The sequence below is a fragment of the Pseudorhodoferax aquiterrae genome (assembly GCF_014652235.1).
Taxonomy (GTDB): Bacteria; Pseudomonadota; Gammaproteobacteria; order Burkholderiales; family Burkholderiaceae_C; genus Pseudorhodoferax; species Pseudorhodoferax aquiterrae.
In genome coordinates, this window is the sequence record NZ_BMYK01000003.1 from 56581 (window position 1) to 111114 (window position 54534).

The following is a 54534-nucleotide window of genomic DNA, read 5'->3' on the forward strand; positions in this document are numbered from 1 at the left end:
GGCGTAGTCGCCGGCCGTGTCCTGGCGCATCGCCGAGTAGATGCCGATGGGCAGCGCCATGGACAGCGAGACCACCAGCGCGATCAGGCCGAGCTCCATGGTCACGGGCAGGCGGTGGCCGATCTGCTCGGCCACCGAGGTGCCCTGCCAGAGCGAGGTGCCCAGGTCGCCATGGAACACGATGGCGCGCAGCCAGAGCAGGTACTGCTTCCACATCGGCTGGTCCAGGCCCAGCGCGGCGATGAGCTGCTCGCGGCTCTTGGGCTCGGCCGAGATGTCGTTGTTGCTGAGCATGAGATCGACCACATCGCCCGGAATGAGCCGGATCGAGATGAACACGATCAGGCTGGCGATGACCAGGGTCGGCAGCAGCGAGAGCAGGCGGCGGGCGATGTAGGCGTGCATGGATCAGCCCCGCCCACCACCCGCGCAAGCGGCCAGGGAACATCGTTGGCGAAGCGTCGCGGGTGATCGCATGGGTCTCCTTGATGTCATTGCGCCCGCTGCGGCAGCGGCTGTGCCGCGGGGCGTTCCGGTGCGGGCAGTCTAGTGACGGACCCCCCGAATTGGAACGTGGGGTATGCCCCAACCTTGGAATGTCTCTCGTACGACAAGCCCTACTGATGCTTGGGTTTAGAAAATGCGGTTTCACACGGTTGCAGAACGCACACAGGAGGCAGGCATGTCACTCTTCGCACTCGACGGCAAGGTCGCCGTCATCACCGGCTCATCGCGCGGCATCGGCCGGGCCATCGCCGAGCGCATGGCGGAACAGGGCGCGCGCGTGGTCATCTCCTCGCGCAAGGCCGGCCCCTGCGACGAGGTGGCGGCCGCGATCAACGCGCGCCATGGCGCGGGCCGCGCGATCGCGGTGCCGGCCAACATTTCGTCCAAGGACGACCTCAAGCACCTCGTGGATGAAACGAACCGCCAGCTCGGCGCCATCGACATCCTGGTCTGCAACGCGGCCTCCAACCCCTACTACGGCCCCATGGCCGGCATCGCGGACGAGCAGTTCCGCAAGGTGCTGGAGAACAACGTGATCGCCAACCACTGGCTGATCGGCTTCGTCGCGCCGCAGATGGTCGAGCGCAAAGACGGCGCCATCGTCATCGTCTCGTCCATCGGCGGCCTGCGCGGCTCGCCCGTGATCGGCGCTTACAACATCTCCAAGGCAGCGGACTTCCAGCTGGCGCGCAACCTCGCCGTGGAATACGGGCCGCACAACGTGCGCGTGAACTGCATCGCGCCGGGCCTGATCCGCACCGACTTCGCACGCGCGCTCTGGGAGAACCCGGACACGCTGGCCAAGGCCACGTCCACCGCGCCGTTGCGGCGCATCGGCGAGCCCGACGAGATCGCGGGCGCGGCCGTGTTCCTGGCCTCGAAAGCCGGTTCCTTCATAACCGGCCAGGCGATCGTGGTCGACGGCGGCGTCACCATCTGAGGGCGCGACCATGCAGGACGACAACACCCTGACCACCTTCCGCGCCGAAACACGCGCCTGGCTCGAAGCCAACTGCCCGCCCGAGATGCGCCAGCCCGTGGCGAGCGAGGACGACATCTGCTGGGGCGGCCGCAACGCGCATTTCAGCAGCGATGCCCAGCGCCTGTGGCTCGAGCGCATGGCCGCGCGCGGCTGGACCGTGCCGGCCTGGCCACGCGACTACGGCGGCGGCGGCCTTTCGCCGGAACAGGCCAAGGTGCTCGCGCAGGAGATGCGCGCGCTGGGCTGCCGGCCCCCGCTGTCGAGCTTCGGCATCTGGATGCTGGGGCCGGCGCTGCTCAAGTTCGGCACCGAGGCGCAGAAGCTGGAGCACCTGCCGCCGATCGCGCGCGGCGAGATCCGCTGGTGCCAGGGCTATTCCGAACCCGGCGCGGGCTCGGACCTGGCTTCGCTGCAGACGCGCGCCGAAGACCGCGGCGACCACTTCATCGTCAACGGCCAGAAGATCTGGACTTCGTACGCCGACAAGGCCGACTGGATCTTCTGCCTGGTGCGCACCGATCCCAAGGCCAGCAAGCACACCGGCATCAGCTTCGTGCTGTTCGACATGGCGAGCGAGGGGGTTTCGACCCGGCCCATCCTGCTGATCTCGGGCAAGTCGCCGTTCTGCGAGACCTTCTTCGACAACGTGCGCGTGGACAAGCGCAACCTGGTCGGCCAGGCCGGCGCGGGCTGGACGGTCGCCAAGTACCTGCTGACGCACGAGCGCGAGATGATCAGCGCGATCGGCGACCGCGCCGCGCCCACGCCGCTGGGCCGCACGGCGCTGGAGCAGGTGGGCGCGGACGCGCAGGGGCGGCTGGCAGACCCCGTGCTGCGCGCGCAGATCGCCGAGTTCGAGGTGGACGAGGCGGCCTTCCGCGCGCTGCTCGCACGCTTCGGTGAGGTGGCGCGCGCGGGCCAGGCGCACCCGGCCTTCTCCTCGGTGCTGAAGTACTACGGCGCCGAACTCAACAAGCGCCGCCACGAACTGCTGATGGCCGCCGGCGGCAGCGATGCGCTGGAATGGGAGAGTGCACGCTCGCAGCAGGGCCACGCCGCGCGCGCCTGGCTGCGCACCAAGGGCAATTCCATCGAGGGCGGCACCAGCGAAGTGCAGCTCAACGTGGTGGCCAAACGCATCCTCGAACTGCCCGGAGCCTGATCCCATGCCTTACCTTCCCACACAGGAACAGACCATGCTGCGCGACAGCGCGCGCGCCTTCCTGTCCGAACAGGCGCCCGTGGCGCAACTGCGCAGCCTGCGCGCGCAGACCAGCGGCGATGGCTTCGACCGCGCGCTGTGGCAGCGCTTCGCCGGCCTGGGCTTCACGGGCATGCTGGTGCCCGAGGCCCATGGCGGCCTGGGCCTGGGCCATACCGACGCCGGCCTGCTGATGCAGGAGATCGGCCGGCACCTGAGCGTGCTGCCCTTCTCGGCCTCCGCCGTGGTGGCGGCCAGCGCGATCCGCGCCGCGGGCAGCGAAGCCCAGTGCGCGGCGCTGCTGCCGGCCATCGCGAGCGGCGAGCGCATCGCAGCGCTGGCCGTGGACGAGCGCGGCAAGCACGATCCGCAGCAGATCGCGCTGAGCGCGCGGCGTGAAGGCGATGGCTGGGTGTTGAACGGCAGCAAGACCTTCGTCGAGTTCGGGCACGCGGCCGACCTGCTGGTCGTGGCGGCCCGCATGGCCGACGGGGTCGGCCTGTTCGTGCTGCCGCAAGGCAGGCCCGGCCTGGAGCTCGAGCGGGTCGCCATGGTGGACTCCCAGGCCTGCGCCCGTCTGCGGCTGCAGGAAGTGCGCCTGGGGGCAGATGGCCTGCTCGGCACGCCCGAGCAAGGCGCTGCCGCGCTGCAGGCTGCACTGGACGCGGGCCGCGCCGCGGCCGCGGCCGAGCTGCTGGGCATCGCCGACGAGGTGTTCGCGCGGACCCTGGCCTACCTCAAGGAGCGCCGCCAGTTCGACCGTGTGATCGGCGAGTTCCAGGCCCTGCAGCACCGCGCTGCGGTGCTCATGGTGGAGATCGAACTGGCGCGTGCCGCCGTCGGCCAGGCCCTGCAGGCGCTGGACTCCGAGCCCGCCAAGGCCAGCGCCGCCGTCTCGGTCGCCAAGTCGCGCGCCGGCCGCAGCGCCACGCTTGCGGTGCAGGAAGGCGTGCAGATGCACGGCGGCATGGGCATGACCGACGCGTTCGAGATGGGCTTTTTCATGAAGCGCGTGCGCGTGCTGCAGGAGCGCTACGGCGATGCGGGCTTTCACGCCGACCGGCTGGCGGTGCTGGGCGGCTACTGAGAGCCGGCGCGCCGCAGGGCTACTCCGGATGCCAACGCGAAACCGCGGGGGGTGTCGCGGAGGACCGGCCGCCTGCGAGCGCATAGGACAGCTGGTTGGCCGCGTGCACCACGCTCTTGGCGTGGCCGGCCAGCCTGGCCTTCGTGAGCCGTGAACTCGGGCCGGAGATGCACATGGAGCCCAGCAGGCTCCAATTGGTCCGGAACACCGGCGCGGCGACACTGGACACCTCCGCTTCCCGTTCGCCCATGGACACCTGGTAGCCCCGGCGCCGGATCGTCTCGTAGGGCTCTCCCTTTTCCCCGCTGAACGCCAGGATGACGCGCCCCGGGGCGCCCCGGTCCAGCGGAAGCCGCTCGCCGATCCGCACGTTGTGCCGCACCGACTGCGGCCCTTCCACGCGCGCCACGCAGGAGCGGATGCTGCCCTCGCGCACATAGAACGATGCGCTCTCGCCCGTCAGCCGCACGAGTTCGTGCAGTGCCGGCTCGACGACGTTGTTCACGTCGAAGCCGGCCTGGTAGCGCGCGCCCAACCAGCCTGCGGCCGGTCCCAGCCGCCACTGCCCGTCGTCGGTCTGCACCATGTAGTGGGATTGCGCGAGCGTGCGGGCCAGCCGCAGCACGGTGGTCTTGTGCATGTCGACACGGCGGCTGAGTTCGGCCAGCGACAGCGAGAACTCGCCCACCTCGAACACTTCCATGAGCGACAGCGCCCGGGTGACCGCCGTGACGCCGCCGTCTGTCTCTGCCATCGTGCTCCTCCCCGTTCTGTTGCGCCCACTGCACCATGGTCCACGGTGCGAAACGCAATTGTGCTTCGTGCAACGTCATCATAAAGTTTTCGAAACAGCGCGGCACCCGGCAGCGCTCGGAGACAAGGACATGCACCCTCGCACCCGCCCGCAGGCGACACATTCCGTCGCCTGCCCCGCACCCGGCCAGCAGGCCCGGACCTTCTCCCGTTCGCCTTCCAGCAGCGCCGGCCGCAAGGCCTGACGGCGCCCCATCCTCGCCCGCCTTCCAGACGGCCCTGCGTGCTGCATGGGCCGGCGTGGGCGCGCGCGCCATGCCACCGATTCATCAACAGGAGAGCCAATGAGAACGAAGCTGAGAAATCTCGCCCAGCGGGCCGCGCTGTCGGCCGCGGCCGTGCTGGCGGGCACGGGAGCGGCCTGGGGCCAGAGCCAGATGGACATCCATCTGGAAGCGGCGACACGCAACACCGGTGGAGACAAGTTCCTCAAGGACTGGACGCGCGACCGGTACTGCATGTATGTCGACAACCCTGCGCTGCTGGCGGAAATCCGCACGCAGCGCGCGCCCGTCCCCATGACCCAGGTGTTCGACGACGCCTGGTTCGTGGGCTTTCAGAACGTGGGGCAGTTCATCCTGAAGAACGGCAACGGCTTCACGCTGATCGACACGCTCAACAGCTCGGCCGACGTCGACAACTACACGCTGCCCGCGCTGCGCTCGCTCGGTCTCGGGGTGCAGGCGCCGCTGGTCGGTGCCTACATCACGCACGGGCACTTCGACCACGATGGCGGCGCCGCACGTCTGCGCGAGTTGTTCGGCACCGGTTTCCCGATCTACATCGGCTCGGGCGACGCGCAGGGCAAGACCTACGGCCCCATCCTGCTGGACTCCAACAACCTGGGCTACCAGTCCTTCAGCCTGGGCGGCCGCGCCATGACCGTGCTGGCCTCGCCGGGGCACACGCCCGGCACCATGTCGGCCATCGTTCCCGTGCACGACAACGGTGTGGAGCGCAAGCTGCTGATCGTCGGTGGAACGGCGATCCCGATGAACATCGCGGCATCGCGCAGCTACCTGCAGTCCGTCGAGCGCATGTACCAGGCCGCCAAGGACTTCAAGGCGGAAGGCACGCTGCACCCGCACGGCATCATCGACGGCGGCAACCAGCACATGGCCGACATCAACGCCAGGGGCTCGCGCACGGCGAACCCCTACATCATCGGCAACGAGAAGCTGCTGCGCACCGTCGCCATCATGCGCGAATGCGGTGCCGCGCAGGTCGCCCAGGTGGACGCCACGGCCAAGGAGCCCGTCTGGCGCGTGACCAGCCTCAGCTTCGACACCCAAAGCCCGTCGCCGGCCCGCATCGCCGCGAAGCTGCAGAGCGATTGGGGCCCGGTGGCCGACCAGCAGGTGGTCTTCAGCGTCGGCAACTCCGGTGCGGCCTGCACCGCACGCACCAATGCCGAGGGCATCGCGGTCTGCGGCTCGCCGCTGACCGTGCGCCCGCGCGACGAGGTGACCGCCACTTTCGCCGGAGCGGCAGGCCCGGACCACGTGGATCTGCCCAGCGTGCGCAGCGCGCTCGTCAGCAGCCTGCAATGCGACATCGACAGCAACGGCGCCGTGAACCGCAACGACATCAGCGCCATCATGGCCGGCATCGGCAAACCCATCGTGGCCGGGGACCCGCGCGATGCGGATGGCGACGGCAAGGTCACCGCGAGCGACGCGCGCATGTGCACGCAACGCTGTTCCAAAGAGCAATGCGCACTGTGATGCGCTGCGCCCAACCCCATTCTTTCAGGACCACCATGCACTTCCTCACCCGCACCCGCACGCTGAAGGCAGCCCTTGCCGCCACCCTGCTCGGCCTGGCTTCGCTCGCGCAGGCGGCCGTCGTCCTGCAGGCGACACCAGCCCACGCCGGCACCGCCGCCGGAACGACCTCCGTGGCCATCACCGCCACCAACCTCGCACCCAACACTGCCGTGGGTGCCTACGAGATCGAGCTGTTCTACGACGCAGCGCTCTGGACCCCCACCACCGTGCAATTCAGCCAGTACCTGGGCGACGTCGCGAGCTTCGAGGCGCTGACCGAAGTGGACCTCACGGTGGCAGGGCTGATCAGGCTGATGGCGATCTCGCTGCTCGGACCGTTCGACCCCCTGCCCTTGACGGCCATCCAGCCGGCCGCAGGGACCGCCTTTTCCCTGGTGGACATCTCGTTCACTGCCGTCGGCACCGGGACCGGCAGCTTCCGGCTGGGCGAAACCCTGGTGACGGACGAGTTCGGCGACGCCGTGAACGTGGTGTCCGAACCGTCCACCATCGCCAGCCTGTCGTTGGGCATGCTGGCGCTGCTGGCCGCGCGCGGACGCCGGGCCGGCCGTTGCGCCCGGGTGTCCGGCGGCACGTCGAGCGCCGTGGGCTGATGCTCCGGGGCGCCGGAACCAGCGCGCTGGCACAGATGCGCACGCTCGCTGCCGGTCTGCTCGCGCTGCTGGCCGCGGCAGCCGCTCCGGCCGCCGAGCCGGCGGCACCAGACGCTTGCGCGCACGGCGGTTCGGCGCTGCCGGCCCTGCCGCGCGGCAGCATGCGCGTGTGGACCGCCCAAGGCAGCGCCACGCTGGTGGTCGCGCCCGTTGGCGGCAGCCAGCCGGCGCACGCCGCCGCCGCCACGGCAGACCGTCCGCAGATGCTGCTGCAGCTGGAATCCGGGGCAGCACCTTTGCGGGCAAGCCGTCAACCCTTGTTCTCGAGCCTGGTGACACCGGGCCTGCCGGGCGTCGTGCCGCACATGGCCCGCGTCGGTTCCACGGAAATGGTGGCCTTCGTCCACGAAGACGGCGATCCGGTCCTGCTCGCCGTGCTCGTGACGGAGAGGGACGCGGTTGGTGGCGCATCGACCCGCTTGCACCTCGGCTTGGGCGGTGGGGACGAGACTGCGGCACCGATGGCGGTGGCGGCCCTGGAACACCTGTACGCCTACGTCTCGCGCCTGCCGCCCGAGCAGGCCTTCCGGTTCGCCACCGACGCCCAGGCGCTTGCGCAAGGCGATGCCCTGGCGCGCCTGGCGCAGCAGCGGCAATGCGCGGTGCGCCAGCTGTCGGCGCGCGCTGCGCCGGCAGCGATCCGGCCCTGGCGCACGGTGAGGCTGCAGCCCAAAGTGCTGGACCTGGGGCCGGACGGTGACGGCCACACGGTGGCGGTGAGCGTCCAGGATGGGGCGCACGCCGTGGGCCGAAGCACGGTCACGTTCACGCGCGATCCGCACCTGGTCTGCTTCGCACAGGTCGACGCCCAGGGGATGGCCAGTTGCCGCCTGAGCGACGCCCATTTCCACGCGCACCGGCACGACAACGAGGGCGAGGAGACGGTCGCGACCTTCAGTGGCGCAGTGGACGACGAAGCGACGTATCTCCCAACGACGGCGCGGTGGGCGAACCCGCGTCGGGCCTTCACCCAGCCCATCCCGTCCGGCCTGTCGATGCAGCCGTTGCACTAGGGTGGGAGTCGGCGCGCGTGCCGAAGGACGGTGGTAGGACCCCCGAGAGTCGAACTCGGCACCAACGGATTATGAGTCCGCTGCTCTAACCAACATGAGCTAGGGTCCCGCACGGCACCGGCGTGGCCGGTGGCGGGCGGCGCCGATTGTAGGGGGGTCAGCGCGGCCGGCTCAGCGCGTTGCTGACCAGCTTGGAGGTGATGTCCACGATCTGGATCATGCGGTCGTAGGGCATGCGCGTGGGGCCGATCACGCCCAGCGTGCCGACCACCTGGCCATCGACCTCGTAGGGGGCGCTGACGACCGACAGCTCCTCGAACGGCACGACCTGGCTCTCACCGCCGATATAGATGCGCACGCCCTCGGCGCGGCTGGAGACGTCGAGCAGGCGCAAGAGCTGCGTCTTCTGCTCGAACAGCTCGAAGGCGCGGCGCAGGTGGCGCATGTCGCTGGAGAAATCGCTGACGGCCAACAGGTTGCGCTCACCCGAGATCACGACCTCGTCTGCGGCGCCGGCCGGGTCGGTGCTCAGGTTGACGGCGGTCTGCATCAGCGTGGCGATCTCGCTGCGCAGCGTCTCGACCTCGCTGGCCAATTTGTCGCGCACCTGCTCGAAGGCCATGCCCACGTAATTGGCGTTCAGGTAATTGGCGGCCTCGACCAGTTGCGACTGGGTGTAGTCGACTTCGGTGAACAGCACGCGGTTCTGCACATCACCGTCGGGCGAGACGATGATGACCAGCACCCGGCGCTCGGACAGGCGCAGGAACTCGATGTGGTGGAACACCGAGGCCCGCCGCGGCGCCAGCACCACGCCCACGAACTGCGACAGGCTGGACAAGAGGTTCGCCGCGTTGGCGATCACCTTCTGCGGCTGCTCGGGCGCCAGGCGTGGGGCCTGCAGCTGGTCGCGCTGGGCCGTCAGCATGGTGTCGACGAACAAGCGGTAGCCGCGGGCCGTGGGAATGCGCCCGGCCGACGTGTGGGGACTGGCGATCAGGCCCAGTTCCTCCAGGTCGGACATCACGTTGCGGATGGTGGCCGGCGACAGTTCCAGGCCAGAGGCCTTGGACAATGTCCGCGAGCCGACGGGCTGGCCATCGGCGATGTAGCGCTCGACCAGCGCTTTCATCAACAACTTGGCTCTGTCATCCAGCATTGGCACATTTTAGTGATGTAATTTGCCGATGAAATCCACGTTCCGCCGGGTCGCGCTGTTCGGCAAGTACCAGCCTTCGGCCTTCGGCGGTTCTTCCTCGACACCGTCGCCGGCCATGCGCGAGATCGCGCAGTTCCTGGTGAGCCAGGGTTGCGATCTGGTGCTGGACCGGCAGACCCAGGCCAACACCGGCCTGCACGAGTACGAAGCCCAGGATGTGGAGGCCATCGGCGAGCATTGCGACCTGGCCCTGGTGGTCGGGGGCGACGGCACCATGCTGGGCATCGGCCGGCAGCTGGCGCCCTATGGCGTGCCGCTGATCGGCATCAACCAGGGCCGCCTCGGTTTCATCACCGACATTCCGCTCGAGGGCTACCAGACCACGCTGGCGCCCATGCTGGCTGGCGCCTACGAGGAAGACCACCGCAGCCTCATGCATGCCCGCGTGATGCGCGCCGGCCAGTGCGTGTTCGACGCGCGCGCCATGAACGACGTGGTGGTCAACCGCGGGCCGACCTCGGGCATGGTGGAACTGCGCATCGAGATCGACGGGCATTTCGTGTCCAACCAGCGCTGCGACGGGCTCATCGTCGCCACGCCCACGGGCTCCACGGCCTATGCGCTGTCGGCCGGCGGGCCGCTCATGCACCCCTCGATCCCGGGCTGGGTGCTGGTGCCGATCGCGCCGCACTCGCTGTCCAACCGGCCGCTGGTGCTGGCCGACCCGGCGGAAGTGGCCATCGAACTGGTGTCCGAACGCGACGCCAGCGCCAATTTCGACATGCAATCGCTGGCCTCCCTGCAGCAGGGCGACCGCATCACGGTGCGGCGCTCGCAGCACTGCGTGCGCTTCCTGCACCCCAAGGGCTGGCACTATTTCGACACCTTGCGGGCCAAACTGCACTGGAACGGAGGCGGCTGAAGATGCTCAGGCGCATGCAACTGCGCGATTTCGTGATCGTGCGCGAACTGGAACTCGACCTGTCGGGCGGCTTCACGGTCCTGACGGGCGAGACCGGCGCGGGCAAGTCCATCCTGATCGATGCGCTGCAGCTGGCCCTGGGCAGCCGTGCCGACGCGGGCGTGGTGCGCGAAGGCGCCTCGCGCAGCGAGGTCAGCGCCGAATTCGACATCACGCCGGCCGTGCAGGACTGGCTGCAACAAGCCGGCTTCGACGCGGCGGACCAGTTGCTGTTGCGCCGCATGGTCGACGGCCAGGGCAAGAGCCGCGCCTGGATCAACGGCAGCGCGGCGACGGCCACGCAGCTGCGCGAACTCGGCGAGCTGCTGCTGGACATCCACGGCCAGCATGCCTGGCAGAGCCTGACCCGGCCCGCCAGTGTGCGCGGCCTGCTGGACGGCTATGCCGCCCTGGACCTGGCGCCGCTGGAACGCCTGTGGACCGGCTGGCGCACGGCCGCGCGCGGCCTCGCCGATGCACGCCAGGCCCAGGATTCGCTGCAGCGCGAGCGCGAGCGCCTGGCCTGGCAGATCGCCGAGGTCGACAAGCTCGCGCCTGAAGAGGACGAATGGGAGCAGCTCAATGCCGACCACGGCCGCCTGTCCCACGCCCAGGCCTTGATCGACGCCTTGCAGACCGCCATTGCCGCGCTGGACGACGACGACCAGGGCGCCCTGCGCAGCCTGACGCGCGCGCACGCCGCGCTGGCCGAACAGCAGCACGTGGCGCCCGAATACGCCGAAATGGCCGAGGTGCTGGCCGCCAGCCTGGCCCAGGCCGAGGACGCGCTGCATTCGCTGCACGCCAGCCAGCGTCGCACCGAACTGGACCCCGACCGTCTGGCGGTGCTGGACGAGCGCATGGCCCTGTGGATGGGCCTGGCACGCCGCTACAAGCGCCAGCCCGCCGAACTGCCGGCGCTGTGGACCGGCTGGAAGGAGGAGCTTGCCCGGCTGGACGCCGCGGCCGACCTGGCCGCGCTGGAGCGCGGCGAGCGCCAGGCCTTCGCGGCCTTCGAGGCCGAGGCCAAGCGCATCGCCAAGGCCCGGGCCCAGGCCGCGCCCAAGCTGGCCAAGGCCATCACGGCCGCGATGCAGAGCCTGGGCATGCAGGGCGGCCGCTTCGCCGTGGCGCTGGAGCCGCTGGCCGAGCCGGCGGCCTATGGCCTGGACGAGGTGCAGTTCCTGGTGGCCGGCCATGCGGGCAGCACGCCGCGGCCGGTGGGCAAGGTGGCCTCGGGCGGCGAGCTCTCGCGCATCGCGCTGGCCATCGCCGTGACCACCAGTGCACTGGGCGGTGCGCCCACGCTGATCTTCGACGAGGTCGATTCGGGCGTGGGCGGTGCCGTGGCCGAGACCGTGGGCCGGCTCATGAAGCAGCTGGGCACGGATCGCCAGGTGCTGGCCGTGACGCATCTGCCCCAGGTGGCGGCCTGCGCCGACCACCACCTGGTCGTGGCCAAGCAGCGCGAAGGCGCGGCCACCGTCAGCCATGTGGGCGAGGTGCAGGGCGAGCAGCGTGTGGCCGAGGTCGCGCGCATGCTGGGCGGCGAGCGGCTTTCGGGCACCACGCTCGCGCACGCCCGCGAGATGCTGGGGGTGGCGCCATGAGCACGGAGGCCACCAACCTGGACATCGTGCTCATCACCGGCATGTCCGGCTCGGGCAAGTCGGTGGCGCTGCACGCGCTGGAGGATGCGGGCTACTACTGCGTCGACAACCTGCCGCCCGAGCTGCTGCTGAACCTGGCCGAGCTCGAGCAAAAGCACGGCAGCCGCCGCGTGGCCATCGCGATGGATGTGCGCAGCGCCACTTCACTGCCGCTGGTGCCCGCGCAACTGTCAGCGCTGCGCAGCCGGGGCGTGACGGTCAAATCGCTGTTCCTGGATGCGGGCACCGACACGCTGGTGCGGCGCTATTCGGAAACGCGGCGTCGCCACCCGCTGTCGCGCCGCGACCTGCTGGACCAGCAGAACGCACTCTACGAGGCCATCGAGCTCGAGCGCGAATTGCTGGCCGACCTGCGCGAGCAAGCCCATGTGATCGACACGAGCATCATCCGCGCCTCGCAGCTGCAGGGCTACGTCAAGTCGCTGATCGCCGCGCCCAACAGCCAGCTGACGCTGGTGTTCGAGTCCTTCGCCTTCAAGCGCGGCATTCCGCTGGATGCTGACTATGTGTTCGATGTGCGCATGCTGCCCAACCCGCACTACGACCCGGACCTGCGGCCGTTGACGGGCATGGACGCACCGGTCGCCGATTTCCTGCGCCAGAGCGCGGAAGTCGGCGTGATGTACACGCACATCGAGAGCTTTCTCACGCACTGGATGGAGCCGCTCGCACGCGACCACCGCAGTTATGTGACGGTGGGCATCGGCTGCACCGGCGGCCAGCACCGCTCGGTCTACCTGGTCGAGCAGCTGGCCAAGAGCTTCAGCCGCCATTGGGTCACGCTCAAGCGCCACCGTGAGCTGGACGCCCACGCCAGCAGCGTCATGGGGCCGGCGCCAGACCCGAAATGGGGTTCAACAGTTTTTTGACCGGGGCCGGCAGGCCGATGCCGGCCAGCTCCCCGGGCAGCAGCCACTGACCTTCGCGCGGCAGGTCGCGCGGTGCCAGTTGCACATACACGGGGTGCAGCAAGAGGTCCTTGTGCGTCAGCACATGGGTGAAGGGCGACAGCGGCTGGGCCTGTGCGCGCACGCCGGCCGGCAGGGCGGCCAGCAGCGCATCCTCTTCCTCGAACACGGGCAGGCAGTGCAGGCCAGACCAGATGCCCGTGGACGGGCGCCGCGCGATGAAGATGCGGCCCTCGCCATCCTCGGCCCACAGCAGCCACCAGTCGGCGCGGCCACGCTTGAGCTTGCGCGTCTTGACCGGGTAGTCCTCGCTGCGGCCTTCGCGGCTGGCGACGCAGCGCGACTGCAGCGGGCACAGCAGACAGGAGGGGTTGCGCGCCGTGCAGACCGTGGCGCCCAGGTCCATGAGGCCCTGGGTGTAGCGCGGCATGGCCTGGTCCAGGTCCGCCTGCGGCAGCAGCTCGGTCGCCAGCGCCCAGAGCGCGCGCTCGTGGCGGGCCTCGGCCAGGTCTTCGCCGAAGCCCAGCAGCCGCGTGAGCACGCGCTTGACGTTGCCGTCCAGGATGGCCACGCGCTCGGCGAAGCAGAAGGACGCGACCGCAGACGCCGTGGAACGGCCGATGCCGGGCAGCGTCTGCAGCGCTTCAGCCGTGCGTGGGAACTGCCCGCCGTGCAACGCTACCACCTGGCGCGCGCAGGCGTGCAGGTTGCGCGCGCGGCTGTAGTAGCCCAGGCCCGCCCAGTGCGCGAAGACATCGTCCTCGCTCGCCGCAGCCAGGGCCTGCACGTCGGGAAAGCGCTGCAGAAACCGCGCGTAGTAGCCGATCACCGCCGCCACCTGGGTCTGCTGCAGCATGATTTCGGACAGCCAGACCCGGTAGGGGTCGCGCGTGTTCTGCCAGGGCAGCGCATGGCGGCCATGTGTGGCCTGCCACTGCACGACCTGGTGCGCGGCCCAGCCGGGCTCGCGGGGGTCGGTGGCGCTCATGCCTTCTGGCACTGCGGGCAGAAGAAGGTGGAGCGCTGGCCCTGGCGCAGTGCGCGGATCGGCGTTCCGCAGACGCGGCAGGGCAGGCCTTCGCGGTCGTAGACCATGGTTTCCAGTTGGAAGTGTCCTTGTTCGCCGTAGGCGTTGGAGAAGTCGCGCAGGCTGCTGCCGCCGCGCTGCACGGCGCGTGCCAGCACCTCGCGCACGGCCGCGTGCAGCTCGCGCGCCCGCGCCGGCCCGATGCGCCGCGCGCGCGTGGTCGGCCGGATGCCGGCCAGGAACAGGGCTTCCGACGCATAGATGTTGCCCACGCCGACGACGAGCTCGCCGGCCAGCAGCACCTGCTTGATCGGCGCCGCGCGCAGGCGCAGGCCGGCGTGGAAGACGGCGGCGTCGAAGCCCTCGTCCAATGGCTCCACACCCAGGCGGCCCAACAGCTTGACGGCCTCGGGCGCCTCCTGGCTTTCGGCGTGCACGACGGCGCCGAAGCGGCGTGGATCGTGCAGCCGCAACAGGCCCAGCGAGGTTTCCAGGTCGAAGTGGTCGTGCGGTCCGGCCGGCTGCATCTGCAGGTCGAAGCGCAGGCTGCCCGACATGCCCAGGTGCAGCAGCAGCAGGCCGCGGTCCAGGTCCAGCAGCAGGTACTTGCCGCGCCGGCGCACGGCCTGCACACGGCGGCCGATCAGCGTCTCCGGCGCCACACCGAGGCCCCAGCGCAGCGGCTTGCCCAGGCGCACGCCGGTCACGGTCGCACCGGCGATGCGCTCGGCAAAACTGCGGCGCGTGACTTCAACTTCTGGCAGTTCCGGCATGGTCCATGGGGCTTGGCGGGCTGCATTATGATGGCCCGATGAAGCGACTCCTGCGACCGGCCGCCCGTGGTCTTGTCTCGCTGACATTGCTGCTGGGCCTGCTGCCGGCGCATGCGCAAGCACCTTCCGCCACCGACGGCGAAGCACCAGCCACACCCCCTACCACCCCGTCCGCCTTGACCGCGGAACTGTTCTACGAACTGCTGCTGGGCGAGATGAACGCCTCCGGCGGCGAGCGTGCGACCGGCTATGCGCTGATCCTCGACGCGGCCATCAAGGCCAAAGATCCGCAGCTGTTCCAGCGCGCCGTGGAACTGGCGCTGCAGTCGCGCTCCCCCGATGCCGCGTTGCGCGCCGCGCGCGCCTGGCGCGACACGCTGCCGCAGTCGCGCGAGGCCAACCGCTTCCTGCTGCAAATCCTGGTCGCAGCCAACCGCGTGCTCGAATCGGTCGAGCCGCTGCGCAGCGAGATCGCGAGTAGCCCGCCCATGGAGCGCAACGCCGCCATCCTGGCCGTGCCGCGGGTGTATGGCCGCGTGCCCGACAAGAAGCTCGCGCTGCAGGCCGTCGAGCAGTCGCTGCAGGGCTATCTGCAGGACCAGACCACGGGTGCGTCGGCCTGGACCAGCCTGGGCCGCATGCGGCTTTTGGCCGGCGATGCGGCCGGCGCGCTGGACGCCGCACGGCGCGGGCAGGAGATCGAGCCCGGCGCGCAGGCCCCGGCCATCCTGGCGCTGGAAATGTTCGGCCGCAGCCAGCCGCAGGCCGAGGACATCGTCAAGCGCCAGCTGCAGGCCAGCCCCTCGCCGGAGATGCAGCTGGCCTATGCCCGCGGGCTGCTCGACGAGATGCGCTACACCGAGGGGCTGGTGCAGCTCGAGCAGCTCACCACGCGCAACCCCGAGTTCCCGGACGGCTGGCTCGTGCTCGGCGTGGCACAGGCGCAGGACAGCCGCCCCGAGGTGGCCGAGGCCTCGCTCAAGCGATTCCTGGGTCTCGTGCAGCCGCTGCCCGAAAGCGAGCAGCGCAAGCGCGCCATGAACCAGGCCTACCTTGCCCTGGCGCAGAGTGCGGAGAAGCGCAAGGACTTCGCCGCCGCGGAGGGCTGGCTCGGCCGCATCGACAACGCCGAGGAGATGCTGGCCGCGCAGAACCGCCGTGCCTCGCTGCTGGCGCGCCAGGGCAAGTTCGACGAGGCACGCGCGCTGATCCGCGGCCTGCCCGAACGCAACGAGGCCGAGGCCCGTGCCAAGCTCAACGCCGAGGTGCAGCTGCTGCGCGAGGCCAAGCGCTACCAGGAGGCCTACGATCGCCTGCAGCAGGCGCTGGAGCGCGAACCGAACGACACCGAACTGCTCTACGACCAGGCCATGCTGGCCGAGCGGCTCTCGCGGCTGGACGAGATGGAGCGCCTGCTGCGCCGGCTGATCGAGCTGCGCCCCGACTACCACCACGCCTACAACGCGCTGGGCTACTCGCTGGCCGATCGCAACGTGCGGCTGGAGGAAGCCAAGCAGCTGATCCAGAAGGCGCTGGCGATCGTGCCGAACGACCCCTTCATCGCGGACAGTCTGGGTTGGGTCGAGTTCCGCCTGGGCAACCGGGCCGAGGCCGAGAAGATCCTGCTGCAGGCCTTCCAGGCCAAGCCCGATGCTGAGATCGCCGCCCACCTGGGCGAGGTGCTGTGGACGGGCGGCCAGCGCGAGCGCGCCATCGCCATCTGGCGCGAAGGCCTCGCCCTGAACGCCGACAACGAAACCCTGCGCACCACGCTCAAGCGGCTGCGCGTTCCCGGGCTGCAATGAGTGCACTGCCTGCACGGCGCGCGCTGCTGCTGGCCGCCGCGCTGGGTCTGAGCGCCTGCGCCCTGCCCCCACGTGCGCCAGACACAGCCGGCCAGCCCTACTGGAACGGCCGGCTCGCGCTGCAAATCGACGGCGACAAGCCCCAGTCCTTCTCGGCCGGCTTCGAACTGCGCGGCGCGCCGCAGGCCGGCGAACTCTCGCTGTATTCGCCGCTGGGCGCCACGCTCGCGCAGCTGCGCTGGGCGCCTGGCAAGGCCGAACTGCAGGCCGACGGCCAGCGCCGCCAGTATCCGTCGATCGACGCGCTGACCGAGGAGGCCACGGGCACCGCCCTGCCCCTGCCCGCGCTGTTCGCCTGGCTCGACGGCAAGCCGGCCGAGGTGCCAGGCTGGCAGGCCGACCTCTCGCGCATCGCCGACGGCCGCCTGAGCGCGCGCCGCAGCCAGCCGCTGCCCACGGCCGAACTGCGCATCGTGCTGCAGCAGCCATGAGGGCGCTGTACGAGGTCGCGGCGCCGGCCAAGCTCAACCTGTTCCTGCACGTCACGGGCCGACGCCCGGACGGTTACCACCTGCTGCAGTCGGTCTTCATGCTGATTGACTGGCACGACACGCTGCATTTCGATTTGCGCACCGACGGCATGCTCAGCCGCGAGGATTTGGGCCCTGCCCTGCCCGCCGACGATCTCACGCTGCGTGCCGCGCGCGCGCTGCAGCAGGCCAGCGGCACGCCGCTGGGTGCGCACATCGGCGTGCTCAAGCGCGTGCCTGCACAGGCCGGCATGGGCGGCGGCTCCTCGGACGCCGCCAGCTGCCTGCTCGCGCTGAACCGGCTGTGGGGGCTGAACCTCGGCCTGCAGCAGCTCGCGGCCATCGGGCTGAAGCTCGGTGCAGACGTGCCCTTCTTCCTCTACGGCCGCAACGCCTGGGTCGAAGGCATCGGCGAGTCCATGCAGCCCGTGGACATCCCGCCGGCGCGCTTCCTGGTGGTCAAGCCGCCGCAAGGATTGGAGACTGCAAAAATTTTTGGGTCCCCGTCGTTGAAGCGCGATTCGGATCGTGCTATAGTCGATGGCTTCGCTGCACAGCCCTTTTACTTCGGTAAAAACGACTTGCAGGACGTCGCTCAAGCACTGAGTACGGATGTCGCAGATGCACTCAAGTGGCTCTCGGCACACGGAAAAAATGGCAGAATGACGGGCTCTGGAAGCGCAGTGTTTGCACTCTGGGACCGGGACGATCAGCCGATCGCTCCGCAGGGTTGGCAGACACGGATTTGCAGCAACATGGACGTTCATCCTTTGGCGGGGTGGGCATCCGGAGACAATTGAGCGGTGGACGGCATTGCCGGACACCTGTGTAGGGGAGTCGCCAAGTTGGTTAAGGCACTGGATTTTGATTCCAGCATGCGAAGGTTCGAATCCTTCTTCCCCTGCCACCTGACAAGCCGGGCCTGATACAGGCCCGCTGTTTTTTCTGGCGCAATTTCTGCCGAGGCACGTGATGCAGGCCCTCCATCCCGATTTCATGATCTTCACGGGCAACGCCAATCCCGGTCTGGCGGCCGAGATCGCGCACCACCTGGGCATCACGCTCGGTGCAGCCAGCGTGGGCCGCTTCTCCGACGGCGAGGTCACGGTCGAGATCAACCAGAACGTGCGTGCCCGGGACGTGTTCGTCGTGCAAAGCACCTGCGCGCCGACCAACGACAACCTCATGGAACTGCTGATCATGGTCGATGCGCTCAAGCGCGCCTCGGCCGAACGCATCAGCGCCGTCATCCCCTACTTCGGCTACGCGCGCCAGGACCGCCGTCCGCGTTCGGCGCGCGTGCCGATCACGGCCAAGGTCGTGGCCAACATGCTGCAGTCCGCCGGCGTCGACCGCGTGCTGACCATGGACCTGCACGCCGACCAGATCCAGGGCTTCTTCGACATCCCGGTCGACAACATCTACGCCTCGCCCGTGCTGCTGGGCGATCTGCGCCAGAAGAACTACGAAGACCTGATCGTGGTCTCGCCCGACGTGGGCGGCGTGGTGCGCGCACGCGCACTGGCCAAGCAGCTGGGCTGCGACATGGCCATCATCGACAAGCGCCGTCCCAAGGCCAACGTCAGCGAAGTCATGCACGTGATCGGCGAGATCGACGGCCGCAACTGCGTGATCATGGACGACATGATCGACACCGCCGGCACGCTCGTGAAGGCGGCCGAGGTGCTCAAGGAGCGCGGCGCCAAGAAGGTCTACGCCTACTGCACGCACCCGATCTTCTCGGGCCCCGCCATCGAGCGCATCGCGCAGGGCTCGGCCCTGGACGAAGTCGTCGTCACCAACACCATCCCGCTCAGCGAATCCGCCGCGGGCTGCAAGAAGATCCGCCAACTCACCGTGGCGCCGCTGATCGCCGAGACGATCCAGCGCATTGCCAAGGGCGAGTCGGTCATGAGTCTGTTCTCGGAGCAGGACAACCTGTTCTGAGCCGGGAACATCAAGCGGACGCCGCCTCGCCCTCGCGCGTGGCGGCGTTTTTTCAACAGGAGCGCAGGCTGGTCGCGGCCCGTTCCAACAGGAGTTCACCATGAAATTCGTCGCTTTCGAGCGCGCCAAGCAGGGTACGGGTGCGAGCCGCCGTCTGCGCATCACGGGCAAGACCCCCGGCATCGTCTATGGCGGTTCCGGCGAGCCCCAGCTCATCGAGCTGGACCACAACGCACTGTGGCACGCCCTCAAGAAGGAAGCCTTCCACTCCTCCGTGCTGGAGATGGAACTGGGCGGCCAGGTCAGCAAGGTCCTGCTGCGTGACGTGCAAATGCACCCGTTCCGCCAGCTGGTGCTGCACATCGACTTCCAACGCGTCGATGCCAAGACCCGCCTGAACAAGAAGGTGCCCGTGCACTTCAAGGGCCAGGAAGAGTCCGACGCCGTCAAGCTGGACCACAACCTGGTCAACCACGTGACGACCGAACTCGAGCTGAACAGCCTGCCGGCCGACCTGCCCGAGTTCATCGAAGTCGACCTGTCGGGCCTGAAGAACAACGGCACCGTCACGCTGGCCGACATCAAGCTGCCCAAGGGCGTGAAGTGGGTCAGCCATGGCCGCAAGGCCCCGGTGCTGGCTTCGGCCACGGCGCCCGTGGTCGAAGAAGAAGTGGCACCGGCGGCAGCCGCCCCGGCCGCTGCTCCGGCCAAGGGCAAGGGCAAGAAGTAAGCTCTGCGCCTCGCCACGACGGCCCGCCTCGGCGGGCCGTTTTCATTTTCGCTTTCGCTGAACACCGATCCATGAACCTCCACGTGTCCCGCCGCAGCGTGCTGGGCGCCCTGGCTGCGCTGCCCCTCGTCAGCACAGCGCAAAGCATTCCGTCCACCGTGCGCATCGTCGTCGCCTATCCCGCTGGCGGCGTGTCCGACGTCGTGGCACGCGCACTGGCCGACAAGCTCGCCGCGCAGCTCGGCACCACCGTGATCGTCGAGAACAAGGCCGGCGCCAGCGGCAGCATCGGCATGGACATGGTGGCCAAGGCAGCACCGGACGGCGCCACGCTGGGATTTTCCGCGGTCAGCCCGCTGGTGCTGAATCCGCACCTGGGCAAGTCGCCGTTCGACCCGCTCAAGGACATCGCGCCCGTGGCCAGCGTGATGGTCTCGCCCGTGGTGCTGGCCGCCACGCCGGCCTGTGCCGCGCCCGATTTCAAGGCCTTGCTCGAACTCGCGCGCAACCAGCCCGGCGCCGTGCGCTGGGCCACCTCGGGCCAGGCCTCGCTGGGCCACATCATGCTTGCGCAGCTGCGCGCGGTCGCGGGCGTGGACATCACGCACATTCCCTACAAGGGCGGCGGCCAGCAACTCAACGATGCGCTCGGTGGTCAGTTCGAGATCCTCTCGACCAACGCCGGCCCGGCGCTCGTCAACCACATCCGCAGCGGCAAGCTGCGTCCGCTGGCCGTGGGCTCGCCCGCGCGGCTGGACAGCCTGCCCCAGGTGCCCACGCTGGCCGAACTCGGCGTGCCGGCGGCCAACCTGTCCTCGCAGTTCGGCATCTTCGCGCCGGCGGGCCTGCCGGCCGCACTGCTCGCGCGCTACAACACCGAGATCAACAAGGCCCTGGCCACGCCCGACCTGCGCGCCAAGCTGCAGGCCACCGACAACCTGCCCACGGGCGGTACGGCGGCGGAGTTCACACGCACGATCGCGGCCGAGCACGAAGCCAACGGCCGCATCATCCGCGCCGCCAGGATCTCGGCGGAATAATCGCGGCCATGGCGATCAAGCTCTTCGTCGGCCTGGGCAACCCGGGGGCCGAGTACGAACAGACCCGGCACAACGCCGGCTTCTGGTTCATCGACGCGCTCGCGCGCGAACTCAAGGTGTCGCTCGTTCCCGAGAAGAGCTACTTCGGGCTCGCGGCGCGCGCGCAGTACCAGGGCCAGACGCTGTGGCTGCTGGAGCCGCAGACCTTCATGAACCTGTCGGGCAAGTCGGTGGCGGCACTCGCGCGCTTCTTCAAGATCGCGCCCGAGGAGGTGCTGGTCGCGCACGACGAGCTCGACATCGTGCCGGGCCAGGTCAAGCTCAAGCAGGGCGGCAGCCACGCCGGCCACAACGGCCTGCGCGACATCCACGCCCAGCTCGGTTCGCCCAACTACTGGCGCTTGCGCCTGGGCATCGGCCATCCGGGCGTCAAGGACCAGGTGCTCAGCTGGGTGCTCAAGAAGCCCATGGCCGAGCACCGCGACGCGATCGACGAATGCATCGAGCGGTCGGTGCGCGCACTGCCGCTGCTGGTGGCGGGCGACTTCACGCAGGCCATGATGCAGATCCACACCAGCAAGCCCCCACGGCCGAAGCCGCCGCGGCAGGCGCCGCCAGCGCCCGTCGGCCCGCCTCAGGCCTGATCGACGGCGGGCTTGCCCGCCTCGGCCTGCAGCCTGCGGTACTTGGCCCACAGGCTTTCCTTGCTCTCCACGAAGTCCGGGTGCACCGGGATGCAGGCCACGGGGCAGATCTGCACGCACTGCGGCTCGTCGAAGTGGCCCACGCACTCGGTGCAGCGCTCGGGCGCGATCTGGTAGAACGCCTCGCCCATGGAAATGGCGTCGTTCGGGCACTCGGGCTCGCAAACGTCGCAGTTGATGCACTCGTCGGTGATGGTCAGGGCCATGGCGCGATTATCCCGCCCCACGAAGCGCTCGCTATGATGGCGGCCGCGATGACCCGCCCCACACAAGGCCCAAGGCCCACAACATTCCGCGGCGCCCCATGAGCCTGTTCCTGGCCAAGCGTTTCGCCACCCTGGTCGCCACGCTGATCGGTGCCTCGGTCATCGTCTTCCTGGTGCTCGACATCCTGCCCGGCAACGCCGCGCAGATCCTGCTGGGCCCCGACGCCTCGCCCGAGGCCGTGGCCGAACTGGCCGCCAAGCTGGGCCTGGACCTGCCGGCCTGGACACGCTACTGGCAATGGATCGGTGGCCTGCTGACGGGCAACCTGGGCGACAGCCACGCCTACGGCTCGCCCGTGCTGGACCTCATCCTCGAGCGCCTGGCGCTGACCATGCCGCTGGCCATCGTCGCCATGCTGCTGACCACGGTGCTGGCCTTGATCGTCGGCGTTACGGCCGCATCGCGGCACAACCAGCTGGGCGACGTCGGCCTGATGGGCCTGACCCAGGTCGGCATTGCGATCCCGAACTTCTGGTTCGCCATCCTGTTGATCCTGCTGTTCTCCGTGAAGCTGCAGTGGTTCTCGGCCGGTGGCTTCGACGGTTGGGGCGAAGGCCTGGACGGGCTGTGGCAAGGCCTCAAGGCCCTGGTGTTGCCGGCGCTCTCGTTGGCCGTGGTGCAGGCCGCCATCCTCGCGCGCATCACGCGCTCGGCCGTGCTCGAGGTCATGCGCGAGGACTTCGTGCGCACCGCACGCGCCAAGGGCCTGAAGCAGCGCGCGGTGCTCTGGGGCCATGTGCTGCGCAACGCGCTGATCCCCGTCGTCACGGTCATGGGCATGCAGTTCGCCGAACTCATGGCCGGCACCATCGTCGTGGAGAACGTGTTCTACCTGCCGGGCCTGGGCCGGCTGATCTTCCAGTCCATCGCCAACCGCGACCTGATCGTGGTGCGCAACTGCGTGATGCTGCTGGCGGCCATGGTGGTCATCGTGAACTTCGTGGTCGATCTGCTCTACGCCGTGATCGACCCGCGCCTGAAGGCGTCCGACATATGAGCGCCGTCCTCCCTGTTGCCCAAGCCCCCGGCTTCTGGTCGCGCGCGCTGCGCCACCGCAGCTTCGTCATCGGCGCCGTGCTCACCGCGCTGCTGCTGGCCGCCGCCGGGCTCTCCTACCTCTGGACGCCCTGGGCCCCGCTCGAGATGGACATGGCGAACAAGCTGCAAGGCCCCACGGCCAGCCACTGGCTGGGCACGGACGCCTTCGGCCGCGACGTGGCCTCGCTGCTGCTGGTGGGCGCACGTGCGTCCATCCTCGTGGGGGTGATCGCGGTCGGCATCGGCCTCGTGGTCGGCACGGCGCTGGGCCTCCTGGCCGCGGCCAGGCGCGGCTGGGTCGAGGAAGCCATCATGCGGCTGGCGGACTTCTCGCTGGCCTTCCCGGCCATCCTGTCGGCCATCATGCTGACGGCCGTGTTCGGACCCGGCATCGTCAACGCCATCGTCGCCATCGGCATCTACAACATCCCGATGTTCGCGCGCATCGCACGCGGCTCGGCCAAGGCCGTCTGGGCGCGCGAGTACGTGACGGCCGCGCGCGCCTGCGGCAAGGGCGCCTGGGCCATCACCTTCCAGCATGTGCTGCCCAACATCTCGGCCGCGCTGATCGTGCAGAGCACGATCCGTTTCGCCATCGCCATCCTGGCCGAGGCCGCGCTGTCCTACCTGGGCCTGGGAACGCAGCCGCCGCAGCCCTCCTGGGGCCGCATGCTCAGCGAGGCGCAGACACTCATGTTCCAGCAGCCGCTGCTGGCGGTGTTCCCGGGCATGGCGATCGCGCTGGCCGTGCTGGGGCTCAACATGCTGGGCGACGGCCTGCGCGACCTGCTCGACCCGCGACTGGCCCGTGCCCGATGAACGCGATGAGCGAACCCCTTCTTCAGGTGCGCGACCTGCGCATCGGCCTGACCACGCAGCGCGGCCCGGCCGACGCCGTGCGCGGCCTGTCCTTCGACCTGGCCCGCGGCGAGACGCTGGGCATCGTCGGCGAATCGGGCTGCGGCAAGTCCATCACCGTGATGTCGCTGATGGGCTTGTTGCCCGCCAGCGCGCGTGTGGGCGGCAGCATCCGCTTCGGCGGCCAGGAACTCGTGGGCCTGCCCGAGTCCGCCATGTGCAAGATCCGCGGCAACCGCATCGGCATGATCTTCCAGGAGCCCATGACGGCGCTGAACCCGCTGCACACCATCGCGCGCCAGGTGGCCGAGCCGCTGCGGCTGCACCGCGGCCTGTCCAAGGCCGATGCACGGCGTGAAGCCTTGACCCTGCTCGACCGCGTGGGCATCCCCGATGCCGCGCAGCGCCTGGATGCCTACCCGCACCAGTTCTCGGGCGGCCAGCGCCAGCGCATCATGATCGCCATGGCGCTGGCCTGCGGGCCCGACCTGCTGATCGCCGACGAACCCACGACGGCGCTGGACGTGACGATCCAGAAGCAGATCCTGGACCTGCTGGCCGAGCTCGTGGCCGAACGCGGCATGGCGCTGATCCTGATCTCGCACGACCTCGGCGTGATCGCGCAGACCGTCTCGCGCATGCTGGTCATGTACGGCGGCAGCGTGGTCGAGAGCGGTCCCACGGCGGCCGTGTTCGCCGAGCGCGCCCACCCCTACACGCAGGGCCTGTTCGCGGCCCGGCCGGCCCTGGGCGCGGCCAAGGGCCACCGGCTGGCGACCATCGCGGGCAGCGTGCCCGAACTCGTGGACCTGCCGCCGGGTTGCCCGTTCGCGGGCCGCTGCGCCCACACCGTGCCGGCCTGCCACACCACCGTGCCGCAGCCCACGCCCTTGCCGCACGGCCATGCCGTGCGCTGCATCCGGCTGCCCGAACTCATGGGAGTGCCGGCATGACGCAGTTGCTGGAGGTGCAGGACCTCGTGCGCCACTACGCGCTGCCGCGCGAGCGCCTGTTCGGTCCGCCGCCCATGGTGCGCGCGCTCAACGGCGTGCGCTTTGCGCTGCAGGCCGGCCGCAGCCTGGGCATCGTGGGCGAGTCGGGCTCGGGCAAATCCACCATCGCGCGGCTGATCATGGCGCTGGACCGCCCGACCAGCGGCAGCGTGCGGCTTCTTGGCCAGGACCTGCATGCGCTCGACGAGCAGGCGCTGAAGACCGCGCGGCGCGACTTCCAGATGGTGTTCCAGGACCCCTACGGCTCGCTGGACCCGCGCCAGACCGTGGCCCGCATCGTGGCCGAGCCGCTGGCCGCACTGGCGGGCTCCAGCCGGCAGGAACAGCGCGAGCGTGCCGGCGAGATGCTGGCCGCCGTGGGCCTGCGCAGCACCGACCTGGACAAGTATCCGCACGAGTTCTCGGGCGGCCAGCGCCAGCGCATCGCGATCGCCCGCGCGCTGATCACGCGGCCCAAGCTCATCGTGGCCGACGAGCCCGTCAGCGCGCTCGACGTCTCGGTCCAGGCCCAGGTGCTCAACCTCATGCAGGACCTGCGCGAGAAGTACGGCGTGAGCTACCTGCTGATCAGCCACGACCTCGCGGTGGTGCACCACCTCTGCGACGAGGTCTGCGTGCTGCACCGCGGCCTCATCGTCGAGCGTGGCGAGACGGCGCAGCTGTTCCAGCACGCCGAGCACCCTTACACCCAGGCATTGCTGGCCGCGGTGCCGCGCGCCGAACCTCCGGAACGCCGCCCGATTTGAGGTATGGTCCGGCGGTTTGTGCCGCAAGCCTTCTTTTTCGGAGAGAGATGACATGCTGAACCGCCGTACCGTCCTGACCACCAGCGCTGCCGGTGCCCTGGTTGCCGCGCTGCCGGCCGCCGCCCAGAACCGCAAGGACGCCATGGTGCTGGGCATGACGCTGGAGCCCACCGGCCTGGACCCGACCGTCAGCGCCGCGGCCTCGATCGCGGAGGTCACGCTCTACAGCATCTACGAGACGCTGACCAAGATCCAGCCCGACGGCCGCGTGGTGCCGCTGCTCGCCGAAAGCTGGGACGTCTCGCCCGACCTCAAGACCTACACCTTCCGGCTGCGCAGGGACGTCAAGTTCCACAACGGCGAGCCCTTCAACGCCCAGACCGTCAAGTTCGCGTTCGAGCGCGCCGGCGGCGAGAAGAGCACCAACAAGGACAAGCGCACCTTCGCCAACCTCTCGGTGCAGGCGGTCGACGACTACACCGTCGTGCTGCTGAACAAGGAGATCGATCCCGACCTGCCCTTCGCGCTGGGCCAGGCCACGGCCATCATCGTCGAACCCAAGAGCGTGGACACCAACGCCGCCAAGCCCGTGGGCACCGGCCCCTACCAGCTCGAGAGCTACAACAAGGGCGCCGCACTGTGGCTGCGCAAGTGGGCGGCCTACCGCAACCCGGCCGCGTCCAAGCTCTCGCGCATCGGTTTTCGCTTCATCTCCGACCCGGCCGCCCAGGCCGCCGCACTGCTGGCCGGCGACGTGGACGCCTTCCCGCGCATCGCCACGCGCATGGTCGCGCAGTTCAAGGGCAATCCGCAGTTCCAGACCATCCTGGCTGGCTCGCGCGCCAAGACCATCCTGGCCTTCAACCACCGGCGTGGCCCGCTCAAGGATGTGCGCGTGCGCCGCGCCATCCTGGCCGCGATCGACCGCAAGGCCGTCATCGACGGCGCGGCCGACGGCTTCGGCACGCCCATCGGCAGCCACTACGTGCCCGGCGCGCCCGGCTACGTGGACACCACGGGCGTCAACCCCTTCGACCTCGAGAAGGCGAAGAAGCTCATGGCCGAGTCCGGCATCAAGACGCCGATCGAACTGACCATGACGCTGCCGCCCCCGCCCTACGCTCGCCAGGGCGGCGAGGTCATCACGGCCCAGCTGGCCAAGATCGGCATCAACGTGAAGACGCAGAACGTCGAATGGGCGCAGTGGCTGTCGGGCACCTATGGCGGCGGCTTCAACTTCGACCTGTCCATCGTCTCCCACGTCGAGCCCTTCGACCTCAACAACTACGCCAAGCCCGACTACTACTGGGGCTACGACTCCAAGGAGTACCGCGCGCTGTACGACAAGCTCATGGCCACGGGCAACCTGGCCGAGCGCAACAAGCTGCTTGGCGACGTCCAGCGTTTCCTGGCCCAGGACGCGGCCAACGGCTTCCTGTACCAGCCGCAGTTCCCGACGATCGCGAAGAAGAACGTCAAGGGCTTGTGGACCGCCCTGCCGATCTTCGCGAACGACCTGGGCGCGCTGTCCTGGGGTTGAGCCGGGCATGACGGGCATGCCGGTCGACAGCCTGGGCAACCCCGTCACGCTGGACGATGCGGCCCACCTCGCGCGCGTCGACGATTTCGTCCAGGGCTTGCTGCGCTACGAGCCGAGGGCCGCGCGGCTGCTCGAGATCGCAGAGCAGGAGTCCGGCGCCCTGGTGCAGGCGTATGCCGCGGCGCTGCAGATGTTCGCCGAAACGCCCGATGCGCCCCAGCTGGCTCTGCCGCACCTCGCGCGTGCACAAGCCGCCGCCCCACGCGCGACGCCGCGCGAGCAGCGCTTCGTCGCGGCCATTGCGGCCTGGGTCGCCGGCGACATCGACCGTGCCATCGCGCTGCACGTGGAGCAGTCGGTGGAGTTCCCGCGCGACCTGGTCTCGGTCAAGCTCGGCCAGTACCACCTGTTCAACCGCGGCGACGCCCCCGCCATGCTGCGTCTTGCGCGCACCGTGCTGCCGGCCGCTGGCGAGGTACCGCAGCTGCATGGCATGCTGGCCTTCGGCTGGGAACAATGCCACTACCTGCGCGAGGCCGAAGACGCGGCGCGGCGGGCACTCGCAGGCGAGCCCGGCGAGCCCTGGGCGCACCATGCGCTCGCGCACGTGATGCTGACCGAGGGCCGGCTGCTGGAGGGTCAGCGGTTCATGGCCGAGATGGCGCCGCACTGGGCCGGCCTCAACTCCTTCATGCGCACGCACAACTGGTGGCATGCGGCGCTGTTCGCAGTCGAGCTGGAGCAGTTCGACGATGCCTTGCGGCTCTACGACGAGCAGGTCTGGGGCGTGCTGCCCGCCTATTCGCAGGACCAGATCAACGCCGTCTCGCTGCTGGCCCGGCTGGAGCTCGCAGGTGCACAGGTGGGGCCACGCTGGCAGGACCTGGCGCCCTGGCTTGCGCCGCGCGTGGCCGACCAGGTGCTGGCCTTCCTCGACCTGCAGTACCTCTACGGCCTGGCGCGTGCGGGCCGGCCCGAGGCCGAGCGGCTGCTGGCCAACATGGCACGGCACGCCGACGGCGACCGCACCTGGCGCGAGGTCGCCCTGCCCGCCGCGCAGGGGCTCATGGCCCATGCGCGCGGCGAGCATGCCGAGGCGGCACGCGCGCTCGCCCTGGCCCTGCCGCGGCTGCGCGAGATCGGCGGCAGCCACGCGCAGCGCGACCTGTTCCAGCAGATCTACATCGATGCGCTCGCGCGCAGCGGCCAGCTGGCCGAGGCGCAGCACCTCGTGCAGCAGCAGGCGCGGCTGCTGCCTGCCTCGCGCCGGCTGGAGCGCCAGGGCCGTTCCCTGGCACGGGCCCTGGGCATCGCCTAGAAGCGCCAGCCCAGGCCCACGCCGAACAGCACCGGGTCCACGTCGAACTTGCCGACCTTGTTGCCTGCAACCCGCACGTCCGTGCCGAGCCAGACCTTCTTGATGTCGAAGTTGAGCACCAGGTTCTTGTAGGGCAGCGGAATGTCCACGCCGGCCTGCAAGGCGCCGCCGAAACTGCTCCTGTCGATGCCCACGCCGGCCGGCAGGTGCACCGAGCTGAAGCGCGTGTAGTTCACGCCAGCCCCCACGTAGGGCCGCACGCTGCCTGTGGGGTTGAAGTGGTATTGCGCCGTCAGCGTGGGCGGCAGATGGCGCAGCGTGCCGATGGTCGCGCCGCCTGCGCGCAGGTCGTGCTTCTGCGGGATCGTCAGCACGAGCTCGGCCGCGATGTTGGGCGTGAAGAAGTAGCTGATGTCGACTTCGGGGATGGTCTTGTCGTTGATGGACAAAGCGAGGCCCGTGCTGTCGCCGTTGTCGCTGTTCAGGTGCACGGCGCGCAAGCGCACCTGCCAGGGTCCGGTGCCCGCGGTCTGCGCGAATGCGGGGGCGGTCACCGCCAGGCCCAGCACGGCCGCGGCGATCATTTGCTTGTTCATGGTCTTTTCTCTGTCTTCGGTCCGGGAACACTCCCGGCACCGATTACAGGAGGACCATGGCGCGCGCGGCTTGATGCGCCTCAACCCTTGCGGCGCCGCCGGGGCCGCACGGGCCGCCGGCTTGCGCTATGTCAAAGGCTCTACAGGCCCAGGCGCCGGCACAGCTCCAGCGTGGCCGCCGACTGGTTCATCGTGTAGAAGTGCAGGCCCGGCGCACCGCCGCGCAGCAGCTGCTCGCACAGCGTGCTGACGACATCCAGCCCGAAGGACTTGATGGACGCCGTATCGTCGCCGAAGGCCTGCAGCCGCAGCCGGATCCAGCGCGGGATCTCCGCCCCGCAGGCGTCCGAGAAGCGCATGAGCTGCGTGGAGCTGCCGATCGGCATGATGCCCGGCACCACGGGCACCGCCAGGCCCAGGCGCTGGCTCTCGTCGACGAAGCGGAAGTAGGCATCCGCGTTGTAGAAGTACTGCGTGATGGCCGAGTCCGCCCCCGCACGCACCTTGGCCGCGTAGGCTTGCAGGTCGGCCTCGGGCGAGCGCGCCTGCGGGTGCACTTCCGGGTAGGCCGCCACCTCGATGTGGAAGGCGTCACCGGTTTCGGCGCGGATGAAGGCCACGAGATCGCTCGCGTACTGGAACTCGCCGCCCGCACCATAGCCGCTGGGCAGGTCGCCGCGCAGCGCCACGAGGCGCCTGACGCCCATGGCGCGCAGCTCGGCCAGCTGCGTGCGCACGCTGTCCCGGGTGGCGCCGATGCACGAGAAGTGCGAGGCCGCGTCCACGCCCTCGGCCAGGATCTCGCCCACGGTCCCGAAGGTGCCCTGCTGCGTCGAGCCACCGGCTCCATAGGTCACCGAGCAGAAGCTCGGCTTGCGCGCGTACAGTGCCTGGCGCACGCCACGCAGCTTGGCCACGCCCTCGGGCGTCTTCGGCGGAAAGAACTCGTAGCTGACCGGCAAGGCCGGCTTGGACTCCGTGTTCATGTCTTCTTTCTCCCCAGGATCCAAAACTCGCGGTTACCGTCGCCCCCGCTGATCGCGCTGTCCCACCAGCCGGCCACGGCCAGGCCCAACTCGGCGCAGCAGGCCTCGACGCGCGCCCGCACGATGGGGTACATGGCCTCGTCGCGCACGATGCCGCCCTTGCCCACCTGGCCGGGCTGCAGCTCGAACTGCGGCTTGACCAGCATCAGCAAGGCGCCGTCGTCGGCCAGGAACGGCACGACAGCCGGCAGCACCAGCGTCTGCGAGATGAAGGACAGGTCGCCCACGATGAGGCCGAAGCCCCCGTCCGGCAGCTCATCGCCGAGATCGTCGGCCTCCAATGCACGCGCGTTCACGCCCTCGATGCAATGCACGCGCTCGTCGCCGCGCACACGTGGATGCACCTGGTCGTGCCCCACGTCCACGCCCACGACACGCGCCGCGCCGTGCTGCAGCAGGCAGTCGGTGAAGCCGCCGGTGGACTGCCCCACATCGAGGCAGACCAGCCCGGCCGGGTCCACGCCGCTGGCGCGCAGCGCGCCCTCGAGCTTGAGCCCACCACGCGAGACATAGCGCGACTCGGCATCGTCCTGCAACTGCAGCTCGGCATCCAGCGGCACTTCGTCGCGGTTCTTGGCCACCGTCCTCCAGCTCCCGCTGCCCACGCGCCAGGCCAGGCCCGCGGCGATGAGCCGCTGCGCCTGCGAGCGCGAGGCGGCCAGGCCGCGGTCCACCAGCAGCTGGTCGGCGCGCATGGTGTGCGCCGCCGCCATCAGTAGCGGTAGGTGTCGGGCTTGTACGGGCCCTGCACCGGCACGCCGATGTAGGCGGCCTGCTCCTTGGTCAGCACCGTGAGTTCGGCACCGAGCTTGGACAGCTGCAGGCGCGCGACCTTCTCGTCCAGGTGCTTGGGCAGCACGTAGACCTGGCCGACCTTGTACTCCTTGGGCTTGGTGTAGAGCTCGATCTGGGCGATGGTCTGGTTCGCGAACGAGGACGACATCACATAGCTCGGATGGCCCGTGCCGCAGCCCAGGTTCACGAGGCGGCCCTTGGCCAGGAGGATGATGCGCTTGGCGGGCTTCCTGCCGACCTTGGGGAAGATCACGTGGTCGACCTGGGGCTTGATCTCTTCCCACTGGCAGTTCTTCTCGAGCGCCGCGACGTCGATCTCGTTGTCGAAGTGGCCGATGTTGCAGACGATGGCCTGGTCCTTCATGGCCACCATGTGCTCGTAGCGGATCACGTCCTTGTTGCCCGTGGTCGTGACGAAGATGTCGGCCTTGTCGGCCGCGTACTCCATGGTCACGACCTTGTAGCCCTCCATGGCGGCCTGCAGCGCGTTGATCGGGTCGATCTCGGTGACCCAGACCTGGGCCGACAGCGCACGCAGGGCCTGGGCCGAGCCCTTGCCCACGTCGCCGTAGCCGCAGACCACGGCGACCTTGCCGGCGACCATCACGTCGGTGGCGCGCTTGATGCCGTCCACCAGCGATTCGCGGCAGCCGTACAGGTTGTCGAACTTGCTCTTGGTCACCGAGTCGTTGACGTTGATGGCGCGCAGCATCAGCTCGCCCTTGGCCGACATCTCGTTGAGGCGGTGCACGCCCGTGGTGGTTTCCTCGGTCACGCCGATGATGTTCTTCAGGCGGCGGCTGTACCAGGTCGGGTCGACCTTGAGCTTGGCCTTGATCGCGGCGTGCAGGATCTTCTCTTCCTCGCTCTTGGCGCGGCCCAGGGCCTTGATGTCCTTCTCGGCCTTGGCGCCCAGGTGCATCAGCAGCGTGGCATCGCCGCCGTCGTCCAGGATCATGTTGGGGCCGTCGTTCTTGCCCGTGAATTCGAAGATGCGGTGGGTGTAGTCCCAGTAGTCGACCAGCGACTCGCCCTTGACCGCGAACACCGGCGTGCCGGCCGCGGCGATGGCGGCGGCGGCGTGGTCCTGCGTCGAGAAGATGTTGCACGAGGCCCAGCGCACCTGGGCGCCCAGCGCCTGCAGCGTCTCGATCAGCACGGCGGTCTGGATCGTCATGTGCAGCGAGCCCGTGATGCGCGCGCCCTTGAGCGGCTGGCTCTTGGCGAATTCCTCGCGGATGGCCATCAGGCCGGGCATTTCGGTCTCGGCGATCGCGATTTCCTTGCGGCCCCAGGCGGCGAGGCCCAGGTCGGCGATGGCGCAATCGGTGTTCAGCAGTTGCTTGGCAGAAGCGGGGGCGTTCATGACGGCTCCGTAATCCCGGTCAGGGACAGGTTGAAGACGACCACGCTTGGGGGGAAGGAACTCACCGCACGGAGCGTGGGCGAGCGTCGTTGCAAATGGAATCCGAGCCTCGCACCATGCCGGCGCTGCAACGCTCCTCGGAAGCGGCGGATTATAGAAGCGCCAGCGTTGGCGACAATGCGCGCCCCTTTGCACCTGTTCGCACCGCCACGCCTGCCGCCATGCCAGCCACACGCGCCCCGGCGCTGGGCCTTGCCGCCCTGTTCGTCTCCACCTTCCTGGAACTGGTCGGCTACTTCATGGTCACGCCCTGGCTGCTGCTGCAGCTGAAGGGCGCTGCCGTCTCCAGCACCGTGGCCGGGCTGTTCGCGGCCAGCGGCTGGCTGGCGATCTTCCTGTTCACGCCCTTCTCCTCCTGGGTCACGCGCGCGCTCGGGCGCAGGCCAACGCTGTGGCTGTCGGCGGCCGTGCCGGCCCTGGCCTGCTGCGGCTTCGCGCTCACGCGCGCGCTGCCGATCTGGTTCGCGCTGGAGATCCTGGCCGGCGCCGCCTTGGGCCTGCGCTGGGTGCTGTCCGAGGCGCTGGTGGCTGAGTTCTCGACCGGGCGCACGCGCGGGCGCAACGTAGGCTTGTTCGAGACCATGGTGGGCGCCACCTTCGTGATCGGCCCGGCCATGCTGGTCTGGGTCGGCGCCCAGGCGCCCGCCGCGCCCTGGGTCGCCGTGGGCTGCATGGGGGCCGGGCTGCTGGTCAGCCTTCTGATCCCGCCCGTCCCGCCGGCCGACGACGCGCACGACGCCCACGTGGGTTGGCGCGGCGTCTGGACCGCCCTGCGCGCGCACCCGGTCATCATGCTGGCCGGCTTCGTCGGCGGCTTCTTCGAGGCCGGCATCACCTCCGTGTTGCCGCTGTACGGACTGAACCTGGGCCTGACCGCCGCCGCCGCGGCGCTGCTGGTCTCCGCCAGCGGTCTGGGCAGTGCGCTGCTCATGCTGCCCGTGGGCCTCCTGGCCGACCGCTTCGCCGATCCCGCGCAGGGCCGCCGCCGGCTCATGCGCGCGCTGGCCGCCACCACGCTGGCCGCGACCTGCACCATGCCCTTCGTCACGCAGCTGGGCTGGCTGGCCTGGCCACTGGCCTTCGTCTGGGGCGGCGCGGCCGGCAGCCTCTACACGCTGGCCATGATCGACATCGGCGCGCGCGAGCAGGGCATCACCCTGGTCAACAGCACGGCCGTGCTGGTGCTGTCGTACACGCTGGGCAGCACCTGCGCGTCGGCGGCCTCCGGGTGGCTGCTCGACCATTCGCCGATGCTCGGCTTTCCGCTGGTCCTGGCCGGCGTGGCGCTGGCTGGCTGCATGGCGCTGCGTCGCAACTAGGAGACGCCCCCGGCCATACCGTGCAAAAGTGCACGAATGCATGTACGCAATTGCACGATTCCCCGGAACAATACGCCGCGCCATGGAAACCGCCGACCCTTCCAGCCACCCGGTGCGCGCCGTCTCGGCAGCCCAGGCCGCCGATTTCTCGACGCTGTTCGACTTCCTGCCCATCGGTGCCTACCGCTCTTCGCCCGATGGCCGGCAGATCCGCGCCAATCCGGCCCAGGTGCGCTTGAACGGGTATGCCCACGAGGCCGAGCTCATCGCCGTGATGCAGGACATCGGCCGCCAGTGGTACGTGGACCCATCGCGGCGCACGGCCTTTCGCGAACAGCTCGAACGCCAGGGCTACGTGCGCGGCTTCGTCTCCGAGGTCTACCGCCACAAGACCGGCGAACGCATCTGGGTCAGCGAGAACGCCCATGTGGTGCGCGATGCCGCGGGCCGCGTCCTGTTCTACGAGGGCACGGTGGAGGACATCACCGAGCGCGTGCGTGCCGAAGCCGAGCTGCGCCGGCGCGACGAGATCTGGAAGCTGGCATTGGAGAGCACGGGCGACGGCGTCTGGGACTGGAACCTGGCCGAGGGCGTGGCCAGGATGTCGCGCCGCTGCCTGGAGATGTACGGCCTCAGCAAGCACGACCTGCGCCCCTCACCCCACAGCATGGACGAGCGCACGCATCCGGACGACAAGGCCCGCATGCTGCGCGACCGCCAGGCGCACCTGGACGGCGACGCGCCGAGCTATGTGAACGAACACCGCGTGTTGTGCGCGGACGGCAGCTGGAAGTGGGTGCTCGCGCGCGGCATGGTGATCAGCCGCGACGCCCAGGGCAAGCCGCTGCGCATGGTGGGCACGCACACCGACATCACGCAGCGCAAGGAGGCCGAGGCGCTGATCTGGCACCAGGCCAACTTCGACGCGCTGACGGGTCTGCCCAACCGCCGCATGCTGCGCGACCGGCTCGGCCAGCACATGCTGCGCTGCGACCGCGAGCGGCTGCAGCTGGCGCTGCTGTTCATCGACCTGGACCACTTCAAGACCGTCAACGACACGCTGGGCCACGAGGGCGGCGACCGCCTGCTGGTCGAGGCCGCGCACCGGCTCAGCCGCTGCGTGCGCGCCTCCGACACCGTGGCCCGCATGGGCGGCGACGAATTCACCGTGGTGCTGCCCGAACTGCACGATGCGCGCGAGGTCGAGCGCATCGTGCAGGCCATCCTGCGCGAACTGGCACGCGCCTTCCATCTCGGCGACGAGCCCGCCTTCGTGAGCGCCAGCATCGGCATCACCTTCTATCCCGGAGACGGCCAGAGCGTGGACGACCTGCTGCGCCAGGCCGACCAGGCGCTCTACGTGGCCAAGGGCGCCGGGCGCAACCGCTTCGCCTACTTCACGCCGGCCCTGCAGGAAGGCGCGCAGCGGCGCGCCCGCGTGGCCAACGACCTGCACGCCGCATTGCCCGCAGGGCAGCTCAGCCTCGAGTACCAGCCCATCGTGGCGCTGGCCAGCGGTGCCGTGCACATGGCCGAGGCGCTGCTGCGCTGGCGCCACCCGCGGCGCGGCCGCATGGCGCCGATGGACTTCGTGCCCATCGCCGAAGCCAACGGCATGATCGTGGAGATCGGCGAATGGGTGTTTCACGAAGCCGCGCGGCAGACGCAGCTGTGGCGCTCCCGGCTCGATCCGCGCTTCCAGATCAGCGTGAACAAGTCGCCCGTGCAGTTCCACCGCACCGACGCCGACCGCGCCCACTGGCTGCGCGAACTCGCGGCACTGGGCTTGCCACGCCACGCCATGACGGTGGAAATCACCGAAAGCCTGCTGCTGGACCCCAGCACCAACGTGGCCGAACACCTGCTGGCGCTGCGCGCGGCCGGCATCGGCGTGTCGCTGGACGACTTCGGCACGGGCTACTCCTCGCTGGCCTACCTGCAGCGCTACGACATCGACTTCATCAAGATCGACAAGTCCTTCGTGGCCGGTCTGGCACCGCAGTCCAACGACCTCGCGCTGTGCAAGGCCATGATCGTGATGGCACACCAGCTCGGCATCGCCGTCATCGCCGAAGGCGTGGAAACCCCGGCGCAGCGCGACCTGCTGCTGGAGGCAGGCTGCGACTTCGCGCAGGGCTTCCTGTTCGCGCACGCCATGCCGGCCGAAGCGTTCGAAACCTGGTTCAACCAGCGACGCGCCTGAGCGCCACGGTGCGCTGGCGCGCTTGGTCGCCGGCCATGGCCACCAGCGCCGGCGCGAACCACTCCCGCACGGTCTCGGCCGGCAGCTCGGCGCAGACGCGGTCGATGTTGGCCTGCATGCGCGCCGCATCCACGCGCAGGCCGGGCAGGGCCGTCGCCAGTGCGCGCAGACTGCCCAGCGCAGCCAGCCACAGCGAAAGCCATTCGGCCTGTTCGGCCTGCCAGGGGCCCAGCGCGCGCTCGTGCTGCTGCACCATCCCGGCCAGCAGCGCGGCGACGCGCTGCGGCGCGCGCTGGGCAGCCGACAAGGCCACCATGGACGCGACCGGGTTGCGCTTGTGCGGCATCACGGTGGAGACGCCGCGCCCGGTCTCGGCCGGCTCCATGAGCTCGCCGACCTCGTGCTGGCCCAGCAGCGCCAGATCGGCCGCGAGCTTGCCCAGGCTGCCCGTCAGCAGGGCCAGCGCGCAGCCCAGCGCCACCCAGTCGTCGCGCTGCGTGTGCCAGGCGCCTCCGCCGTCGCGCAGGCCCAGGGACGCGGCCACGCGTGCGCGCACGGCGGCTGCGCGCGGAGCATCCACGCCCATCTGCGCCAGCGTGCCGACGCCGCCGCCCAGTTGCAGCTGCAGCGCGTCGGCGGCGGCCTGCTGCAGCCGCTTTTGCCCGCGCACCAGCGGCGCGGCCCAGTCGGCGCACTTGAAGCCCAGGCTCGTGACCGAGGCCGGCTGCATCAGCGTGCGCGCCAGCATGGGCGTGTCGGCATGGGCCTCGGCCAGTGCCAGCAGGGACGCGATGCAGCGCCGCAGGTCGGCATCGAGCAGGTCCAGCGCGTCGCGCGTGACCAGCACCAGCGCGGTGTCGATCACGTCCTGGCTGGTGCTGCCGAAATGCGTCCAGGCCACGGCCTCGGCATTGAACAGGCCCACGGCCTCGCGCAGCGCCTTGATGAGCGGGATGGCCACGCTGCCGGCGCGGCCGCTGTCGCGCACGATCTTCTCGACGTCGAACAGCTCGACGCGGCAGCTGTCCACGATGGAACGCGCCGCCGCCGGCGGGACCAGGCCCTCCTCGGCCTGCGCCTGCGCCAGCGCCGCCTCGAAGCGCAGCATCGCCGCCACCACCGCGGGGCCGCTGAATGCGGCCACGGCCTCGGGCGTGGAGAGATAGCCCTCGAAGAGGCTCATGGCCGCGGCATTCAGAACGTGTGAATGAACGGATCGCGCCCACGACGGGGTGGGCCGGGCCGCAGGAGAAGGCGCAGGCCGCCGCCCGGGCTGGTGCCCGGGCAAGGACTGCAACGCGCGCATGCGGCCTGGCACGCCCCGGCCCGCAGGGCGCAGCCCTGGGCGCGGCGATCAGGATGGAAGCAGGTGCTCAAGGGGCCTCGCGCGGTGCGAGCGGCTCGTTCACAGGTTCTCAGTACTGCAGTTTGGCCACCGCGCGCAGCGCCTCGGCCGTGGTGGTGCCGAAACCGAAGAACTCCAGGTAGGCCGGGATCTGCTCGAACAGCATGTCGGTGCCGACCTGCACGGCACAGCCCTTGTCCATGGCGGCGCGCAGCAGCGGTGTGTACTCGCTCTTCATCACGACCTCGCCGACGAAGGTGCTGGGCGCGATGCGGGCGATGTCGAAAGGCAGCGGGTCGCCCTCCTGCATGCCCAATGGCGTGGCGTTGACGACGATGTCGAAGCCGGCCGGGTCCTTGCTGCCGGTGCGCACCGTGAGGCTGGGGTAGTGCTGGCGCAGGCGCGCGGCCAGGGCCTCGGCCGATTCGGCGCGCGCATCGAACAGCGCCAGCTCGGCCGCGCCGGCCTGGGCAATGGACGCCGCGATGGCCGAGCCCACACCACCCGCGCCCGAGACCAGCACGCGCGCGCCTCTGAAGCTGCGGCCCTTGCGCTGCACACCGCGCACGAAGCCGGCGCCGTCGAACATGTCGCCCAGCAGGCTGCCGTCGGGCCGCTTGAGGATGGCGTTGCAGGCACCGGCGATGCGCGCCGTGGGCGTGGCCTCGTCCACGAGGTCCAGCGTCACGACCTTGTGTGGCATGGTGACCAGCGCGCCGCGCAGGTTGGTGAAGCGCATGATCTGGCGCAGCGAGACCGCGTAGTCCTCGGGCAGCACGCCCATGGGCATGACCACCGCATCGATGCCCTGCTGCTCGAACCAGGGGTTGTAGATCATCGGCGCCTTGAAGGTGGCCGTGGGGTAGCCCAGGTGGGCGATCAGCGTGGTCTTGCCGGAGATCATGGTGTGTGCGGTGCTTTCGGAGACGAAAGGGCCATTGTCGGGCGCATCAGCTGCCGGCGCGTGCCTGTGCCACGGCCGCGGCACGCAGGCGCTGGTACTCGGCCAGCGGCACGGGCTGTGCGTCGGGCTGGCCGAGGTCCTGCATGTGGATGCGGTAGGTCTCGCGGGCACTGGCGGCGGCCAGCGCGGCGATGACGGTGATGCCGAAGGCGATGGCACCCACCGTCAGCCAGATGTTCTGCGCGCCGGGCGGCGCCACCAGCGTGAACAGCGCCGGCAGCATGGCGGTGACGGCCGTGCCCACGTTCTGCGAGATGGCCATGGCCGAGACCCGAGTGCGTGTGGGGAACAGCTCGGGGTAGAAGCTCGGGAACACCGCGTTGTAGCCCTGGTAGACCACGCCCCACATCAAGAGCGACATGGCGATGGCCAGGGTGACGTTGTGGATGCTGATGGCGTACAGGTAGCCGAAAGCGAGCAGGCCGGCCGCGAGCGAGCCCACGATGATCGGCGGCTTGCGGCCGATCTTGTCGGACAGGTTGCCCACGAACGGAATCACCAGCACCGCGAGAATGTTGCCCATCACCGGGATCCAGAGGTACACGTCCTTGGCGAAGTTCACGCCGTAGGCCGGCTGCACCGCGTAGGCGGCGCCGAAGATCGTGGCCACGACCGGAATCACGTTCATGAGCGCCATCAGCACCACGCGCAGCATGTCGCGCCAGCTGTACTTGAAGGCGTCGACGATGGGCGAGCGCGCGCGCTGCTTCTGCTCCGTCTTGTCGGTGAAGGCGGGCGTCTCGTCGACCTCGCGGCGGATGATGTAGCCGGCCACGATCACGATGAAGGACAGCAGGAACGGGATGCGCCAGCCCCAGCTGTTGAACGATGCCTCGGGCATGTAGTGCGCCAGCGGCAGGAACACGGCGGCGGCCAAAATCTGGCCGGCCTGCACGCCCTGCAGCGTGAAGCTGGCGAAGAAGCCGCGGCGGCCGAACGGTGCGTGCTCCAGGATCATGGAACTGGCGCCCGAGATTTCGCCGGCCACGGCGAAGCCCTGGATCAGGCGGCAGACCACCAGCAGGAAGGGTGCCCACAGGCCGATCTGCTCGTAGGTGGGCAGCAGGCCGACGGCGATGGTCGAGAAACCCATCAGGAACATGCACCAGACCAGCACCTTCTTGCGGCCATGCGTGTCGCCGATGTGGCCCAACACGAAGGCGCCGATCGGGCGGGCCACATAGCCTACGCCGTAGGTGGCCAGCGAAGCGATGATGGCGATGCCGGGATCGCCCTTGGGGAAGAAGATCTGCGGAAAGATCAGCGCCGCGGCCGTGGCGTAGATGAAGAAGTCGTAGTACTCCAGCGCCGACCCGATCCAGCCGCTGGCGGCGGCCTTCTTGGACTGGTGCCGGCCCTGCGGCTCGTGCGCAGCGGTTGCGGTGCTCATGCTCAATGTCTCCTGGTGAAACAAGATGTCGTTCGACAATCGCACGGCAGGTGCGACGAGCTGGACTCTAAAGAGCACCTGCACCCGCCGAATAGACTTGGCGAGCCACGCCCGATCGATCATCGAACAAAATCGTGCGATTATCGAACACACCAAGGGTTTTCACCGATGAGCAACCCCACCGCCCCCATTCCGGCAGGCCTGCAGCGGCGCGACTGGATCGCCGGCCTGGACCGCGGCCTGAACCTGATCGAAGCCTTCGACGACGCCCACCCGCGCATGACGGCCAGCGAGATCGGCCAGCGCACCGGCATGACGCGCACCGCGGCGCGGCGCTACCTGCTCACGCTGCAGCACCTGGGCTATGTGGCCGGCGACGGCAAGCTGTTCTGGCTCACACCCCGCGTGCTGCGGCTCGGCCAGTCCTACCTGGAGTCGGCGCGGCTGCCGCGCGTGGTCCAGCCCTTCCTGCAGCGCGTGGCCATGGGAACGCACGAGACGGCCTACCTCGCGGTGCTGGATGGCGACGACGTGGTCTACATCGCCCGCAACGGCCCCAACCGCAGCATGAACACGGGCTACGTGCTGGGCGCGCGCGTGCCTGCGCAGTTGACGGCCTCGGGCACGCTGATGCTGGCCCTGCGCCCCGAGGACGAGGCCGAGCACTGGTTGCAAACGCACGAACTGCGCGTATTCACGCCGCACACCATCGCCAGCAAGGACCGGCTGCGGCTGGAGTTCGCACGCATCCGCGCCCAGGGCTGGTCGCTGTCGGAACAGCAGCTGGACCTGAACTCGCGCGGCATCGCCGTGCCGCTGCGCGACCGCAACGGCGAGGTGCTGGGCGCGCTCAACATCACCATGCCCATGGGCCACGAAAGCAGCGACGACGCCGTCGCGCGCGTGCTGCCCGTGCTGCGCGAGACCGCACAGGCCATGCGCAACCTGATCTGATCAGGGGCCGACCACGAGGCAGGCCAGCGGCTGGGCTTCGCCCACGGTCCACTGGAGGGCCTGGCCCCTGCCACGCAGCTGGTGGCCGGCGCCGGCGTACCAGAAGCCAGGCTGCTGCGCCAGCCGCGCCTCGCCGCCGCCCGGCAAGGCCAGCAGCGCATGGTCGCGCTCGAAGCGCACGCCCAGCCGCACGCCGCCCTCGCAGGTGTAGCCCACCAGAGGCGCGCGCACCGGCGTGCAGGCCGAGAACGCAGCCAGCAGGCAGGGCATGGCCGCACCGGACAGCTTGGAAACTTTCGTCACGCGGCGCATTCTTGCAGCTGCGACACTCCCCGCGATGAAACCCTTGCTGATCCCCCTGCTCTGCCTGCTGGTCGGCAGCGCCCAGGCCGCCGACAACTGCGAAGCCATCCGCAGCGGCATCGAGGCCCGCATCCGCGCGGGCGGCATCGCCAACCCGGTGGTGACGGTGGTGGACGCCGCGCAGAGCGCGCCGGGGCAGGTGGTCGGCAGCTGCGGCATGGGCAGCAAGAAGATCGTGTACGTGCAGGGCGATGCCGCGCCGCGCAGCCCCGCCCCCATCCTGACGGAATGCCGCGACGGGTCCATGCCCGTCGACGGCCGCTGCCCGCGCTGATCCGGGTTTGCCCGAAAATAGCGGTTTTTCCGGCCGCGCCCCTGCCGCGCCGCCCGCCCCCTCACCTGGAACCGCGCTTTGTCCTTCGCCTCCGAAACCCGGCGTCGCCGCACCTTCGCCATCATTTCCCACCCCGACGCGGGTAAAACGACGCTGACCGAGAAGCTGCTGCTGTTCTCCGGCGCCATCCAGATCGCCGGCTCGGTCAAGGCGCGCAAGGCCAGCCGCCACGCCACCTCGGACTGGATGGAGATCGAAAAGCAGCGCGGCATCTCAGTGGCCAGCTCGGTCATGCAGATGGCTTACCGCGACCATGTGGTCAACCTGCTCGATACGCCGGGCCACAAGGATTTCTCCGAGGACACCTACCGCGTGCTGACGGCCGTGGACTCGGCCCTGATGGTCATCGACGCCGCCAACGGCGTGGAAGCGCAGACGCGCCGGCTGATCGAGGTCTGCCGCCAGCGCGACACGCCCATCATCACCTTCGTCAACAAGATGGACCGCGAGGTGCGCGAGCCGCTGGACATCCTGGACGAAGTGGAGCGCGAACTCGGCATGCCCTGCGTGCCCATGACCTGGCCCGTGGGCCAGGGCAAGAGCTTCGGCGGCATCGTGAACCTGCGCACGCAGGCCATGACGGTGTTCGAGTCCGGCAGCGAGCGGCGGCCGCAGGACTTCGAGACCATGCCGCTCGCGGACCGCGCCGCGCTGCAGGCCCGCTTCGGCCACGAGTTCGACACCGCCATGGAGAGCATGGAGCTGGCCACGGGCGCCTCCCCGGCCTGGGACCATGCCGCCTTCCTGGCCGGCAAGCAGACCCCCGTGTTCTTCGGTTCCGGCGTCAACAACTTCGGCGTGATGGAAGTGCTGGACGCGCTGGTCGACCTGGCCCCGCCGCCGCAAAAGCGCATCAGCACCGTGCTGGTCAACCGCCAGCCCGTCACCAAGGAGATCTTGCCCGAGGACAAGGACTTCGCCGGCGTGGTGTTCAAGGTGCAGGCCAACATGGACGCCAACCACCGCGACCGCATCGCCTTCGTGCGCATGGCCTCGGGCAAGTACCAGCCGGGCATGAAGCTCAAGGTGCAGCGCACGTCCAAGGAACTGCGGCCCACGTCCGTCGTGACCTTCATGAGCCAGCGCCGCGAGGCCGTGGACGAGGCCTATGCGGGCGACATCATCGGCTTCACCACGCACGGCGGCGTGCAGCTGGGCGACACCATCACCGACGGCGCCAACCTGCAGTTCACGGGTCTGCCTTTCTTCGCGCCCGAGATGTTCATGACCGTGATCCTCAAGAACCCCCTGCGCACCAAGCAGCTGCAGCAGGGCCTGGCGCAGCTCGGCGAGGAAGGCGCGATCCAGGTCTTCAAGCCCGAGGCCGGCGGCCCCATGCTGCTGGGCGCGGTGGGCCAGCTGCAGTTCGAGGTGGTGCAGCACCGCCTGAAGACCGAGTACGACGCCGATATCCGGCTGGAAGGCTGCCAATACACGGGTGCGCGCTGGATCACGGCCGACACGCCGGCCGAGCTGCGCCAGTTCGTCGACGCCTACCCTGCGCGCATGGCGCGCGACGCGGCCGACACGCTGGCCTACCTGTGCACCTCGCCCTATGACGTGCGGCTGGCGCAGGAACGCTTTCCGAAGATCCACTTCCACCCGCTGCGCGAGCATGCGGGGTTGGCGCTGCAGAACGCGGGATGAAACCGCTGGCGGCCTGGCCGGCAGCCGCTTCCCAAGCGCTGCGCGGCATCTTCACCGACATCGACGACACGCTCACGACCGAAGGCGCGATCACCGCGGACGCGCTGCAGGCCCTGGCCGAGCTGCGTACCGCGGGCCTGGCGGTGGTGGCGGTCACGGGCCGTTCGGTCGGCTGGAGCCTGCCGTTCGCGGGCGCGTGGCCCGTCGATGCCATCGTGGCCGAGAACGGCGCCGTGGCGCTGCTGCGCCGGCCCGATGGCAGCGTGGAGAAGCGCTACCTGCAGGACGCCGCCACGCGTTCCGCGAACTTCACGCGCATGCAGCAGGTGCTGGCCCAGGTCGAGCAGCACATCCCGGGGGCGCAACGGGCCGGTGACTCCGCCGGCCGCGAGACCGACATCGCGATCGACCACAGCGAGTTCGTGCAACTGGACCAGGCCCGCATCGACGCCGTGGTGCAGACCATGCGCGGTGCCGGCCTGCACGCCACGGTCTCCTCCATCCATGTGAACGGCTGGTTCGGTGACCACGACAAGCTCGAAGGCGCGCGCTGGATCCTGCGCGAGCTCTGGCAGCGCGACCTGGATGCCGAGATCGACCGCTGGGCCTATGTGGGCGACTCCACCAACGACGCGCGCATGTTCCAGGCCTTTGAGAACAGCGTGGGCGTGGCCAACATCGCGCGCTTCGTGCCGCAGCTGGCGCACCTGCCGCGCTATGTGGCACAGGGCGAACGCGGCGCGGGCTTCGCCGAGTTCGCGCGGCTGGTGCTGGCCCAGCGCGCCTAGAAACTGCTCTGCAGCACCCCGCGCACGGTGTCGGCCACCACGTGCCGGCTCTGTGCGCGCCAGGCCAGGTGCAGTTCGGCATGCAGGCCGGCCGGGTCGCGCAAGGGCCGGAACGCGACCTGCGCATAGCCCAGGCGCTGCGCCGAGGCCGGCACCAGCGCCACGCCCCAACCCGCATCGACCATGGCCAGGATGGAGTGCGTGTGGCTCAGCGTCAACACCGTCTCGGGTGCCACATCCTCGGCGCGCAGCCGGCCCGCGATGAGCTCGTAGATGTAACGCGTCTCCGACGGGCAGTAGGCAATGAAGGGCTGGCCCTGCAGCTCCGCCAGCGCCATAGCATCGCCATCGGCCAGCGCATGTCCCACGGGCGCGGCCAGCAGCAGCGGCTCGCGCAACAGCATGCTGGAGGCCGCGAAGCTGCGCGGCGCGAACGGCCGCACGATGCCCAGATCGATGCGGCCTGCGGCCAGGGCGTCGAGCTGGTCCACGGTCTGCAGCTCGCGCGGCACCACTTCCACGTCGGGCAGCGCCGTGCGGACCGCGCCCAGCACTTGCGGCAGCAGGGCGAAGCTGGCCGCCGCGATGAACCCCAGCGTGACCGTGCCCGCGTCAGCCCGCATGGCACGGCGCGCGGCCTGCATGGCGGCCTGGCTGCGGCGCAGGATGTCCTCGGCCTCGCGCAGGAAGCTGGCACCGGCCGGCGTCAGGCGCACCGTGCCGCCGGCGCGTTCGAGCAGCTGCACGCCGAGCTCGTGCTCGAGCAACTGGATCTGGCGCGTGAGCGGCGGCTGCGTCATGTGCAGCAGTGCGGCGGCACGGCCGAAGTGCAGTTCGGAGGCGACGGCGACGAAGCAGCGCAGTTGCGAAAGCTGGAACACGATTCAGAACTTGGATGGCGGGATCGCCGATTTGGATTGGACCGCTGGCGGCTTGTTTTCTAGAGTAGCACCCGCTGCAACACCCCCTCCTCTACATCCATGGCTTCTTTTCAAGGTCCCGCACTGCGCCAGGCGCTGAACGGCATTTCCGGCATCCTGGTCACACCCTTCGACGCGCAGGACCGCGTGGTCGCCGCCCCGCTGAAGCCCGTGGTCGACCGTGCCGTGCAGGCCGGCGTCCAGGTGCTGGTGGCCAACGGCAACACCAGCGAGTTCTACGGCCTGCAACCGGCCGAGGCCGAGCGTGCCGTGGCCATCGCGGCCGACTGCGTGGCCGGCCGCGTGCCGCTGTTGGCCGGCGTGGGCCGCAGCGTGGGCGAGGCCTGTGCGCTGGCCCGCGTTTCGCGCGCAGCCGGCGCCGACGCGCTCATGGTGCACCAGCCGCCGGACCCCTTCGTCGCGCCGCGCGGCGTGCTGGCCTACGTGCAGCGCATCGCCGAGGCCGGCGGCGGCCTGCCGCTGGTGCTGTACCTGCGCAACGAGAACATCGGCCTGGACGCGATCGAGGCGCTGTGCCGCATTCCCGAGGTCGTGGGCATCAAGTGGGCCTCGCCCACGCCACTGGTGCTGGCCGCCGCCATGCGCCGCACGGCCGACCGGCAGCTGGCCTGGGTCGGCGGCCTGGCCGAGGTCTGGGCACCGCCGTTCTACGCGGTCGGCGCGCGCGGCTTCACCTCGGGCCTCATCAACGTGCTGCCCGAGCGCTCGGTCGCGATCTACAACGCGCTGGAAGCCGCCGACCAGCCGCTGGCCATGCGCCTGATCGAAGAGATGCTGCCCTTCGAGGAACTGCGCGCGCAGGAAAACAACGGCACCAACGTGACCGTGGTGAAGAGCGCGCTGCAACTCATGGGCAACGACTGCGGTGCCACGCGCCCGCCCTCGGCCTGGCCGCTGAACGACCAGCAGCAACAAGGGCTGCGTGCGCTGCTGGACGGCTGGAAGCTCTTGCGCTGAGACGCACGCCCCCTTTTTCCCCTTTCCATTTCGAGGAGACATCCCATGCGCACACGTCGCGCGCTGATCGCGCTCGCCTGCACGGCAGCCATGGCCCCGCTGGCCTCTGCCCAATCCACGGTCCAGCCGGCCTTCCCCGCCAAGCCCATCACCATCGTCATCGGCTCCACACCGGGCAGCGCGACCGATGGCCTGACCCGCGCCGTGGGCGCCGAGATCACGCGCCTCAGCGGGCAGCCCGTGATCGTCGAGAGCCGGGCCGGAGCCTTCGGCAGCATTGCCGCGCAGTACGTGGCCAAGGCGCAGCCGGACGGCTACACGCTGTTCATGACGACCAACACCACGCAGTCGGCCAACCCGCACCTGCTCAAGAAGATCGCCTACGACCCGATCAAGGACTTCGCGCCCGTCTCGCTGCTGGCGCGCGGCTACCTCGCGCTGGTGGTGAACCCGCAGATCAAGGCGAACAACGTGTCCGAACTCGTGGCGCTGGCCAAATCCCAGCCCGGCAAGCTCAACTACGGCTCGGGCAGTTCCTCGGCCCAGGTGGCGACCGAGCTGTTCCAGCAGGCCACGGGCACCAAGTTCAACTACGTTCCCTACAAGGCCAACCCGCCGGCCGTGCTGGACCTCGTGGGCGGGCAGATCGATCTCATGATCGTGGACCTCACGACCAGCCTGCCCCAGGTGAAGGCCGGCAAGCTGCGTGCGCTGGGCATGAGCAGTCCGAAGCGCTCGCCGCTGGCACCCGAGGTGCCGGCCATCAACGAATCGCTGCCTGGCTACGAGTTCGGCTACTGGAACGCGCTGTACGCGCCGGCCGGCACGCCCGCGCCCGTGGTGCAGCGGCTCGCCGCACTGGTGCGCGAGGCGCTCGCGGCGCCCAGCGTGCAGCAGGTCATCGAGAAGACGGGGCAGGAGGCGGCCTTCATCGGGCCGCAGGAGCTCGCGAAGTTCCAGCTCGGCGAGCTCGAGCGCTGGGGCCAGATCATCCGGGCGGCGGGAATCGAGCCCGAATAAGGCTCAGACGTAGCAGGGCCCTTCGATCAGGGGGTGGTCGCGGATGAAGTCCAGGTCGATCTTCAGGCCGATGCCCACGCCCTCGTGGGGCCGCACGCAGCCCTCCGCATCCAGCGCGTATGGTGCCTTGTCGGTCAGCGCATCGCGGAACGGGTTCAGCGCCGTCACATCGCCCTCGAAATAGCCGGGGTTGTCCACGCCGCACAGGTAGTGGATGGTGGTCGCCATGTTGATCGCGGTGGCCGAGGTGTGCGGGTTCACGCTGAGCTTGAGCGCGCTGGCCATGGCCGCGATGCGCATGGCTTCGGTCACGCCGCCGGTCTTGGACAGGTCGGGTTGGGCAAAGCCGACGTGGCCATCCTCGAACAAGGTCTGGAACTCGTAGCGCGTGTAGTGGTTCTCTCCCGCCGCCAGCGGCACGCGACCCAGCCGGGCCGCGGCCGCGTAGGCCCGTCGGTCCTGTGGCGGAAAGGGCTCCTCGAGCCAGCCCACCGCGCATTCCTCGTAGGCCGGCATCACGCGGCGCACGTCGTCCAGCGAGTAGGCGGTGTTGGCGTCCACGAGGATGTCGATGGCCTCGCCCACGGCGCGGCGCACGGCGCGCACGCGTGCGATGTCGCGCACCGGCGTGTCGCCCACGCGCAGCTTGAGCGCGCGGTAACCGGCACCCACGTGCTGCAGCGCCTCCTCGGCCAGCAGTTCAGGGTCCTGCCAGCCCAGCGCGATGCCGCCGGCATAGGCCTTGATCGGCTTGGCCGCCCCGCCCAGCAGCCGGTACAACGGCCAGCCCGTGGCCTGGCTGCGCAGGTCCCACAGTGCGATGTCCAGTCCGCTCAGGGCCAGGGCGGCAGCCGCGCCCATGCCGTGGCTGGCCAGCTGCATCTTGTAGACGCGCGCCCAGACGCCATGCACGTCGGCCGCGTCGAAGCCCAGCACCAACTCACGCAGGGTGGTGTCGACGAGCCGCGCGATGGCGCCGGGGCAGCGCCCATGGTGCGCCTCGCCCCAGCCGACGTGGCCGTCGTCGGTTTCCACGCGGACCAGCACGGCATCGCGCTTGACGCTGCGCCCGATGCCCAGCGTGACGGACTTGTCGGCGGGGACGGGAAAGGAGATCGGAACGGCACGGAGATCGGCGATGCGCATGGTGGTGGTCTCTCGGGAAAGGAGGTCAGCGGAAGACTTCGGGGTTCACGACGTTGGACGGGCGCTCGCCGCGCAGCAGCGCGAGCACCGTGTCCACCGCACCGCGGCTCATGCCGTGCATGCTGGTGGCGGTGATGCCGGCCACGTGTGGCGTGAGCAGCAGCCGCGGGCAGTGCAGCACCGGGTCGTCGGCCTGCAGGGGCTGGCGGTCGTGGACGTCCAGAGCGGCGCCGGCCAGCCGGCCTTCGCGCAGGGCCGCCAGCAGCGCGGGCGTGTCGACAACGGGGCCGCGTGCGACATTGACGAGGATGGCGCCTGGCTTCATGCGGGCCAGCGTGGCGGCGTCGACCAGGCCGCGGGTGGCGTCGTTGAGCGGGCAGCACAACACGACCACATCGGCCTGCGCGAACAGTTGCGCCTTGTCGGCCGCTTGCACCCCGGGCGGCAGACCCTGCGGCCGCGGCGTGAGGCCCAGCACCCGCATGCCCAGGCCTTGCACCACCGCCGCCAGACGCGTGCCGATGCCGCCCACGCCCACGATGCCGCAGATCGACTGTCCCAGCTCGAGGCCGGTGTCGGCCAGGGGACGTGCGGCCGCCCAGCCTTCGCTGCGCAGGCGCGCGTCGAGCGTCGCCAGGCCGCGGCGCAGATGCAGCATGGCCGCCAGACAGTATTCGACGACCGCGGTGGCATTCGAACCGGGCAGATTGGCCACCGGGATGCCGCGCGCCGTGGCGGCAGCGACGGGGATCATGTCCAGGCCCACGCCATGGCGCACCACGGCACGCAGGCGCGGCGCATGGTCGAACAGATCGGCCGGCAGCTGGGTTCGCACGACCAGGGCGTCGGCATCGGCGACCAGACGCCGCAGCGTGTCGGCAGCGCCATCCGGCGCGGTGACCACTTCGCAGGCGGTCTGCAGCACCGGAAGCAACGCCGGGTGGATCGGGTTGGTGAGGAGGACGCGGGGCAAAGCGGTCATCGGCTTTCCAGGAAAGGTGGCCCCGCCATCACGGGGTTGGACAGTTCGCCCAGACCCGCCAGCGCCACGGTCACGGTCTGCCCCGGGCGCAGCCAGGCGGCGGGCGTGTGGGTGGCTGCTACGCCCGCCGGCGTGCCGGTGGCGATGACGTCGCCCGGGTCCAGCGGCATGCGGTCGGAGATGAACGCGATCAGCGCCGCGATGCCATGCAGCATGGTGGCGGTGGAGCCGTCCTGCAGCCGGCGGCCATCGATGTCGAGCCGGATGCCGACGCGGTAGGGATCCGGCACCTCGTCGGGCGTGAGCAGCCACGGCCCCAGCGGCGCCGAGGCGGGCAGGTTCTTGCCGCGGACGAAGTTGCCGCCATCGGCCTTGACCAGCGCACTGCCGCTCACGTCGTTGTGCAGGGTGTAGGCGGCCACATGCGCCATGGCGTGCGCACGCGGGACACGCAGCGCCCGGCGGCCGATCACCACGGCCAGTTCAGCCTCGTAGCCCACATCGCCGACATCGGGCGGTACCAGGACGGGCGCGCCGGGGCCGACCACGGTGGCCCCCGACCGCACGAAGGTGACTGGCTCGGGCGGCGCTGGCATGTTGCGCTCGGCCAGGGCGTCGCTGAAGTTGAAGGCCGCGCCGATGATCTTGCCGGGGCGCAGCGGCGCCAGCAGCTTCAGGCCCTCCAGCGGGCGCAGCACGGCCGCGCCGAAGCGTGCCCCGCGCAGACGGTCGGTCCACTCGCCCAAGCCCTGCTCGACCATGGCCAGCAGGCTCGGCGGGCTGTCGCCCATCCAGGCCCGGCAGTCCGGATGCGACAGGTCGGCCACGTCCGTTCCGACGACCACGCCCGGCGTGGCTCGGCCTTGCGGGCCGGCGAAGCTCACGAAACGCATGCTCAGCCCACGCGATAGCGGTCCAGCACCTGGCGGTCGACTTCGATGCCGAGCCCCGCGCCGGTGGGAATCTGCACCTTGCCGCGGCGCTGCACGATGGGTTCGCGCGACAGATGGTCGCGGAACGGGTTCTCGCACTGCTCGAACTCGAGCAGGGGCGGCATGGGCCGAAAGCTCGGCGGCTGGTCCGGCAGCGCCGCGATGAAGTGCAACGTGGCCGCGAGACCGATGGCCGAACCCCAGGCGTGCGGCACGCACTCCACGCCGTGCGCGCTGGCCAGTGTCGCGATCTTGCGGCATTCGCTGATGCCGCCGGCCGCACAGACGTCGGGTTGCACGATGTCCATGGCCTTGCGCACCACGAGGTCGCGGAAGCCCCAGCGCGTGAACTCGTTCTCGCCGCCGGCCACGGCCATGTCCAGTGCGCGTGTGACCTCGACATAGCCGTCGATGTCTTCCGGAGAGATCGGTTCCTCGAACCACTCCACGCCGAGCTTCTCCAACTCGCGGCCCAGGCGGATCGCCTGCGGTACGGTGAAGCAGTGGTTGGCATCGACCATCAGGCGCGTCTTGTCGCCGATGGCCTGGCGCACCGCGGCCACGCGGGCGATGTCCAGCTTGGGATCGCCCAGGCCGATCTTCATCTTCACAGCGGTGAAGCCCTCCTCGACATAGCCTTGCGCCTCTTCGATCGCCTCTTCGACGAGGCGGTCCATGTCGATGAAGTACATGCCGGTGGCGTAGCAATCGACCTCGCTGCGGTAGGCGCCGCCGATCAGCTTGTGGATGGGCTTGTTGCAGCTCTTGCCGATGATGTCCCACAGGGCGATGTCGATGCCGCTCATGGCCGAGGTGACCATGCCGCGCCCGCCGTAGTCCTTCACGCGGTTGTACAGATCCTCCCAGATGACCTCGACGTCGAAGGCATCGCGGCCGACCACACGCGGCGCGAACTGGGTCTCGATGTAGGCCTTGGAGACGGCCGACGGGCCATAGCATTCGCCCCAGCCGACGATGCCGTCCGCGGTCTCGATCTCGACGATGCACGACCCGCGGTTCTTGTACAGCCAGCCGCGCGAGGAAGTGAAGGGCTTCTCCACGGGTGCGGAAACGACGTGGCAGCTGACTTTTTGGATGAGGCTCATGGTGGTGGCTGGTTCGATGGGAGGGGAGGCTTCGCTTACTTCTTGTCGGCCACGAAGATCTTGGGTCCGACCTCGGCCAGCGACTTCTGCACGTTGTTGATCTCGCGGCCGAGCGCTGCGCCCGTCAGGTCGTCGACGACGGCACCGGCCTGCTCGGTCGGGGCCCTGAACTTGGCACTCTGGATCGCCTTCGAGAAGATCTCGGTCAGCTTCGAGCGCACCGGCTCGGGCACGCCGACCGGGGCCACGATGTAGGCCATCTGCACCAAGGGGCCGTGCGGGAAGACGTCGAAGCCACGCTCCTTGAACGTGGGCACATCGGGCAAGGTCTTCAGACGTTCGGTCGCGAACACGGCGAGCGGTTTGACCAGACCTGCATCCATCATGGCCTTGCTCTCCGAGGGCTTGAGCACGGCCGCCTCCAGCTGCTTGCCGGCCAGGTCGGCCACCACCTTGGAGCCGCCCGTGTACGGCACGTTGATGATCTCGACGCCGGCCACGCGGCCGGCCATGACCGAGAAGATGTGGTTGAGGTTGTTGGTGCCCGGCGTTCCGATGGACACCTTGCCCGGGTTCCTGCGGAGATGGTCGACGAAGGCTTCGAGGTTGGCGGGCCCGGACGAGGGCACCAGCAGCACCAGGGGATCGATGGTGACGCGGGCGATCGGCGCGAATTGCTCGTTGCGCAACGGCGTGAGGTTCTGCGCGATCAGCGACAGCGTGGAACTCGTGCCCATGCCGATGGTGTAGCCATCGGGCGCCGCATTGGCCACGCGCGTCATGCCGATGGAGCCGGTGGCGCCGGGCACGTTCTCCACGATGACCTGCACACCCTGCTCGGCGGCCAGCTGGGCCAGTAGGCGCGCGGCAATGTCGTTGGAGCCGCCGGCGTTCCAGGGCACGACGAAGCGGATCTCCCTGGCGGGAAATTCTGCGGCGGGTGCCGGCGACGCCAGGGCGGTCGCGGCAAGCCCCAGCAGGGCGAGGAAGGCACGGTGCAGGCGGTTGCGCATGGGTGGTCTCCGATGTTCTTGGTCAATGTTATAACAAACAACAAAAGCAGCGCAAGCGCCGTCCCGCCAGGGCGGCGCGAGCGCGCCATGCCCTCAGGGTCTCAACGGGGGTGCTTGTCGAGCAGCGCGCAAATGTCGGCGCGTGCGCTCTCGATGTCGTCGCGGATCGCCTCGGCCGCGGCGTCGCCATCGCCACGGCGCAAGGCGTCCAGAGCCGCCTCGTGGAAGGGGTAGCGCTTCAGGCTGGGGATGTATTCGGGCAGGGCCAGCGTGAGCGTGGGGGCGCAGCGCAGCCAGGCGCTCTCGATCACGTCCTGCACGATGGGCATGCGGCACAGCGCGTAGATGCCGAAGTGGAACCGGTAGTGCGCGTCGAGGTATTGTGCCGTGCGCCGCTCCTTGACGGAGCGCTTCATCTCGGCCAGCGAGGCCTCGATGCCCGCCAATGCCTCGGGTGTCGCATGCAGGGTCGCGGCCCGCGCGGCCACGGGCTCCAGACCGGCACGTACGGTCATGAGCTGGTCGAACTGGTCCGCGTCGAGCAAGGGCACGACAGCACCCCCGCCCTGGCCGACCCCGCCGCGGTCCAGCACCTTTTCGGCGACGAGACGGTTCACCGCGTCGCGCACGGGTGTCAGGCTCACACCGAGTTCGTCCGCCACATCCCGCAGCACCACGCGCTCGCCTGGGGCGTAACGGCCGGACAGCAGCGCAGCTTCCAGGGCCGCGTAGACACGGTCCCACAGGGCGCCCCGGGCGATCGATGGAAGTCGTGGCGTGTCGGTCATGGAGGAGGTTTGCGGGCGATGGTATCCGCTGCCGCACCGGCTTCCTGCACCTGGAAGCGCGCATCGCAGCCGATGCCCGCCGCGATCCAGCGCCGTGCCAGCGGCGCCAGCCAGCGCACGCCCAGCACCTCGGCCGGCTCGCTCAGCGCACCGCACAGGTAGCGCCCCTGGGCCTCGTCCCACCGCAGGGCGACGCAAGCGCCCTGCCGGCGCCGTGACAGCAGCATGCCCAGCGGACAGGGCTCCAGCAGGCAGCACATGCCGCAGCCGTTGCAGGGCGCACCATGTGCAGGCTTGGCCGGCGCGTACGGATGCACGTGCACGACCTGCCAGTCGGCTTGCTCGGAGGGTCCGGATCGGCGCATGACGCGATGATGCCGCGTCAGGCCACGGCGTTCACTGCGGCTTGGCCAGCCCCAGCTTCTCGATGATGGCCTTCTCGCGCGCCACCGTGTCCTGCGCGAACTTGGTGTAGTCCGCCGTGCTCTTGTAGTCGGGCAGCATGTCGTACTTGGCGAGCGTGGCCACGTAGCTGGGCTCTTCCATCGCCTTCTTGAAGGCGTCGTGCAGGCGCTTGACGACCTCGGGCGGCGTGCCGCGCGGCGCGCCGATGCCGAAGGGCGAGTTCTGCACGATGTCGTAGCCCAGTTCCTTGAGCGTGGGCGCATCGGGGAACTTGGGCAGGCGCTTTTCGCCCCAGGTGTTGAGCACGCGCAGCTTGCCGGCCTCGACCTGTGGCGCGAAGCCGGTGGAGTCCACGGCGGCCATCAGCTGGCCGCTGACCACGGCCAGCATCAGGTCCGCGCTGCCCTTGTAGGGCACGTGCTGCAGCTCGATGCCGGCCTGCTGGGCGATGATCTCGGTCGTCAGGTGCGGGCTGGTCAGCGTGCCGGTGGAGCCATAGGTCAGCTTGCCCGGGTTGGCCTTGGCGTAGGCGACGAAGTCGGCCCAGGTCTTGAACGGACTGTTGGTCGGCACCACGACACCGAAGGCATAGCCCGTGACGTTGATCACGTAGCTGATGTCCTTGATCGGGTCCCAGTTGATCTTGGTGGTGTAGCCCAGACGGAACACGCCCAGCGGGATCTGGGCGATGGTGTAGCCATCGGGCTGGGCGGTCTGCAGCGCCTGCGCGGGCAGCGTGCCGCCGGCACCGGGCTTGTTCTCGATGATGACGGGGTGGCCCAGCACCTTGGCCGCGTTGTCGGCCAGCGAGCGCATGGTGATGTCGGTGGGGCCACCGGCGGGGAAGGCGATGACGAGCTTGATCGGCTTGTCGGGGAAGTTCTTCCAGGCCTGGGCCTGGGCGGTGACGGGGGCCACGAGCGTGGTCAGCGAAGCGAGCGCGGCAGCGCCCAGCAAGGAACGGCGGAACATGGAGCGGTCTCTCATCGTGGCGGGTGCAAAGCGGGCCATTCAACACCACATGGCAGCGGCCCGCATCGGTGATGTCCCTGGGCGCGCGCTGCCTATGATGCGGCGGCCCGCGGCGACGTCCGACCGCGCAAGAACAGGAGACCCGATGGCAGAACCGCGCTTTTCCGAACTGGTGACCGGCTACAGCTTCCTCGAGGGCCCGCGCTGGCACGATGGCCGGCTCTGGCTGTCGGACTTCTACACACAGCGCATCGTCGCGGTCGGTCTGGACGGCCAGGCCGAGACCATCGCCACGGTGCCGCAGCAGCCCTCCGGCCTGGGCTGGTTGCCGGATGGGCGGCTGCTGGTGGTCTCCATGCGCGACCGCCGCGTGCTGCGGCGCGAGACCGACGGCCGGCTCGTGCCGCATGCCGACCTGTCGGGCGTCGCCGGCGGCCATGCCAACGACATGGTGGTCGACGGCCAGGGGCGCGCTTACGTGGGCAACTTCGGCTTCGACCTCATGGGCGGCGGCGCACCGGCGCTGGCCCGGCTCGCGCGCGTGGACCCGGACGGCACGGTGTCGGTGGCGGCCGAGGGGCTGTACTTCCCCAATGGGTCCATGCTCACGCCCGATGGCCGCACACTGATCGTCTGCGAGACCATGGGCAACCGCATCTCGGCCTTCGACATGCAGGCCGACGGTGGCCTGGGCCCACGGCGCGACTGGGCGGCGTGGGGACCGCAGCCGCCGATGACCGATGTCCCGACCGTGCTGGGCAGCCTGACGGCAGCACCTGATGGGGCTGTGCTGGACGCCGAGGGTGCGGTCTGGTTCGCCGATGCCGTGGGCCACCGCGCCGTGCGCATGGCTCCGGGTGGCGAGATCCTGCAGTCGATCCCGACTGGCAACATGGGCTGCTTCGCGCTGACGCTGGGTGGGCCGGACCGGCGCACCCTGTTCCTGTGCGTGGCCCCCGATTTCCACGAAGCCGCGCGCCAGGCCGCGCGCGAGGCGGCGGTATGGGCGACGCAGGTGGACGTTC

General features: G+C 69.6%; 54 protein-coding genes, 2 tRNA genes and 1 riboswitch (2 of these 57 cut by a window edge). Of the genes, 32 read left to right on the top strand and 24 right to left on the bottom strand.

The annotated features are described in order from the left end of the window. On the bottom strand, nt 1-405 hold the 5' end (the start) of the coding sequence (locus IE209_RS05535; RefSeq protein ID WP_189685974.1) for an ABC transporter permease. Its footprint begins 552 nt before the window's first position; 405 of the gene's 957 nt are visible here — the first part of the coding sequence; its start codon is at nt 403-405; its stop codon lies off the left edge, out of view. Nucleotides 406-682: 277 nt separating this feature from the next. Between IE209_RS05535 and IE209_RS05540 the strand changes: the two genes are divergently transcribed. Genes IE209_RS05540 through IE209_RS05550 form a run of 3 tightly spaced genes read left to right on the top strand, consistent with a single transcriptional unit; the run spans nt 683 to nt 3777 of the window. Further along, a complete protein-coding gene (locus IE209_RS05540; protein WP_189685975.1) occupies nt 683-1447 on the top strand; it encodes an SDR family oxidoreductase in 765 nt (254 codons plus the stop codon). A 10-nt stretch (nt 1448-1457) separates the two neighbouring features. Further along, the gene (locus IE209_RS05545; protein ID WP_189685976.1) at nt 1458-2651 is read left to right on the top strand and encodes an acyl-CoA dehydrogenase family protein; all 1194 of its coding nucleotides are present in this window, start codon (nt 1458-1460) and stop codon (nt 2649-2651) included. A gap of 4 nt (nt 2652-2655) precedes the next feature. Then, a complete protein-coding gene (locus tag IE209_RS05550; protein ID WP_189685977.1) occupies nt 2656-3777 on the top strand; it encodes an acyl-CoA dehydrogenase family protein in 1122 nt (373 codons plus the stop codon). A 19-nt stretch (nt 3778-3796) separates the two neighbouring features. Here the strand turns inward: IE209_RS05550 and IE209_RS05555 are convergent, their stop codons facing one another. Further along, nucleotides 3797-4531, bottom strand: coding sequence for an IclR family transcriptional regulator (locus IE209_RS05555; RefSeq protein WP_189685978.1), 735 nt, complete (start codon nt 4529-4531; stop codon nt 3797-3799). A gap of 343 nt (nt 4532-4874) precedes the next feature. Here IE209_RS05555 and IE209_RS05560 point away from each other — a divergent pair, with 343 nt between their 5' ends. The 3 genes from IE209_RS05560 to IE209_RS05570 are packed head-to-tail and all read left to right on the top strand — an operon-like array spanning nt 4875 to nt 8043. Next, a complete protein-coding gene (locus IE209_RS05560) occupies nt 4875-6314 on the top strand; it encodes an MBL fold metallo-hydrolase (RefSeq protein WP_189685979.1) in 1440 nt (479 codons plus the stop codon). A 35-nt stretch (nt 6315-6349) separates the two neighbouring features. After that, a complete protein-coding gene (locus tag IE209_RS05565) occupies nt 6350-6970 on the top strand; it encodes a hypothetical protein (RefSeq protein WP_189685980.1) in 621 nt (206 codons plus the stop codon). A 35-nt stretch (nt 6971-7005) separates the two neighbouring features. Next, entirely contained in the window at nt 7006-8043 is a 1038-nt protein-coding gene (locus tag IE209_RS05570) for a hypothetical protein (protein ID WP_189685981.1), read from the top strand. Between the two features lie 31 nt (nt 8044-8074). Here IE209_RS05570 and IE209_RS05575 read toward each other — a convergent pair. Then, a tRNA-Ile gene (locus IE209_RS05575) sits at nt 8075-8152 on the bottom strand. Nucleotides 8153-8200: 48 nt separating this feature from the next. After that, on the bottom strand, nt 8201-9202 hold the full coding sequence (gene hrcA, locus IE209_RS05580; RefSeq protein WP_189685982.1) for a heat-inducible transcriptional repressor HrcA: 1002 nt from the start codon (nt 9200-9202) through the stop codon (nt 8201-8203). Between the two features lie 28 nt (nt 9203-9230). On the opposite strand from hrcA, the gene IE209_RS05585 reads away from it, so the two are divergent. From IE209_RS05585 to rapZ, 3 genes are read left to right on the top strand one after another with little or no spacing between them, the layout of a single operon-like run. Then, entirely contained in the window at nt 9231-10124 is an 894-nt protein-coding gene (locus IE209_RS05585; protein ID WP_189685983.1) for an NAD kinase, read from the top strand. Between the two features lie 14 nt (nt 10125-10138). Beyond that, entirely contained in the window at nt 10139-11773 is a 1635-nt protein-coding gene (gene recN, locus IE209_RS05590) for a DNA repair protein RecN (protein WP_229882705.1), read from the top strand. Further along, nucleotides 11770-12702 carry an RNase adapter RapZ gene (gene rapZ, locus IE209_RS05595; RefSeq protein WP_189685985.1) on the top strand — a complete coding sequence of 311 codons (933 nt, stop codon included), beginning with the start codon at nt 11770-11772 and terminating at the stop codon, nt 12700-12702. Before recN ends, rapZ begins: the two co-directional genes overlap by 4 nt. On the opposite strand, the gene mutY is transcribed toward rapZ, so the two are convergent. Beyond that, nucleotides 12656-13729, bottom strand: a complete 1074-nt coding sequence (mutY, locus tag IE209_RS05600; RefSeq protein ID WP_189685986.1) for an A/G-specific adenine glycosylase — start codon at nt 13727-13729, stop codon at nt 12656-12658. The genes rapZ and mutY overlap by 47 nt on opposite strands. Next, on the bottom strand, nt 13726-14541 hold the full coding sequence (gene mutM, locus IE209_RS05605) for a bifunctional DNA-formamidopyrimidine glycosylase/DNA-(apurinic or apyrimidinic site) lyase (protein WP_189685987.1): 816 nt from the start codon (nt 14539-14541) through the stop codon (nt 13726-13728). The genes mutY and mutM overlap by 4 nt, the downstream gene beginning before the upstream one ends. A 38-nt stretch (nt 14542-14579) precedes the next feature. Between mutM and IE209_RS05610 the strand changes: the two genes are divergently transcribed. The 8 genes from IE209_RS05610 (at nt 14580) to pth (ending at nt 21237) form a co-directional block, all read left to right on the top strand. Continuing rightward, nucleotides 14580-16346, top strand: a complete 1767-nt coding sequence (locus IE209_RS05610) for a tetratricopeptide repeat protein (protein ID WP_189685988.1) — start codon at nt 14580-14582, stop codon at nt 16344-16346. Beyond that, nucleotides 16343-16837: an outer membrane lipoprotein LolB gene (locus IE209_RS05615; RefSeq protein WP_189685989.1), complete on the top strand. Its 495-nt coding sequence runs from the start codon at nt 16343-16345 to the stop codon at nt 16835-16837. Before IE209_RS05610 ends, IE209_RS05615 begins: the two co-directional genes overlap by 4 nt. Next, nucleotides 16834-17676 (top strand): 4-(cytidine 5'-diphospho)-2-C-methyl-D-erythritol kinase, encoded by an 843-nt coding sequence (gene ispE, locus IE209_RS05620; RefSeq protein ID WP_189685990.1) that lies wholly within the window; start codon nt 16834-16836, stop codon nt 17674-17676. Before IE209_RS05615 ends, ispE begins: the two co-directional genes overlap by 4 nt. Nucleotides 17677-17706: 30 nt before the next feature. Next, a tRNA-Gln gene (locus IE209_RS05625) sits at nt 17707-17783 on the top strand. 65 nt (nt 17784-17848) lie between these two features. Further along, nucleotides 17849-18823, top strand: coding sequence for a ribose-phosphate pyrophosphokinase (locus tag IE209_RS05630; protein WP_145548934.1), 975 nt, complete (start codon nt 17849-17851; stop codon nt 18821-18823). A 100-nt stretch (nt 18824-18923) separates the two neighbouring features. After that, entirely contained in the window at nt 18924-19553 is a 630-nt protein-coding gene (locus IE209_RS05635; protein WP_189685991.1) for a 50S ribosomal protein L25/general stress protein Ctc, read from the top strand. A gap of 71 nt (nt 19554-19624) precedes the next feature. Beyond that, complete coding sequence (locus IE209_RS05640) at nt 19625-20593, top strand: Bug family tripartite tricarboxylate transporter substrate binding protein (RefSeq protein ID WP_189685992.1); 969 nt, start codon at nt 19625-19627, stop codon at nt 20591-20593. A gap of 8 nt (nt 20594-20601) precedes the next feature. Further along, a complete protein-coding gene (gene pth / locus IE209_RS05645) occupies nt 20602-21237 on the top strand; it encodes an aminoacyl-tRNA hydrolase (RefSeq protein WP_189685993.1) in 636 nt (211 codons plus the stop codon). Here pth and IE209_RS05650 read toward each other — a convergent pair. Beyond that, nucleotides 21228-21503, bottom strand: a complete 276-nt coding sequence (locus IE209_RS05650) for a YfhL family 4Fe-4S dicluster ferredoxin (RefSeq protein WP_189685994.1) — start codon at nt 21501-21503, stop codon at nt 21228-21230. The genes pth and IE209_RS05650 overlap by 10 nt on opposite strands. A gap of 98 nt (nt 21504-21601) precedes the next feature. Here IE209_RS05650 and IE209_RS05655 point away from each other — a divergent pair, with 98 nt between their 5' ends. Genes IE209_RS05655 through IE209_RS05680 form a run of 6 tightly spaced genes read left to right on the top strand, consistent with a single transcriptional unit; the run spans nt 21602 to nt 28077 of the window. Beyond that, nucleotides 21602-22561, top strand: a complete 960-nt coding sequence (locus tag IE209_RS05655) for an ABC transporter permease (RefSeq protein ID WP_189685995.1) — start codon at nt 21602-21604, stop codon at nt 22559-22561. Then, a complete protein-coding gene (locus IE209_RS05660) occupies nt 22558-23421 on the top strand; it encodes an ABC transporter permease (protein WP_189685996.1) in 864 nt (287 codons plus the stop codon). The genes IE209_RS05655 and IE209_RS05660 overlap by 4 nt, the downstream gene beginning before the upstream one ends. A gap of 5 nt (nt 23422-23426) precedes the next feature. Then, nucleotides 23427-24413 (top strand): ABC transporter ATP-binding protein, encoded by a 987-nt coding sequence (locus IE209_RS05665; RefSeq protein WP_189685997.1) that lies wholly within the window; start codon nt 23427-23429, stop codon nt 24411-24413. Next, nucleotides 24410-25219, top strand: a complete 810-nt coding sequence (locus tag IE209_RS05670) for an ATP-binding cassette domain-containing protein (RefSeq protein ID WP_189685998.1) — start codon at nt 24410-24412, stop codon at nt 25217-25219. Before IE209_RS05665 ends, IE209_RS05670 begins: the two co-directional genes overlap by 4 nt. Before the next feature lie 52 nt (nt 25220-25271). Then, nucleotides 25272-26759, top strand: a complete 1488-nt coding sequence (locus IE209_RS05675; RefSeq protein WP_189685999.1) for an ABC transporter substrate-binding protein — start codon at nt 25272-25274, stop codon at nt 26757-26759. A gap of 7 nt (nt 26760-26766) precedes the next feature. Further along, nucleotides 26767-28077, top strand: a complete 1311-nt coding sequence (locus tag IE209_RS05680; RefSeq protein ID WP_229882706.1) for a tetratricopeptide repeat protein — start codon at nt 26767-26769, stop codon at nt 28075-28077. Here the strand turns inward: IE209_RS05680 and IE209_RS05685 are convergent. The 4 genes from IE209_RS05685 to ahcY all read right to left on the bottom strand — a co-directional run bounded on the left by IE209_RS05685 (nt 28074) and on the right by ahcY (nt 31880). After that, the gene (locus tag IE209_RS05685; protein WP_189686000.1) at nt 28074-28673 is read right to left on the bottom strand and encodes an OmpW/AlkL family protein; all 600 of its coding nucleotides are present in this window, start codon (nt 28671-28673) and stop codon (nt 28074-28076) included. The two genes, IE209_RS05680 and IE209_RS05685, sit on opposite strands and share 4 nt — an antisense overlap. Nucleotides 28674-28813: 140 nt before the next feature. Then, nucleotides 28814-29659, bottom strand: a complete 846-nt coding sequence (metF, locus tag IE209_RS05690) for a methylenetetrahydrofolate reductase [NAD(P)H] (protein WP_189686001.1) — start codon at nt 29657-29659, stop codon at nt 28814-28816. Further along, nucleotides 29656-30414: a TlyA family RNA methyltransferase gene (locus tag IE209_RS05695; RefSeq protein WP_189686406.1), complete on the bottom strand. Its 759-nt coding sequence runs from the start codon at nt 30412-30414 to the stop codon at nt 29656-29658. The genes metF and IE209_RS05695 overlap by 4 nt, the downstream gene beginning before the upstream one ends. A gap of 17 nt (nt 30415-30431) precedes the next feature. Next, the gene (ahcY, locus tag IE209_RS05700; RefSeq protein WP_189686002.1) at nt 30432-31880 is read right to left on the bottom strand and encodes an adenosylhomocysteinase; all 1449 of its coding nucleotides are present in this window, start codon (nt 31878-31880) and stop codon (nt 30432-30434) included. Between the two features lie 74 nt (nt 31881-31954). Then, nucleotides 31955-32025, bottom strand: a riboswitch (S-adenosyl-L-homocysteine riboswitch). 76 nt (nt 32026-32101) lie between these two features. Here ahcY and IE209_RS05705 point away from each other — a divergent pair. Together IE209_RS05705 and IE209_RS05710 are read left to right on the top strand one after the other, a co-directional pair. Next, complete coding sequence (locus tag IE209_RS05705; RefSeq protein ID WP_189686003.1) at nt 32102-33259, top strand: MFS transporter; 1158 nt, start codon at nt 32102-32104, stop codon at nt 33257-33259. Nucleotides 33260-33341: 82 nt separating this feature from the next. After that, nucleotides 33342-35462, top strand: coding sequence for a putative bifunctional diguanylate cyclase/phosphodiesterase (locus tag IE209_RS05710; protein ID WP_189686004.1), 2121 nt, complete (start codon nt 33342-33344; stop codon nt 35460-35462). Here IE209_RS05710 and IE209_RS05715 read toward each other — a convergent pair. The 3 genes from IE209_RS05715 to IE209_RS05725 form a co-directional block, all read right to left on the bottom strand. Continuing rightward, on the bottom strand, nt 35443-36645 hold the full coding sequence (locus IE209_RS05715; RefSeq protein ID WP_189686005.1) for a lyase family protein: 1203 nt from the start codon (nt 36643-36645) through the stop codon (nt 35443-35445). The two genes, IE209_RS05710 and IE209_RS05715, sit on opposite strands and share 20 nt — an antisense overlap. Before the next feature lie 232 nt (nt 36646-36877). Beyond that, nucleotides 36878-37711, bottom strand: a complete 834-nt coding sequence (locus IE209_RS05720; RefSeq protein ID WP_189686006.1) for a shikimate dehydrogenase family protein — start codon at nt 37709-37711, stop codon at nt 36878-36880. Nucleotides 37712-37757: 46 nt separating this feature from the next. Then, nucleotides 37758-39161, bottom strand: coding sequence for an MFS transporter (locus tag IE209_RS05725; protein ID WP_189686007.1), 1404 nt, complete (start codon nt 39159-39161; stop codon nt 37758-37760). A gap of 168 nt (nt 39162-39329) precedes the next feature. Between IE209_RS05725 and IE209_RS05730 the strand changes: the two genes are divergently transcribed. Beyond that, nucleotides 39330-40115 carry an IclR family transcriptional regulator domain-containing protein gene (locus IE209_RS05730; protein WP_189686008.1) on the top strand — a complete coding sequence of 262 codons (786 nt, stop codon included), beginning with the start codon at nt 39330-39332 and terminating at the stop codon, nt 40113-40115. Here the strand turns inward: IE209_RS05730 and IE209_RS05735 are convergent, their stop codons facing one another. Continuing rightward, nucleotides 40116-40418 carry a hypothetical protein gene (locus IE209_RS05735; RefSeq protein ID WP_189686009.1) on the bottom strand — a complete coding sequence of 101 codons (303 nt, stop codon included), beginning with the start codon at nt 40416-40418 and terminating at the stop codon, nt 40116-40118. Nucleotides 40419-40452: 34 nt separating this feature from the next. Between IE209_RS05735 and IE209_RS05740 the strand changes: the two genes are divergently transcribed. The 3 genes from IE209_RS05740 (at nt 40453) to IE209_RS05750 (ending at nt 43247) form a co-directional block, all read left to right on the top strand. Further along, nucleotides 40453-40752: a DUF1161 domain-containing protein gene (locus IE209_RS05740; RefSeq protein WP_189686010.1), complete on the top strand. Its 300-nt coding sequence runs from the start codon at nt 40453-40455 to the stop codon at nt 40750-40752. A 78-nt stretch (nt 40753-40830) separates the two neighbouring features. After that, a complete protein-coding gene (locus IE209_RS05745; RefSeq protein WP_189686011.1) occupies nt 40831-42459 on the top strand; it encodes a peptide chain release factor 3 in 1629 nt (542 codons plus the stop codon). Further along, nucleotides 42456-43247 carry an HAD-IIB family hydrolase gene (locus IE209_RS05750; RefSeq protein ID WP_189686012.1) on the top strand — a complete coding sequence of 264 codons (792 nt, stop codon included), beginning with the start codon at nt 42456-42458 and terminating at the stop codon, nt 43245-43247. The genes IE209_RS05745 and IE209_RS05750 overlap by 4 nt, the downstream gene beginning before the upstream one ends. Here IE209_RS05750 and IE209_RS05755 read toward each other — a convergent pair. Further along, complete coding sequence (locus IE209_RS05755) at nt 43244-44128, bottom strand: LysR family transcriptional regulator (protein WP_189686013.1); 885 nt, start codon at nt 44126-44128, stop codon at nt 43244-43246. The genes IE209_RS05750 and IE209_RS05755 overlap by 4 nt on opposite strands. Before the next feature lie 99 nt (nt 44129-44227). On the opposite strand from IE209_RS05755, the gene IE209_RS05760 reads away from it, so the two are divergent. Together IE209_RS05760 and IE209_RS05765 are read left to right on the top strand one after the other, a co-directional pair. Then, complete coding sequence (locus IE209_RS05760) at nt 44228-45145, top strand: dihydrodipicolinate synthase family protein (RefSeq protein ID WP_189686014.1); 918 nt, start codon at nt 44228-44230, stop codon at nt 45143-45145. Nucleotides 45146-45190: 45 nt separating this feature from the next. Continuing rightward, nucleotides 45191-46165, top strand: coding sequence for a Bug family tripartite tricarboxylate transporter substrate binding protein (locus tag IE209_RS05765; protein ID WP_189686015.1), 975 nt, complete (start codon nt 45191-45193; stop codon nt 46163-46165). A 3-nt stretch (nt 46166-46168) separates the two neighbouring features. Here the strand turns inward: IE209_RS05765 and IE209_RS05770 are convergent, their stop codons facing one another. From IE209_RS05770 to IE209_RS05805, 8 genes are all read right to left on the bottom strand, one after another. After that, entirely contained in the window at nt 46169-47311 is a 1143-nt protein-coding gene (locus IE209_RS05770; protein ID WP_189686016.1) for a mandelate racemase/muconate lactonizing enzyme family protein, read from the bottom strand. A gap of 25 nt (nt 47312-47336) precedes the next feature. Then, complete coding sequence (locus IE209_RS05775; RefSeq protein ID WP_189686017.1) at nt 47337-48293, bottom strand: NAD(P)-dependent oxidoreductase; 957 nt, start codon at nt 48291-48293, stop codon at nt 47337-47339. Next, nucleotides 48290-49186, bottom strand: coding sequence for a fumarylacetoacetate hydrolase family protein (locus tag IE209_RS05780; RefSeq protein WP_189686018.1), 897 nt, complete (start codon nt 49184-49186; stop codon nt 48290-48292). The genes IE209_RS05775 and IE209_RS05780 overlap by 4 nt, the downstream gene beginning before the upstream one ends. 2 nt (nt 49187-49188) lie before the next feature. Next, nucleotides 49189-50331, bottom strand: a complete 1143-nt coding sequence (locus tag IE209_RS05785) for a mandelate racemase/muconate lactonizing enzyme family protein (RefSeq protein WP_189686019.1) — start codon at nt 50329-50331, stop codon at nt 49189-49191. 35 nt (nt 50332-50366) lie between these two features. Continuing rightward, nucleotides 50367-51344, bottom strand: coding sequence for a Bug family tripartite tricarboxylate transporter substrate binding protein (locus tag IE209_RS05790; RefSeq protein WP_189686020.1), 978 nt, complete (start codon nt 51342-51344; stop codon nt 50367-50369). A 101-nt stretch (nt 51345-51445) separates the two neighbouring features. After that, a complete protein-coding gene (locus IE209_RS05795) occupies nt 51446-52132 on the bottom strand; it encodes a GntR family transcriptional regulator (RefSeq protein ID WP_189686021.1) in 687 nt (228 codons plus the stop codon). Next, nucleotides 52129-52497: a hypothetical protein gene (locus tag IE209_RS05800; protein ID WP_189686022.1), complete on the bottom strand. Its 369-nt coding sequence runs from the start codon at nt 52495-52497 to the stop codon at nt 52129-52131. Before IE209_RS05800 ends, IE209_RS05795 begins: the two co-directional genes overlap by 4 nt. Before the next feature lie 31 nt (nt 52498-52528). Beyond that, nucleotides 52529-53509: a tripartite tricarboxylate transporter substrate binding protein gene (locus IE209_RS05805; protein WP_189686023.1), complete on the bottom strand. Its 981-nt coding sequence runs from the start codon at nt 53507-53509 to the stop codon at nt 52529-52531. Nucleotides 53510-53654: 145 nt separating this feature from the next. Between IE209_RS05805 and IE209_RS05810 the strand changes: the two genes are divergently transcribed. Then, nucleotides 53655-54534: the 5' portion of an SMP-30/gluconolactonase/LRE family protein gene (locus tag IE209_RS05810; RefSeq protein ID WP_189686024.1), read on the top strand. Its footprint extends 20 nt past the window's final position; only the first 880 of its 900 coding nucleotides appear in the window; its start codon is at nt 53655-53657; its stop codon lies off the right edge, out of view.

Excerpts from the sequence above, each read along its gene's own strand:
- IE209_RS05670 (WP_189685998.1), top strand. The coding sequence starts at position 24,410 with ATGACGCAGTTGCTGGAGGTGCAGGACCTCGTGCGCCACTACGCGCTG.
- IE209_RS05730 (WP_189686008.1), top strand. The coding sequence starts at position 39,330 with ATGAGCAACCCCACCGCCCCCATTCCGGCAGGCCTGCAGCGGCGCGAC.
- IE209_RS05555 (WP_189685978.1), bottom strand. The coding sequence starts at position 4,531 with ATGGCAGAGACAGACGGCGGCGTCACGGCGGTCACCCGGGCGCTGTCG.
- IE209_RS05630 (WP_145548934.1), top strand. The coding sequence starts at position 17,849 with ATGCAGGCCCTCCATCCCGATTTCATGATCTTCACGGGCAACGCCAAT.
- IE209_RS05795 (WP_189686021.1), bottom strand. The coding sequence starts at position 52,132 with ATGACCGACACGCCACGACTTCCATCGATCGCCCGGGGCGCCCTGTGG.
- IE209_RS05660 (WP_189685996.1), top strand. The coding sequence starts at position 22,558 with ATGAGCGCCGTCCTCCCTGTTGCCCAAGCCCCCGGCTTCTGGTCGCGC.
- IE209_RS05550 (WP_189685977.1), top strand. The coding sequence starts at position 2,656 with ATGCCTTACCTTCCCACACAGGAACAGACCATGCTGCGCGACAGCGCG.
- ispE (WP_189685990.1), top strand. The coding sequence starts at position 16,834 with ATGAGGGCGCTGTACGAGGTCGCGGCGCCGGCCAAGCTCAACCTGTTC.
- IE209_RS05790 (WP_189686020.1), bottom strand. The coding sequence starts at position 51,344 with ATGCGCAACCGCCTGCACCGTGCCTTCCTCGCCCTGCTGGGGCTTGCC.
- IE209_RS05705 (WP_189686003.1), top strand. The coding sequence starts at position 32,102 with ATGCCAGCCACACGCGCCCCGGCGCTGGGCCTTGCCGCCCTGTTCGTC.
- IE209_RS05710 (WP_189686004.1), top strand. The coding sequence starts at position 33,342 with ATGGAAACCGCCGACCCTTCCAGCCACCCGGTGCGCGCCGTCTCGGCA.
- IE209_RS05775 (WP_189686017.1), bottom strand. The coding sequence starts at position 48,293 with ATGACCGCTTTGCCCCGCGTCCTCCTCACCAACCCGATCCACCCGGCG.
- IE209_RS05780 (WP_189686018.1), bottom strand. The coding sequence starts at position 49,186 with ATGCGTTTCGTGAGCTTCGCCGGCCCGCAAGGCCGAGCCACGCCGGGC.
- IE209_RS05610 (WP_189685988.1), top strand. The coding sequence starts at position 14,580 with ATGAAGCGACTCCTGCGACCGGCCGCCCGTGGTCTTGTCTCGCTGACA.
- IE209_RS05545 (WP_189685976.1), top strand. The coding sequence starts at position 1,458 with ATGCAGGACGACAACACCCTGACCACCTTCCGCGCCGAAACACGCGCC.
- IE209_RS05750 (WP_189686012.1), top strand. The coding sequence starts at position 42,456 with ATGAAACCGCTGGCGGCCTGGCCGGCAGCCGCTTCCCAAGCGCTGCGC.
- mutM (WP_189685987.1), bottom strand. The coding sequence starts at position 14,541 with ATGCCGGAACTGCCAGAAGTTGAAGTCACGCGCCGCAGTTTTGCCGAG.
- IE209_RS05560 (WP_189685979.1), top strand. The coding sequence starts at position 4,875 with ATGAGAACGAAGCTGAGAAATCTCGCCCAGCGGGCCGCGCTGTCGGCC.
- IE209_RS05720 (WP_189686006.1), bottom strand. The coding sequence starts at position 37,711 with ATGATCTCCGGCAAGACCACGCTGATCGCCCACCTGGGCTACCCCACG.
- IE209_RS05725 (WP_189686007.1), bottom strand. The coding sequence starts at position 39,161 with ATGAGCACCGCAACCGCTGCGCACGAGCCGCAGGGCCGGCACCAGTCC.
- IE209_RS05635 (WP_189685991.1), top strand. The coding sequence starts at position 18,924 with ATGAAATTCGTCGCTTTCGAGCGCGCCAAGCAGGGTACGGGTGCGAGC.
- IE209_RS05805 (WP_189686023.1), bottom strand. The coding sequence starts at position 53,509 with ATGTTCCGCCGTTCCTTGCTGGGCGCTGCCGCGCTCGCTTCGCTGACC.
- pth (WP_189685993.1), top strand. The coding sequence starts at position 20,602 with ATGGCGATCAAGCTCTTCGTCGGCCTGGGCAACCCGGGGGCCGAGTAC.
- IE209_RS05540 (WP_189685975.1), top strand. The coding sequence starts at position 683 with ATGTCACTCTTCGCACTCGACGGCAAGGTCGCCGTCATCACCGGCTCA.
- hrcA (WP_189685982.1), bottom strand. The coding sequence starts at position 9,202 with ATGCTGGATGACAGAGCCAAGTTGTTGATGAAAGCGCTGGTCGAGCGC.
- IE209_RS05615 (WP_189685989.1), top strand. The coding sequence starts at position 16,343 with ATGAGTGCACTGCCTGCACGGCGCGCGCTGCTGCTGGCCGCCGCGCTG.
- IE209_RS05570 (WP_189685981.1), top strand. The coding sequence starts at position 7,006 with ATGCGCACGCTCGCTGCCGGTCTGCTCGCGCTGCTGGCCGCGGCAGCC.
- IE209_RS05765 (WP_189686015.1), top strand. The coding sequence starts at position 45,191 with ATGCGCACACGTCGCGCGCTGATCGCGCTCGCCTGCACGGCAGCCATG.
- IE209_RS05650 (WP_189685994.1), bottom strand. The coding sequence starts at position 21,503 with ATGGCCCTGACCATCACCGACGAGTGCATCAACTGCGACGTTTGCGAG.
- IE209_RS05680 (WP_229882706.1), top strand. The coding sequence starts at position 26,767 with ATGACGGGCATGCCGGTCGACAGCCTGGGCAACCCCGTCACGCTGGAC.
- IE209_RS05800 (WP_189686022.1), bottom strand. The coding sequence starts at position 52,497 with ATGCGCCGATCCGGACCCTCCGAGCAAGCCGACTGGCAGGTCGTGCAC.
- IE209_RS05695 (WP_189686406.1), bottom strand. The coding sequence starts at position 30,414 with ATGCGCGCCGACCAGCTGCTGGTGGACCGCGGCCTGGCCGCCTCGCGC.
- rapZ (WP_189685985.1), top strand. The coding sequence starts at position 11,770 with ATGAGCACGGAGGCCACCAACCTGGACATCGTGCTCATCACCGGCATG.
- mutY (WP_189685986.1), bottom strand. The coding sequence starts at position 13,729 with ATGAGCGCCACCGACCCCCGCGAGCCCGGCTGGGCCGCGCACCAGGTC.
- IE209_RS05655 (WP_189685995.1), top strand. The coding sequence starts at position 21,602 with ATGAGCCTGTTCCTGGCCAAGCGTTTCGCCACCCTGGTCGCCACGCTG.
- ahcY (WP_189686002.1), bottom strand. The coding sequence starts at position 31,880 with ATGAACGCCCCCGCTTCTGCCAAGCAACTGCTGAACACCGATTGCGCC.
- IE209_RS05785 (WP_189686019.1), bottom strand. The coding sequence starts at position 50,331 with ATGAGCCTCATCCAAAAAGTCAGCTGCCACGTCGTTTCCGCACCCGTG.
- IE209_RS05760 (WP_189686014.1), top strand. The coding sequence starts at position 44,228 with ATGGCTTCTTTTCAAGGTCCCGCACTGCGCCAGGCGCTGAACGGCATT.
- IE209_RS05640 (WP_189685992.1), top strand. The coding sequence starts at position 19,625 with ATGAACCTCCACGTGTCCCGCCGCAGCGTGCTGGGCGCCCTGGCTGCG.
- recN (WP_229882705.1), top strand. The coding sequence starts at position 10,139 with ATGCAACTGCGCGATTTCGTGATCGTGCGCGAACTGGAACTCGACCTG.
- IE209_RS05665 (WP_189685997.1), top strand. The coding sequence starts at position 23,427 with ATGAGCGAACCCCTTCTTCAGGTGCGCGACCTGCGCATCGGCCTGACC.
- metF (WP_189686001.1), bottom strand. The coding sequence starts at position 29,659 with ATGAACACGGAGTCCAAGCCGGCCTTGCCGGTCAGCTACGAGTTCTTT.
- IE209_RS05740 (WP_189686010.1), top strand. The coding sequence starts at position 40,453 with ATGAAACCCTTGCTGATCCCCCTGCTCTGCCTGCTGGTCGGCAGCGCC.
- IE209_RS05685 (WP_189686000.1), bottom strand. The coding sequence starts at position 28,673 with ATGAACAAGCAAATGATCGCCGCGGCCGTGCTGGGCCTGGCGGTGACC.
- IE209_RS05565 (WP_189685980.1), top strand. The coding sequence starts at position 6,350 with ATGCACTTCCTCACCCGCACCCGCACGCTGAAGGCAGCCCTTGCCGCC.
- IE209_RS05715 (WP_189686005.1), bottom strand. The coding sequence starts at position 36,645 with ATGAGCCTCTTCGAGGGCTATCTCTCCACGCCCGAGGCCGTGGCCGCA.
- IE209_RS05675 (WP_189685999.1), top strand. The coding sequence starts at position 25,272 with ATGCTGAACCGCCGTACCGTCCTGACCACCAGCGCTGCCGGTGCCCTG.
- IE209_RS05770 (WP_189686016.1), bottom strand. The coding sequence starts at position 47,311 with ATGCGCATCGCCGATCTCCGTGCCGTTCCGATCTCCTTTCCCGTCCCC.
- IE209_RS05585 (WP_189685983.1), top strand. The coding sequence starts at position 9,231 with ATGAAATCCACGTTCCGCCGGGTCGCGCTGTTCGGCAAGTACCAGCCT.